This is a genomic window from Paraburkholderia sp. C35, assembly GCF_003121405.1.
Classification (GTDB): domain Bacteria; phylum Pseudomonadota; class Gammaproteobacteria; order Burkholderiales; family Burkholderiaceae; genus Paraburkholderia.
In genome coordinates this window covers 1-48,491 of the sequence record NZ_QBUY01000064.1, presented here as the reverse complement: position 1 = coordinate 48,491, position 48,491 = coordinate 1, and the positions used below count along the sequence as shown (strand labels likewise).

Below are 48,491 nucleotides of genomic sequence, written 5' to 3'. Positions count from 1 at the left end.
CAAGCCTTCATGGAAAACTGCAAGAAACAGGGCATCGAAATTAACCCCGCTGTTGCACTTGGTCTTTGAAACCGCCCCTACTTTTCTTTGCCGCGGCAAAGAAAAGTAGGTGCCGCCCCGCACAGGGGCAACCCAGGCAGACCACTAACAAATCGCGGATGCCAGCAAAACCAAAAGCGAAAGCGAAAGCAACAACAACAACAACAACAACACCAACTCACCTCACCTTCAAATGCGCCGCAGGCACCCTCAACATCCCCTCAGTCAAAGCATGCGACAACTTCAACGCCGACATCGGCCCACCAAACCCCCAAACATTACGCTCGACCAGCGTCACACGCCCATCACGCCGAGCAGGCACAAACCTCCAAACCGGCGAATCAAGCTTCGCATCGAGCTTAACCTCAGGCCCAGTCGCACTCGTCAGCAACACACTCGTCTGCGGCCGCTTGAGCAGGTCCTCCGACGTCACGTAAGTGGTCCCCTCGCGCGTCGGCTTCGCAGGCCACAGCGTCAATCCTAGTTTCGCCGCCACCCCACCCGCCATGCTGTTCCCCGTGTACGCCCAATAACGATCCGGCAAACCCAACTCCTGCAACAGCGCAAAATCGGCATGCGCACGCCCAGCATCAGCAAGACGCTTCGCATCGCGTGCCAAACCCTCATCGAGTTGACGTTCGACGGCTTGCGCCTGCGCCGCGCGGTCCGTCATGCAGCCGATCGTATCGAAGATCCGCCGTGCCCAATCCAGTTGCGTCGCCTGCGCGCCATCGAGCTTCATATCAGGGCTAAACTGGAACAGCACGGTCGGCGCAATGGATTGCAACGCAGAAAAGATCGGCGCATGCCGAAATCCAACACCAATGATCAGATCCGGCTTGAGCGCCGCAATCGCTTCGAGGCTCGGCTCTTGACGCGTGCCGACATCAGGCACCGATTGCATGCGCTCGACACCATAGCCGATCCATGACGGGTAATACGCAGTATCGACCATACCCACAGGCGTAATATCCAGCGACAGCAACGCTTCAGCAAACAGAAATTCGAGCACCACGATGCGCTTCGGATGCGCAGGCAACGTGGCACTCGCCTGCGTCACAGTCGGGTTCGCCGACAGCGGCGTGCAAGCGATTGCAGACGTCGCATCTGCCGCATGCGCCACGCAGGCCAACGCAAACGACATCGCACACACAGTCGCCCGCAACACCCGCTTCATCGTATCGCCTCCTGTCGCGCAAGCTCTTCGTCGCTCATCGTCAGTAGTAACGGACAGCTTGCACACAGTTGATCTTCTCCGGGTATTTCATAGCGAACACAGCACACACGACGCGCGCGAAATGGTGCGGGCAACAGCGGCGAACGCGGTGTCACGTCGCGCACGGGTGCACGCAGCGGATTGGGTTCATCGCGACCAAATAACTCACGCGATTCGAACAGCCATGCAGCGTCGCTGCCCGCAACAGGCATCGACGCGCACAGCTCGAACAAGCTGTCGAGCAGGTTGCCAACGTTGCTCCATAAAACGCGCGGCGCGATCTTCGTCATGCTCGCGAGCATATCGATCACGCCACGCAGATGCTCGTCGACCAGCGACGCATATCGGATCGCGGCTTCTTCTTGCGCTTCGCCCAGCGCATCGTGCGGCAAATACAGCGCTTCAGGCATGCCGTCGCGCAGCAGCAGCACACAGCGTTCAGGCGCCATGTCGAGCGGCCTTTGCAACGCAAGCGCTGCCACCAGCGCCGCGGGCACTGCAAGCCGGAAATAGTATTTGCTCCACTGCGACAACAGCGCGCGCGCATGCCGTTCCGCATCGCCGCCGTAGCGCAAGGTCATTGCATCGAGTATCGCTTCGCGCTGCGCCGCGAGTTGTGTCAGTGGCACACGGACCTGCGCGCCATCATTGGCGTGCAGCGTATCGGCAGGTGTGCCGAGCCATACGCCCTCGACATACGCAGTGAACGGCGTGCCCGCAACAAGCGTAGCAAATGATGTGGCGGCAGGTGTTGCAGCGAAAGACATCGTCACCGCCCGCGCCCGCGCTCGCGCCTTGCCTGCACGATCAGCAACGCGAGCAGATACGGCGCGCCGATCAGCGCGGTCAGCACGCCCGCAGGAATCTCGCGCGGAGCGAGCAAGGTGCGCGCGCCGATATCGGCGGCAGCGAGAATGATGGCACCACACGTTGCGGCCAGCCACAGTCTCACGCGATGCGCCCGCGCGCCGAGCAACGCAGCAAGATGCGGCGCCATCAATCCGACAAAGCCAATCGGCCCGACGGCCGCCACCGCTGCGCACGCTGCGATGGTCGCCACCGTCAACGCGAGCGGACGCAGCAGCGCAACGGGCAAGCCCAGCGACGCCGCCTGATCGTCGCCGAGCGCAAGCAGATCGAGCGGGCGCGCGAGCAGCACGAACGCAGGCAACGCGAGCGCGCACCAAGGCAACAGCGCAAGCACGTCGCTCCAGCTGCGCCCATACGTTCCACCCACCAGCCACACGACGAAGCGAGCAGGTTGCACGCTTTCCTGCACGATCACCCACTGCGCAAGCGTAGTCCACAGCGTGCCGACCACCAGGCCCGTCAACGCCACGGCGAGTGGCGCATAACGCATGCGCCGATTCAACGCGAGAATGGCGACGAGCGTCACGCCACCCCCGATCATCGACGACACTGCAATCGTCGCGTGCGCAGCGAGCGGCCAGAACAGCAACGCTATGAGCGTGGCAAGCGACGCGCCCTGGGTCACGCCCAGCACCTCCGGCCCCGCAAGCGGATTGCGCACGACGCTTTGCATCAGCACGCCGCTGGCAGCAAGCATCGCACCGGCAAGCAACGCACACACGACGCGCGGCACACGCAGATCGAACAGCATCCGCGCGACGCTGTCGTCGCCCTGCAAGGCAGCGAGCCAGCGCGGCGCAGCGAGCGTCGTCGCGCCGAGCGTGCCCGCCATATAGATCGCTATCGCGACGACGGCAGCAATGATCACGCCGATACCAATTGGCGAAAGCCCTGTCACCCACGTTGCGAAACGGCTGCGTGCGGCTTGCGCGGGTGCATCGGCGGATTGCGTGAGCGCCGTCGTCCACGCGCCGCCGTGGCGGATCATCGCGAGCATCAGTGGCGTGCCGACCACGGCGATGGCCACGCCTGTCGACAAGGTTCCATCCAGATCGAGCGCGAGCACGGCACTGTCGGTCGCCAGCACGAGTAATGCACCCACCAGCGCGGATAGCGGCGCAAGCGCTGCAAGTCGCGTCGAGCGCGAGCCGCGCAGATGGCGCAGCAGATTCGGCGCAATCAGCCCGACATACGACATCGGCCCCGCGATGCTCACGGCAACGCTCGCGAAGCCAATCGCCACGAGCAATGCGTAAAAGCGCGCGGCATCCACGCGCACACCGACGGCCAGCGCAGCATCGTCGCCGAGTGCAAGCGGATCGAGCGGACGCACGACGAAGGGCATTGCCGCGAGCGGCAACATCATCCACAGCATCGCGGTCACGAGTCCGTCGGCGCCCGGCTGATAGAGGCTGCCGCTCGCCCACAGCGCGACACCCGCGATGCTCTGCTCGAAGAACGCGAGTGTCAGTGTGGAAATCGCCGAGAACAGCAGCGTGCAGACGCTGCCTGCGAGCACCATGCGCAGCGGCGTCGCGCGCCAGCCGCCCGCGGCGGCCGCGACGCATACGGCAGCGAGCAGGCCGCAGCCAAACAGCAACGGCACAGAAGCACTGCCCGCCAGCGCTGGAATCAGCATCGCGGCAAGGAGGCCAAGCTGCGCGCCGCCCGTGATGCCGAGCAGATCCGGCGACGCCAGCGGATTGCGCGTCAACGCCTGAAACAGCGCGCCCGACACACCAAGGCACCCGCCCGCCACGATTGCGGCCAGCACGCGCGGCACATGCAGGTTGAACAGCAACACATGCGCGAGCGCCTGTTCGTCGCTGTCATGTCCGGCGTTCGATGTGACTGCATGCAGCAGCATCGAAAGATCGGGACCGACGCGCAACGCTGCGATGACGGCGATCATCGCGAGCAGGCCCGCCGTCAACACGCCGACACGGCTGTGCTGTGCTTCGCGCCAGCGCGGCAACGCACGCGCCTGCGTGCGCTGCATACGTTTTCGTGCAGCAAGCGTGGTCATGCGGCGAGGCCTTTATCGTCGGATGCACTCGCCAGTTCGTCGCCGTCGGGATGCGCGGGCACGCACATCGGCGCACCCGTCTGTGGATGCGCAATGCGCAGCATCGGCACGCCGAACGTCGCTTCGAGATGTTGCGGATCGATGATCGCATCGGGCGTGCCCTGCGCGATGATGCCGCCCGCGCGCATCAGCACGATTTCGTCGCTGTATGCGGCTGCCTGATTCAGATCGTGCAGCACCCACACGATAGTCAGCCCTCGCTCGCGATTCAGCCTGCGCAGTTCGCTCAGAATGTCGAGTTGATGATGAATGTCGAGATACGTGGTCGGCTCGTCGAGCAACACGATGGGCGCGCGTTGTGCGAGGGCCATCGCGATCCATGCGCGTTGCCGCTCGCCGCCCGAGAGCGCGGCGACATCGCGCGCGGCGTCGTCGGCAATGCCGCTGGCGGCGAGCGCATCGTCGATCGCCTCATGGTCTGCTTTCGACAAGCCACGCATCCAGCCACCGTGTGCATAGCGTCCATACGCTACCAGTTCGCGCACGGACAGCCCGGCCGGAATCTGGTTGAACTGCGACAGCATCGTCAGAGTACGCGCAAAATCGCGCCGCTTGTATGACGCGAGCGGCTTGCCCGCCACCTTCACCTCGCCTGCCAGCGCAGGCTGCAAACCGGCCAGCGCGCGCAGCAGCGTGCTCTTGCCGCAGCCATTGGGACCGCATAGCGCAGTCACGCGGTTCGCGCGGATGTCGATGTCGAGTGAATCGATGACGACGTGATCGCGATACCCCACTCTCAGCGCACGCGCCGACAGTGCCATATTCGAACTGCTTTTCATGTCGTCATGTAGCGGTGGCAAATGTTCTCGGCGCTTGCGCATTAGACGGAACGCTGTAGCTTTCGGCCATTGCGACAACCACCTTGCGTGGACCTTCGAACGGATCGCGTGCATGCGCGGTCAGCATGTTGTCGAGCATCAGCACGTCGCCGCCCATCCACGGAAACACGATGCGCTGCTGATCGAGAACGACGCGAATCTCCGCGAGCACTTCCGCTTCGAGCGGCTTGCCGTCGCCGTAATACACGTTGCGCGGCACGTTTTCGATTCCGACAGCATCGACGAGCGCTTCCTGCATATCTTCTTCAAGCGACGACAGGTGGAACAGATGCGCCTGGTTGAACCACACGCGGTCGCCCGTGCGCGGATGGACCGCAACCGCCTGACACAGCTCGCGCGTGCGCAGCAGCGGTTCGCCGTCATCGTCCTCGCGCCATTCGCAATCGATGCCACGCGCCGCGCACATCGCATCGACAGCACGCGGATCGTCGGTGCCGAATGCCTGCTGCCATGGCAGATCGAGTCCTTGTCCAAAGTTGCGCACGTACAGCAGTTCGCGTTTCGTAAAGCGTTCGATCAAAGCCGGATCGAGCGCGCGATAAATCGCGCGGCTGTCGGCAATCGGCGTCGCGCCGCCGGAACGCGCGGCGAGCGCGCAATGAAACCAGATGCGCATCGGCCATTCGCGCGTGTACGCCTGCTCGTTGTGCAGCGGAATCGAGCGATGCGGCGGATATTCCGTCGACGTATACACGGCGCCTTCCACCTGGCTGCGCGGCGTCGACGCAAACTCATAGCCGATCAGCGGCGAACCGAACGATGCGGCGAACTGCTGGAACGTGTCGATCGAAGGCACAGCGAAGCCTGTGAACAGCACGCCGCCAGCGCGCTCGATGCAGTTGTTCGCGATGTCGCGCAGCAACGGTGCGGCGGCGTCGAGCGTGAACGATTGGTCGGCACGCGGTGAGACGATGGTCGGCAGGCCGGGTTCGATGCGCAGATCGGCGAGGGTCGGGAGAGAGGCTGTCATGACGTGTCCTCAATGGCAGGCCACGCAGAGCACGCATCGAACGTGCATCGGCGTGGCGCGAAGAACGGTCTCGCGCGGCGCTCTCTTCGCGCGCGAGAATCTTTGCTGCAGTGTGCTTCTGCTGGAAGCCGCTCAGCGGGTTGTTACCGCTGTGTCCATATGACGGCGCAGGCTCGCGGGACGCATGTCGGTCCACACGGTTTCAATGTGTTCGAGACACGCGGCCTTTGCGCCGCGCACGCCGACTTCACGCCAGCCCGCGGGCACCTCGCGGAAAGTCGGCCAGATCGAATACTGCTCTTCGTCGTTGATGACGACCGTGTATTGAACGTCGTCCTGCGTGTCTTGATGCGTGTTCTGGGTCATATCGTGTGTGCCTGCGTATCGAATGCGTTGCGTTTGAACGTTTGCCTGCGAGAAATCACAAGGCTGTCATCTGCTTGACGTTCGACGCGCCGCTTTTTTTACTGCGACCCGCTGTCTTCGTCGCCGTCTTCATGTATGCAACGTTTTTCGCACCCGCATGCACGCAGTCCGCGCAATGCTTCGCGGCGTCGCGCACCATGAAGTGCACCAGCGTCTGCGACACGTTCAGCGCGCGCGCCGTTTCCTGCAAGGTCTCCTCGCGCAAACGCACGCGCTCGAAAGCGCTGCGCGTGCGCTCGGGCAATTGCGCGAGCGCGTCGAAGGCGTGGCGCAACGTATCGCGCGTCACGAGTGCGGACTCGGGCGTCGGTTCGGGCGACGGCACGTCAAGTCCATCTTCCTCACACGCATGCCATGTGTTTTCGAGCGACTGGCGGCGGCAGGCATCGATCGATGCATTGCGCACCATGCGCGCCACGTACGCCAGCGGCTGCCGCACGTCGTCCTGATTCGAAAAGCCGGTGAGCTTGATGAAGACGTCATGCACCACATCTTCAGCACGGCTCGAGCAGCCGACGAACGAACGTGCAAGCTGGATCAGCGAGCGGCGGTTCTCGATCAGCACGTCGAGCAGCAGGCCTTCGCATGTGCGCGCGCCAGCAGCCGTGTGTGCGCCTTGAAGCGCGACGGCCGGCTCGCAGTCGATATCGTCCAGTGCGCCTTGCGTGAACGCCGCCGCATTGCGGTCGATCCGTGCCGCAAAACTCGCCATTGATTCAGCCATCGACTCGTCTCCATGTCGCTATCGATCAGATGGAAGCGAATCTAACGTAAACGCGAATCATTCTCAATCATAAATCCGGCTATTCTTATTATTTTTTGGTGACTTTTATGCTTGACGAATCGTTTCAGATCGAATCGCGCGACCAGGCGATGCATGCCGCATAGCCTTGTGGGGCTTGGGTCCAGGCTGCATCGAGACTCTGGACGGCTGGCGGGCGGGACGCGTGAGGTACGTGTTCAAGGACGCCGCGCGGAAGGACGGTTAGTTGCGTCAGGTGCTCTGAAATGCCGACACCGGCCGCCTTCAGCAACGCCTCTTTTGCGACCCAGGCATCGAAAAACGCGTGCTGCGAATTCGCCGCGTCGAGGCCTTTCAGCCATTCGATTTCCGCTTTGCTCAGTGTCGATCTTGCGACCGAACGCCAGTCGAAATCGCGCGAGCGCGTTTCGATGTCCACGCCGACGCGACGCCGATGAGATAACGCAATCAGACCATGCGCGCCCGAGTGGGACACATTGAAATCGATGGGAACCGACGGCGAGATCATGTGCGGACGGCCCGCTTCATCGGCGGCGATGCCGACGTCTCTGGCGGCAACACCTGTCGCTTCGGATAACACCGCGCGCAGCACCGCACGCATGCTTGCATACCGTATCGCGTCCTGATGACGATGAAAACGGCCAGCCCGCGCGCGCTCGTCGACAGATAACGTATCGAACGCGGGCGCATCTAGCGGCCAGTCGAAAACGAAATCGACCCGCCACAACGCGATGTCAGGCGGGCCGGCATGTTGCACAGGAAAACGATCGGTGGAATTCATCACGGTTCGAAACGCTCGGATAACGTCATGCTACGTGAGCGTTGACGAACGAGGCCCGCAATTCTTTACCTCACGATGCAACCCGTTGCTTCGGCACGCCGCGCATCAGCGCAATGCCGCTCATGAACAGCAGAGCCGTCAGCAGATACAGCGCATTGTCCATGCTGCCCGTGTGCGTCTTGATCATGCCGATCACCCACGGGCTGACAATGCCGCTCGTGATGCCGATACTGCTGATCAACCCGATGCCCGCCGCAGCCGCCTTGCCCGACAGATAACCGGACGGCACGGTCCAGAAGATCGGCAGCGCGGCGAAGATCAGCACGGCTGCGACAGAGAGAATGCCGAGCATCGCGGCAAAGCTGCTCAGATGCAGTGTCAACAGCGACAGCGCGATGCCACCGCCAATCGTGCATGCGGCGAAGTGCTTGCGCCGCTCGCCATGCCGATCCGAATGACGCGCAATCAGAATCAGCCCGACTGCGCCGATTGCGTTCGGAATCACCGTGTACAGGCTGATCCACAGCACATCGTGCACACCGAAATCGCGAATCATCAACGGCATCCAGAAGTTGAGCGTCAACGATGCACACGTCAGCGAGAAGTAGATGAACGCGAACAGATAGACACGCGGGTTACCCAACGCGTCCATGAATGCACGCGATGAATGCGAGCTTGCGGGACGTTGCTCGGCATCGCGTTGCGCGATCAGATGGGCCTTTTCCTGCTGCGTGAGCCACGTCGCATGCTGCGGACCATCGACCAGCCAGAAGGCCGCGAGCAGACCCAGCACCACAGCGGGCGCACCTTCGATCGCGAACATCCATTGCCAGCCGTACAGGCCCATCACGCCCGCCATATCGCGCATGATCCAGCCCGAAACGAGACCGCCCAGCACGCCCGCCACCGCAACGCCTGCGAAGAAAATCGACAGGATCACGGCACGACGCCGCGCCGGATACCAGTACGTCAGATACAGCACGATGCCAGGAAAGAACCCTGCTTCGAACACGCCGAGCATGAAACGCAGCAGATAAAAATGCGAGGCCTGCGACACAAACATCATGCACACAGAGGCCGCGCCCCACAGCAGCATGATGCGCGTGAACGTGCGGCGCGCGCCAAAACGTGCCAGCAGCATGTTGCTCGGCACTTCGCACAACACGTACCCGATATAGAACACAGCCGCGCCGAGTCCGTACATTGCATCGCTGAAGCCGAGATCGTGCTTCATCTGCAACTGCGCGAAGCCGATGTTGATGCGATCGAGAAACGAAATGACGTAGCAGAGAAACAGAAAGGGCACGATGCGCAGCGTGACCTTGCGATACAGCGCGGTGTCGTCCTGATACACGGCGGTGGGTTCGCCGGGCTCATAGGCATGCGTGATTGACTGACTCATCAAGATCTCCAGGCAATGCGGGTCCATCGGACCCATTGGGGTCCGGCGTCTGTTGCGCCGTGTTGTCGGGGAAAGCGGCTCGCGCGTCGCTATGGATGCGAGCCGGTTCGGAAGATCAGGCGGCGACGCGCGGTGCGTCTTCCGTGTGCGGCTTCATGGAGGCGCCAGGCTGATCGACGCCTTCGCGCGCGTAGCGGATCGCTTCCGCCAAGGTCGCGTAATCGCCGATATGATTCGCTAGCAGCAGAATCAGCTGTGCATTCGCGGCCTGGCTTTGCGCTTCATCGAAGTCGCGATGCATGTCGATCAGCGCTTCGTAGAAATCGTCGGGCTGCGTCAGGTTGAGTTGCGTGATGAGAGGCACGTTTGTCTCCTGCTTTTGTCGTAGTGAGGTGCGTGTGTTCTCAGGCAATGCCTTCCACGCACAATGCCCGCTTGAGCGCAGCATCGACACGCGCTGCGTCGAACGAGCGCCAGCGCGCGCATACATGCTGGTCCGGACGGATCAGATAGAACGTGCCCGGCCTTGCGTCGTAACGCGACCACGCAAGACCTTCCGCGTCTTCGAGCACGACAGCATCGTTGAGATCATGCACGGCCTGACGGATGCCATGCGGCGCGACGACCACGAGTCTGAACGGAACCGAACCCGTTTGCAGCGCCCGCAACGCGCGTTGCGTATCGGCGTCGATGCCGTCCTTGCCGCAAAACCCGCCGCCTGTGAATGCATTGCCGAGTTGCGAGAGTAGCCACGCAGGTGTGCCATTCGATAGAACCGGCGCATCGACGCACGCAGCGCCCGGCACCATCTTGCCTTCGAAGCTGTCGTCATCGGCGGAATTGAGCGCGGAATCGTGCAGCACGGCAGGCACCGACAACCGTCCGCTATTCGCCAGCTGACGCGCAAACGGATGCTTGCGCGCGAGCTTCAACACGGCATCGCGGAACGTGCGGCTGACGGGCGACTTCGGCGTGATGAAATCAGTCGAGCGCGTGGAATTGCGGATGTTTTCATCGGCGGCGTATTCGCGTTCGCTGGCATACGTGTCGAGCAATGCGTCGGACGCGCGGTTGTCCAGCACCATCGCGAGTTTCCACGCGACGTTCTCGGCGTCCTGAAAGCCGCTATTCGCGCCACGCGCGCCGAACGGCGAAACCAGATGCGCAGCATCGCCGACGAACAGCACGTTGCCGTGCCGGAAGCGCTCCATGCGCAGACACGAAAACGTATACACGCTGACCCATTCGAGTTCGAATTTCACGTCCGGCCCAAGCAACGCACGCACGCGCGGCAGCACACGTTCAGGCGTTTTCTCAACTACAGGGTCCGCGTCCCAGCCTAGCTGAAAGTCGATGCGCCACACGTTATCCGGCTGACGATGCAGCAGCACCGACTGATTCGGATGGAACGGCGGATCGAACCAGAACCAGCGCTCGCTTGGAAATTCCGCTTCCATCTTCACGTCGGCGATCAGAAAACGGTCCTTGAAAACACGGCCTTTGCTGTCGAGGCCCATCATGTTTCGAATCGGGCTGCGCGAGCCGTCGGCCGCGACGACATAGCGGCCGCACAACGGATACTCACCGTCGGGCGTATCAATCGTCAGCGTAACGAATGCATCGGCGGAACCGGGTTCGCCGTGCTGCTGCAAACCGACCACCTTGCTCTTCCAGCGGATGTCGATATTCGGCAGCGCCTGCGCACGTTCGAGCAGGAACCCTTCGACGTAGTACTGCTGCAGATTGATAAACGCGGGCCGGTGATGCCCCGCTTCCGGCAGCAGATTGAACGTGTACACCATCTCTTCCTGCAGGAACACCTTGCCGACGTTCCAGCTGATGCCCTTGTCGACCATGCGGTCGCCGCAGCCGAGGCGGTCGAAAATATCGAGCGATCGCTTCGAAAAACAGATTGCACGCGAACCGGTTGCGAGCGAACAGTCGTCATCGACAAGCACGACATGGATGCCGTGCTGCGCGAGATCGATGGCCGTCGCGAGACCGACTGGCCCCGCGCCGACCACGACGACGGGATGCCGCGCCGCATCCGCCGATGCGGCATCCTGCTCCGCGCAGCGGCGATATTCGAACGACAAGGTCTGATAGTTGATGCTGCTCATTCTGCTGTCTCCATCCATCTGCGCTTTTCTATCGCTGCAACGTCACACCTGCAGCGCGGCCCACATGTCCTTGTCGCGCTGCGCGGTCCAGATGCGTGGATGCGTGATGCCGCTCGCTTCGTCATAAGCGCGCGACACATCGAACGGCAGGCAATGCTCGTAGATGAAGACATGGCCGAACTTCGGGTCCATCGCCTTGCGCGTGTGCGCCATCGCGTCCTTCAGATCGAGCTTGTCGGCGACAGCCTCGCGGCCGCTTTGCAGCAGCGTCGTGACGAAATCTTTCGTGTAATCGAGACCCTTATGGACGTCTTCGGGCGTGGTCAGCGCGGGGCCGCGGCCCGGCACGAGTTTCTCGGCGTTCAATGCACGCAGCGCTTCCAGCGTGGCGGGCCACTGCTCGAGTTGCGCGTCTCCGCAATAGCACGCTGCGTCGTATTCGACGAGATCGCCGGAGAACAGCACTTTCTGCGAAGGCAGCCACACGATCGTGTCGCCCTTCGTATGCCCCGCGCCCAGATGCGCGATGCGCACTTCGAGCTTGCCGAGAAACAGCGTGATTTCCTTCTCGAACACGAGCGTCGGCCACGTCAAACCCGGCACCGTTTCGACGCCGGCGAACAGGCGCGGAAAGCGCTCGATCTCCGACTTCATATCGGCCTCGCCGCGCTCGACGATCATTTCATACGTGCCACGGCTCGCAATGATCTGCTGCGCGCCTTCCTTGAAATACGCCGATGCGCCAAGCACGCGCACCGCGTGATAGTGCGACAGCACCACGTATTTGATCGGCTTGTCGGTCACGCTGCGGATCTTCTCGATCAGGTCTTGCGCCATTGCGGGCGTCGCGGTGGTATCGACGATCAGCACGCCGTCGTCGCCGATGATCACGCCCGAGTTCGGGTCGCCTTCCGCCGTGTACGCGTAGGCGTTCTCGGACAGTTGCGTCCACGTGATCTTTTTCTCTTCGAGGTCGGCTTGCGATGCGAATGCCTTGGCCATGCTCGTCTCCGTTGATTGAGGGGGCGACGGGCGAGACGGCGCGCTCGCGCCGCGATAGTGAATGTCTCGCCCCATCTGATTGGAATGATGTCCGGTGATTCTTAGCCCGGAGTGATTTCATCTTAGTCCCTGCCGATTATTTGTCAATAGCGAAACGTATCGCTATACGCTAATTTCACGTATACCCTGGGCAGAGCGGAAAGGGGCGGATTGAAGGCAGTGGATCGCCGCCGCGCTTCGTTTAACATGGACCTTTTTTCGACACAGACGGCGGCGTTAGCAGCATGGCGAAGACGGTAAAGGACGGCGAGGCGACAGGCGCAGGCAAGCAGCAACGCGGCATTCAGAGCGTCGAGGTCGGCGGACGGCTGCTGCATGCGCTCGCAAAAGCGCGCGCGCCGCTCGCGCTGTCCGATCTCGCCGCCAGCGCCGACATCGCACCGGGCCAGGCGCACGCATACCTGGTGAGCCTCACGCGGCTCGGCCTGATCAAGCGCGACGAACTGTCGGGACGCTACGAACCCGGCCCGTTGTCGTTGAGACTCGGGCTGATGCAGCTTGCGAACCAGCCGGCATTCCGCGCCGCCGTGCCGCGTGTGTCGGCGCTCGCGGAAGCGATCGGCTTCAGCGTGGCGATCTGCACGGTCGGGCCGCAAGGTCCGACCATCGTTCGGTATGAGCACGCGGGTTTTCCGCTGCATGTGAACCTGCATGTCGGCACTGTGATGTCGCTGCCGGCTACGTCAACGGGGCGCGTGTTTTGCGCGTTCCTCACGCCGGATGCGTTGCAGACCATGTGGGCGAACCAGTCGGGCGGCGCGTCTGACATCGTCGCGCCAGCAGAGCGCGCGTCTTTCGATGCGACGCTCGCGGCGATCCGCGAGCGCGGTATCGAACGCGGCATCGATGCGCCGAGTCCAGGCATCAGCAGTCTCGCGGTGCCCGTGCTCGATGCCGACAAGCAGTTGTGTCTCGCGCTGACCGTGATCGGCCCGAGCGGCACGATCGATGTGAACTGGGACGGCGCCGTCGCGCGGGCGCTTCAGCAGACGGCGCGTGACATCGGCGCAGACATCAACGCGGCACGTTGAACATGAACGACACCACGACTTCCTCCGCCAACGCCAACGCCAACGCCGACGCGAAACAGCAGCGCGGCATCCAGTCGCTCGACAGCACGGGCGACCTGCTGACGGCCCTCGCCGCAGCAGGCAAGCCGTTGTCGCTGCGCGACCTCGCCGCAGCCGCCGATATGCCGCCCGCGAAAGCGTTTCCTCATCTGGTGAGCCTGCAAAAGATCGGTTTGTTGAGCCGCGATGCGTCCGGCTGTTTCGAAGCCGGGCCGCTCGCGCTCGAACTCGGCCTGATAGGTTTGCAGCGTCTTTCGCCGGCACGCGAAGCCGAACCGGAAATCGTCGATCTCGCGGTATCGACGGGCATGAGCGTCGCGATGGCCGTGCTTGGTCCGCTTGGGCCGACAGTGGTGCGGCTCGAAGAATCGGCGCGTCCGCTGCATGTGAGTTTGCGCGTGGGCACCGTGATGTCGCTGGTGAATACGGCAATCGGCCGCGTGTTCGCCGCGCATGTCGCCGACGACGTGCGGCAGGGTTTGCTCACGCAAGATTCGCTACGGCTGGCAGGCGCCGAACGCGCGGAAATGTTTGCATCGCCTTCCGATGCAAAGGCCACGAAACTCGCGCCGCCGTATGCAGACCGTCTCGCGCAGATACGTGAGCAAGGCGTCGACACCGCGCTCAACAAGCCCATTCCCGGCATCCACACACTCGCCGCGCCCGTGTTCGATCACACGGGCAGCATCGTGCTGGTGATCGCGTTGATGGGCACAGCGGGAAGTTTCGATAGCGATACGCACGGTGGCGCAGCGAAGACGCTGCTGGCGGCGACGCAGCGGTTGTCACGGCGGTGTGGGTACGTGGCCGTTGCGGCTTAGTGCAGCTTAATGCGGCTCATCTTCCGCCGCCGCACCCGCTTCCTGCGACAGCCGCGCCTTCGCATGCCGCATTTTCTCCAGCGTATGCGGCTCCAGCCTTAGCGCGACGCCGATCGCCAGCGCATCCATCACACACAGATGCACGAGCCGCGACACGCCCGGCGTATTCGGATCGATAGGACTCGGCACGCGCAATAGCAAAGGAATATCGACAAGCCACGCCAGCCTTGAACCGACATTCGTCAGCGCAATCGTGGTCGCGCCGCGTTCCTTCGCGATCTGCATGCTCTCGTTCACTTCGACGCTGCGGCCCGAATGCGAAATCGCAAACGCTACATCGCCGGGTTCGAGCAAACCCGCGTAAAGACGCTGCAAATGCGCATCCGTGAACGCACTCGCGGCAATATCGAGCCGCAGAAAACGCAGCGCCGCATCTTGCGCAACCAGCCCCGAACCCGACCCGACACCGAAAAAGTACACGCGCCGCGCACTCGTCAACGCAGCCAGCGCGGCATTCACCGCAACAGGATCGATCGCGCCGCGCGCCTGCGTGATGCCTTCGATCGCCGCTTCGCCCACCTTGTCGAACAGCGTCTGCGTATCGTCGTCGCGCGCCACCGACGTCGACGCGTACGGCATGCCGCCCGCCACGCTCTGCGCCAGCTGCATCTTGAAGTCGCGCAGGCCGTGCGCGCCGACTGCGCGGCAAAAGCGCGTCACGGAAGGCTCCGACACGTCCGCGCGCTGTGCAAGCTCGGTGATGCTCGCGCGCATCGCGAAGTCGACATCGGACAGCACCATGTCGGCGACCTTGCGCTCGGCGGGCCGCAACGATTCGAGCGCGCTGCGGATGTGAGGAATCAGGTTCGGTGCGGACACCGTGTGTTCCTTTGCGTGGAAGGTGTATCGGCGGCGATGCTGTCAGCCCAGTCTGCGTCCGCTCTCCGTATCGAACAGATGCATGTCCTGCTCGGGAAAGCGCACCGTCACGCGCTGGCCCGGTTCGATCGACGCGCGCTGGCGCATCGTCACGCACCACGCCGCGCCGCCGATCTTGCCGTACAGATGCGTCTCCGCGCCCGTCGGCTCGATCACCTCGACATCCATCGGAATGCCTGCATTCGAGGTCTCGATATGCTCGGGCCGCACGCCGAGCGTGACCTTGTCGCCCGGCTTCACGGCTGCGCCCGGCAGCGGCACCTGCACGTTATCGGCGAGTTGCAGCGCGACGCCGTTCGCTGCGCTCACCACTTCGCCCGCGGCAAAGTTCATCGACGGCGAGCCGAGAAAGCTCGCGACGAACAGATTCGCGGGCCGGTCGTACAGTTCGAGCGGACGCCCGATCTGCTCGATGCGCCCCGCGTTCATCACGACGATTCGGTCGGCCATCGTCATCGCTTCGATCTGATCGTGCGTGACGTAGATCACCGTATTCTTCAGCCGCTGATGCAGCGCCTTGATCTCGGTGCGCATCTGTACGCGCAGCTTGGCGTCGAGATTCGACAGCGGCTCGTCGAACAGGAACAGCGACGGCTCTCGCACCACTGCACGGCCCATCGCCACGCGCTGACGCTGCCCGCCCGACAGCGCACGCGGCAAGCGGTCCAGATAGCCGCTGAGATTGAGCATCTTCGCGGCGGCTTCGATACGCGGCTTGAAACTCGTCGACGATTCCTTGCGGATCTTCGGACCGAACGCGATGTTGTCGTACACGGACAGATGCGGATACAGCGCGTAGCTCTGGAACACCATCGAGATATTGCGCTGCTGCGGCGGCAAGCTGTTCGCGCGCGTGCCGCCAATCGTCAGTTCGCCGCCGCTGATTTCTTCGAGGCCCGCGACCATGCGCATCAGCGTGCTCTTGCCGCAACCCGACGGGCCGACCAGCACGACGAATTCGCCATCGTCGATATGCAGATCGATGCCGTGCACGACCTGCGTGTCGCCGTAACGCTTATAGATGCCGCTCAGTTGCACTGCTGCCATGCTGTCCTCATCGTCGTTTGCGTGTGTTGTGCGTATGCGCCGAATGCGAGCGCTACAGCGATTCGAGCGTCAGTTCTTCGGCCATCAGCCGGTTGCCCGCCATCAGGCCGCCGTCGACGGGCAACACCACGCCCGTGATCACGCGCGCCATCGGCGATGAAAGAAACAGCGCGGCGTCGGCGATATCGTCGGGCGTCGCGAAGTCGCGCAGCGGATACCACTTCTTCAGATCCTCGAAAACCTGCGGATTCTTGTCGACGCGCGCCTGCCACGCCTTCGTCTTCACCGTGCCCGGACACACGATGTTCGCGCGGATACCGTAGCGCCCAAGCTCGATAGCGAGCGCCTTCGTATAGCTGATCAGCCCCGCCTTCGCCGCGCTGTACGCCGGATGACCGAGCGCCGTGATGCCGTTCACCGAGCCGATCAGTACGATCGACCCGCGCTGCCGCTCGATCATCGATGCGCGCACCGCTTCGACCGTGTGATACGTGCCGTTCAGGTTCAGTTCGACGTCGCGCGCCCAGCTTGCGGCGTCCGTCTTCGCGAGCGTCAGCCCTTGCGCCGCGCCCGCGTTGGCGACGAGTACATCCACTGGACCGCGCACCGCGACAGCTTTCGCGACGCTTTCACGTACGGCGTCGGCGTCGCACAGATCGACGGCGATGGGCGTGACGTGGTCGGCGCCGAGTTCGGCCGTGAGTTGATCCAGCGCGGCGGCATCGACATCGAGCGCAAGCACGGTCGCGCCGTCCTGCACGAAACGCCGGCACAACACGCTGCCGATCCCGCCGCACGCTCCCGTCACCAGCACGACACGCTTCATGTCCTGTCCTCTCTGCTGTGTAAATTTCCTACATATTGCACATTTACAGACTTCGCCCGCCACGCAACCGCCACAGACACCCGATACCCTGCACCGCACAAATAGCCCATCATTTACAGCATGTTATGCAAAAAACTCACGAGTAAAAAATATGGTCAGCCCTACGTGACAACATTTTTTTTCGTGTGTAGGATTTTTTCAAACAATTCAACCCAAGTTGCCGGCTACGGCGGCGGACCACCCCAGGAGAGACGAAATGTCGTTGCATGCACGTGCTTCCCTTACGCTCGGCAAAGTCGCCGCAGCGCTCGCATTTGCAGGTCTGGCCCTATCGGCACACGCCGATACGGTGCGTGTGACGGTCGCGCACTACAGCGACGCGACGGCGCCGTACTTCGAAAAAATGGCCCGCCAGTTCGAAAAGGCCAATCCCGGCACCACGATCAAGATCGAAGACGTGAACTGGGACACGCTGCAACAAAAGCTGCAAACGGATATTTCGGGTAACGCCAACGCCGACCTCGCTATCGTCGGCACGCGCTGGCTGCTCGATTTCGTGAAGGACGACGTGGCCGAGCCGCTCGATCCGTACATGGACGCGAACTTCAAGAACCGCTTCATCGGCCCGTTCCTCGCGCCTGGCCAGATCAACGGCAAGACGTATGGTCTGCCGATCGCCGCTTCGGCACGCGCGCTGTACTACAACAAGGATCTGCTGGCGAGCGTCGGTTATCCGAACGGCCCGAAGACGTGGAATGACGTGATCGACGCGTCGAAGAAGCTGAAGGCGAAGGGCGTTGCCGGTTTCGGCCTGCAAGGCAAGGAAATCGAAACCGACGTGTACTACTACTACGCGCTGTGGACCAACGGCGGCGACGTGCTGAACAAACAGGGCAAGGCCGGTTTCGATTCGCCCGCTGGCATCAAGGCTGCGACGCTGTACAAGACCATGATCGATCAGGGTCTGACGCAGCAAGGCGTCACTGGTTACAGCCGTGAAGACGTGCAGAACCTGTTCAAGCAAGGCCGCGTCGCGATGGTGATTTCCGCGCCGTTCCTCTCGAAGCAGATCAAGAAGGAAGCGCCGAACCTGAAATACGGTATCGATCCGCTGCCCGTCGGCACGAACGGCGCAACGTATGCCGTTACCGATTCGATCGTGATGTTCAAGAACTCGAAGGTGAAGAAGGACGCGTGGAAGTTCCTCGACTATCTGTTCACGAAGGAACCGCGCGTCGAGTTCACGAGCACGGAAGGCTTCCTGCCGACCACCAAGGCTGAAGCCGCCGACCCGGCGTTCAACGATGCCGACACGAAGGCGTTCATCGCGCTGCTGCCGCAGGCACGTTTCGCGCCGACGGTAACGGGCTGGGAAGACACCGCGAAGGCCGTGACGAACGCGATGCAGGCCGTGTATCTCGGCAAGGCCAAGCCTGACGATGCGCTGAAGCAGGCCGCCACGCAGGCGAACCAGGCGCTCGGTCAGTAACGCGCGCTTCGATGATCTGTTGATGATGTAAAGGAAGCCGCATCGGTTTCGAGCCGATGCGGCTTCGCATTCGAAATAAGCGCCATGCTTTCAGCACAGCGCCACCGGCCCATTCCGTCCCGAGGGCTTCATGAGTTCCAACGCCCAAGCATCCGTCGATCGAGCACGCATGAGCCGTTCCATCGCACCACGCGCCGCCGCACCCTGGTGGCTGATCGCGCCGAGTCTGATTCTCGCGCTGTTCATCATCAGCTATCCGATTTTCAACATCGTCTATCAGTCGGTGCATGACGTGTCGCGCTTCGGTGCGATCCGCGATTTCACTGGCCTGAAGAACTTCTACACCGTATTCGCCGACCCCGTGTTTCTCGATGCATTGCGCCGGACCGTCGTCTGGACGGCATGCGTCGTGGGCGGCACGATCATCTTTTCAGTACCCGTTGCACTGGTGCTGAATCAGGATTTCCATGGCCGCGGCATCGCGCGCACGATCATCATGCTGCCGTGGTCCGTGTCGCTGACGATGACAGCTGTCGTCTGGCGCTGGGCCTTCAACGACGACTACGGCATGGTCAACGTGACCTTGCAGCGGCTGGGTTTGATCGGCGGGCCGATTCACTGGCTGGCAACGCCTGAACTCGCGTTTCCCGTCGAAATCGCGGTCGGCATTCTGGTGTCGATTCCGTTCACGGTAACGATTCTGCTCGGCGGGTTGTCGTCGGTGCCGGGCGATATTTACGAAGCGGCGCGCATCGACGGTGCGAGCGCGTGGCAACAGTTCCGTCAATTGACGCTGCCTTTGCTGCGCCCGTTCGTGAACATGGCGATCCTGCTGAACGTGATCTACGTGTTCAACTCGTTCCCGATCATCTGGGTGATGACGCAAGGCGGCCCCGACAACGGCACGCATATTCTCGTCACGTATCTGTACGAACTTGGCTTCAGGCTTGGGCGTCCTGGCCAGGCCGCTGCCGTGTCGCTCGTCATGCTGATCATGTTGTTCGTGTTCTCGGTGCTGTATCTGCGCATTCAGCCGTCGAAGGAAGGAGAGCCCGCATGAACGCGAAGATGAAACGCACCGTGTGGTGCTGGCTCGCGCTGTCGCCGCTGATCGTGGTCGTGCTGTTTCCGTTTGCCGTGATGTTCTTCACGGCGCTCAAGCCCGCGAACGAAGTGTTCGTCTATCCGGCGCGCTGGCTGCCGATGCACTGGCAATGGCAGAACTTCGCCGACATGTGGACGGCGGCGAACTTCGGCGTCGCGTTGCGCAACAGCACCGTGATCAGTCTGCTGTCGACGGCGCTCGCGCTCGCCGTCAGCTTGCCCGCCGCCTATGCGCTCGCGCGCTTTCCGTTTCGCGGACGCGGCTTGTATCGACAGTTCCTGCTGGTTACGCAGATGCTCTCGCCGATTCTGCTGGTGGTCGGCCTGTTCCGGCTCGCTGCGATGATTCCGTACGGCGACGGCAATCTCGTCGATTCGAAGATCGGCGTGATCGTGTCGTATGCGGCGTTCAATATTGCGTTTGCTGTGTGGATGCTGTCGTCGTACTTTGCGACTGTGCCGCGCGATCTCGAAGAATCGGCGTGGCTCGAAGGATGCAGCCGCACGCATGCCGTATTCAAGGTGTTTCTGCCGCTCGCCGTGCCTGCCATCGTCGTGACGGCGATTTTCACGTTCATCAATGCGTGGAACGAGTTCGCCGTTGTCTATACGCTGATCCGCTCGCCCGAGAACAAGACGCTTACCGTGCAGGTCACGGATATGGTGGCGGGCAAGTACGTCGTCGAATGGCATCTGGTGATGGCCGCGACGCTGTGCGCGACCTTGCCGGTTTCGATCGTGTTCGCGTGGCTGCAGCGCTATCTCGTGAAAGGACTTGCGCTCGGCGCGGTCAAGTAACGTCGCCTTCCTGTCTCCGTCGATAAGGGCCGCTTCAGAAAGGCGGCCTTTTTCTTTTGCCGGCAGCCTTCCGGGTACGTCGTCACACGACCCAAAGTGGTTACCTCAATTTGCTCAAAATTGGCCATTTCATGCGGCCAGTTTTGCGCCTAATCTTCATGTGTCGCGCAGTTGAAGCGCTCTCTCACTGAGGAAACCATCATGGAACAACGTCTCGACTTCTACAAAGCCAACCCGCATGCAATCAAGGCGATGCTCGCGCTCGAAGAACGTATCGGCAAGAGCGACCTCGAAAAGTCGCTGACGGAACTGGTGCGCCTGCGCGCGTCGCAGATCAACGGCTGCGCGTTCTGCGTCGACATGCACACCACCGATGCGCGCAAAGGCGGCGAAACGGATCGCCGGCTGGCAACCGTCGTCGTGTGGCGCGAAACGCCGTTCTTCACGGCACGCGAACGCGCAGCGCTGGAATGGACAGAAGCCGTCACGCTGGTCTCCGAAAACCACGTGCCCGACGCCGTGTGGGAAGCCGTGAAGCCGCATTTCAGCGAAGCCGAACTGGTCGATCTGACGCTGCTGATCTCGGCCATCAACGCGTGGAACCGCTTCGCGATTTCGTTCCGCAAGATGCCGGCGTAAGGTGGCGAGCAAGGGCTTGGCGCTGCAAGAAGGAAAGCGGGCAAGCCCTTTTCTCTTTCGATATGACTCAAGATTGACTTCCATCAATCAGATCGATAACTCGGAAAATCCTTACGTGCATTGGCAGGCAATCTGATTAACGAAGCTCGCTACTGTCAATAAAGTCTCCGTACGGTGTCACTTGGAAGATCGGTGCACCGTGATATTCCAACAACAATGGAGCATTTGACATGAAAGTGAAATCTGCGATCTGCGCGTTGTTCGCTTCAGCCGTGTTGTCGTGTCTTGCACAGACTGCATCGGCGGCGCCGGGCGCGCTGGAAGGACAAGCGTTCGCCATGAAATCGGACGGTCCGAAAACGGCGTCGATCGGTGACCAGAAGCTCGCATTTGGTTACTGGATCTGCGACCCAAGCTGGAATCCCGGCGATTGCTACTGGCTGCCAGGGGATTAAAGACGTTCGAACGGGTAAGTAAAGCACCGCGCCCTGCAAGCAGCTTCGCTTGCGGGGTATATGGGTTTCTGATGGAGCCGTCGACCTGCATTTGCCCCGCATTGGCGCTATGCTATTGCGTCCAAATCGAGGAAGACACCCATGAAACCCACAGGCTCCATGATCAGTTTCAAGCGCCCGGACGGTAAAGAACTGCAAGGCTATCTGGCCTCCCCGGAAAAGACCGCAGGCGCGCCCGCCGTGGTCGTCATTCAGGAATGGTGGGGCTTGAACGACCAGATTCGCGGCGTTGCAGATCGCCTGGCAGCGGCGGGTTACTTCGCGCTCGTACCCGATCTGTACCGCGGCAAATCCACTGTCGAAGAGGAAGAAGCCCATCACCTGATGGATGGCCTCGATTTCGGCGATGCCGCATCGCAGGATATCGTCGGCGCCGTGCAGCATCTCAAGCAGCAGTCAGGCCGTGTCGCGGTGATGGGTTATTGCATGGGTGGCGCGCTGACGCTGCTCACGCTGTGCCAAAGCCAGGACGTCGCAGCGGGCGTCGTGTTCTATGGCTTCCCTCCCCTCGACTACATCGACGCGTCGAAGATCAAGGCGCCCGTGCTCGGACACTACGCAAAGCAGGATGTGTTCTTCCCCATCGATACCGTCGAGACGCTCGAAACGAAACTGGGCGACGCGGGCGTCGATGTCGAGTTTCATCGTTATCTCGCGCATCACGGTTTCGCCAACGAAACGGCAGTTGGCTTCAGCCGCATCGCCGGCACGCAATACGATCCGACCTGGTCGCAAATGGCATGGGACCGGACGCTGACGTTCTTCGGAAGGAAGCTGTGGGACAAGTAAGCCGCAGCACCATGTGACAACAACGTGTCCGTTCGATGAGCGCGGCTGATGGAGCCTTATCGAACGCGACGCGGATACCTCAGCAGATCATCTGCAACGGGCACTGCCGCGAGCACGAGCAACAACGCCGCGAGCGGCAGCGTCGCGATGAATCCGACCTGCTTGAACGCAATCGCACCGGCCAGCCCGCCCACGAGGAACATGCCGAGCAGCGAAGCCAGCAGACCCAGCCGCCGCAGATCGGCGCCGACGTAACCCGCTTCCGTCGATGCCATGCCGCGATTCCAGTACAGGCCTTTGCCGATTTCAATGCCGAGATCCGTCACGAGTCCCGTGACGTGCGTCGTGCGGATTTCCGCTTTCGAGATCTTGGTGATCATCGCGTTCTGCAAGCCCATCACGTAGCAAAGCAGCGTGACGGTCGCCGGCACGAACAGCACGCGGTGGTGTTCCAGATTCGCGCCCAGCATGCCGAAGCACAGCAACAGCAGGCCTTCGAGCACGAGCGGCATCGCGTACACGCTCTGCGTGCCCTTTCGCCTGCCCCAGTTGATGAGAATGGCCGAACTCGCCGCGCCCGCGAGAAATGCAAAGATCGAACTCGCCGCGGACAGGACGAAGGTGATATTGCCGAGTGCGAGGCTGTCCGCCAGCGTCGACACCATGCCGGACATGTGCGACGTGTATTGGCCGATTGCCAGAAAGCCGCCCGCGTTCGCGGCGCCCGCTATCCCGGCAAGCGCGATGCCGAGCCGCCGGTTGGCAGCGTCGGTGCGAGCGGCCGAGGTAAAGCCGCGAAGATAGTCAACGGGCACGATGACGCCTGCAAAAGAAGGGAATTCAGTCAATCCTACCTTCAAATTGCGCTTATCTCGTTTTTGATGTGCGGCAATGTCGTGCGTTGATTTGTCGCAGAGGCGTGTGCCGTTTGCTGGCGCGCCCGTTCGAGCTTTGAGACGTTACGTCCAGCCCGCAGATTCACCCTACCTGGGCGAACCCGCGAGCCGTCGACTCATCAGTCGTGATAGTGACGCTTATGTTTGCGCTTGCTGTAGCCGCGCGAGTAGTCGTCGGCGTACGAGTTCGAGCGCGAGATATTGCCGCCGAGCGCCGAGCCGGCGCCGCCGCCCAGCGCCGCGCCGACCAGGCCGCCACTGCGGCCGCCCATCGCGTTGCCTGCTGCCGTGCCGGCACCGCCGCCCAGCGCGCCGCCGATGATCGCGCCCGTGCGCTCACGACGGTTCGACGTCACCGCGCCACCTGCGCCGCCACCCACCGCGCCGCCGATCACAGCGCCCGTGCTGCCGCCCACCGCGCCGCCCAGCGCCGCACCTGCCACGCCGCCGAGTGCGCCGCCAAGCGCATTGTTCATATCGCCGGCCATTGCCGGCAACGATGCCGCAGCCGTCAGCGCTGCAATGGCCACCATCTGAATGATTCGCTTTGACATAGATCAGTGAATAGTTTTTGAGACGGCGCCGAGTATAACCGTCCATCTGAAAGGCTTTCGTAACACCGGTCATTCCTTCCAGTAAGAGGTGTAACAATTTCCGCCTTCGATCCGGCGTGTGGCCCGCCAGATAAGGCGCAGCGGCGCCCGGGCAGATCGTTGCCCCTGGCGGCACACACTATTTCACCTGTTTAACGTTGTGCAGTGACGACGTGCGCTTGCAGTTTCCCTTCGATTTCGCTATCGCCGAACCGCTCGCGGAACGCGGCTGCACAGGCCGATGTCGCCGCATCGAGGCTTGCGCCCGTGCGCGCCTCGATTTCTCCGCGCAAGGGCGTGCCGTGACAGAACGCGGTCGCGGCGATGTCGGCGGACGGCGCGTGGCCACGTCGGGCGACAGTTTCGATGCGCGGCGGCGGCGCGACGAAGCCTCCCTCAGCGAGGTCGCGCGCGATCGTATTCGTATCGTGGTAGCCGTGCGGCGTGCGCTGCAGGAAGCGGGGCGGATCGGGCGCGTACAGCTTGCCGAGCGCGACCGCTACAGTGTCGGCCAGCGGATTGCTCCCGATGTCGTCCCACACGTTGAACAGCAAGACGCCGCCGCTCCGCAACACGCGCCGCGCCTCGGCGAATGCGCGTGCCTTGTCGGGAAAGAACATCACGCCGAACTGGCAGACGACGAGGTCAAAGCTCGCGTCGTCGAAAGGCAGTTGCATGGCATCGGCCTGCTGCCAGATGACGGGGCGGCGCGTGCCGGGTTTCGCCGCGCAGTCGAGCATCGCCTGATTGAGATCGGTCGCGACGATTTCCGTCGATTCGGGCAGCGACGCCAGCATCGCCCGCGTCACGGCGCCCGTGCCCGCTGCGAGTTCGAGCACGCGCGACGGGTGGAATGATGCCGCACGCATGGCAAGATCCTGCGCATAAGGCTCGAAGAGCATCGGCACGAGGAAGTGCTCGTAGATGTCGGGAATCGAACCGGTGAAACCTGTGTCGCTGGATGGGCTCATCGACCGCCTCCGTGTGTCGCGAAAGCCGCGGCGTCATGCCCATAGCTTAGATCACACCATCCGATCAGTTCTCGCTCACGCTGACTGGCGTGCGCGGAACAGCGCCGTCCGACGCGCGCAACGGCGCGCCCGGCACCGCGCGCACGCGAGCCGGCGTACGCGACAGGCGGTACGGCACCTTGAGAACGGGCCAGAATCCACCGCCCGCATCACGCGCGACGCTCAGCACATCGGCGAGAAAATCGCCGTCTTCGATCAGCTCATGCACGCGCGCCACAGGCACCGCGCTGATAGCCGCGTTCGTCAGCGCAGCAACGGCCGACGCGCGCGTCAGCGAACCGCAGCGCATCTGCCGCGCGCATGCCGCCAGCGCAGCGGCATCGAAACGCTCATCGCTGTCGAGCCACACATGACCGTCGATGCAGGCCACGGCGACGCCCTGCGGCTCCCGATTGCCCGCTGCAAAGAGCGCACACCAAGCGGCCACATCCTGCATCGATATTTCGATGAACGTCCCATCGTGACGCGCGGTATCGGCGAGTCGCGCGACGATCGCCATCAACGCCGCCTGCCCGCCGAGAATGTCCGCACCCGACGCGCCGAGCTTCACCGGCTCGCCGTTGCTGCGCGTCAGATCCATGAGACCGCCCATCGCCTGGATGACGGTATCGAACGCAGGCCGCCCTGGATAAGCGGACGCCATGCCGAAGCCCGAGATCGAGCAATAGATCAGACGTGGATTGATCCTGCCGAGCGCTTCGCGCCCAAAGCCGAGTTTCGCCAGCGCACCGGGCCGCAGATTCTCGACCAGCACATCGGCATCGGCAACCAAGGTGCGCAGACGGGCGCGATCATCCGGGTGCTTCAGATCGAGCGAAATAGCCTGCTTGTCGGTGTTGTTCAGAGCAAAGAAGTAACTCGTGCCCGCCTGACCGGGCGACCATGAACGCGCAACCTCGCCGTCCGGCGGCTCGACCTTCACGACTTCCGCGCCGAGCGCCGCCAGATGCTTGCCGACCAGCGGCGCGGTGGTGTACTGACCGATCTCGACCACCTTGATGCCTGCGAGCGGGCCGGCGCCTTGCGCGTATCCAGAAAGCCCGGCACCCGCCTGACGCGTATCTTCTGCATCTTCCGCAACGCTCTCGACGTCCGCCAGCCGCGACATGCCAAAGATCGGCACCCGCCGATACGTATCGCCGTCGATGCCATGCGCGTCGATCCGCGCCGCGGTATCCGCGTGCCGCATGCGGAAGTTCGGCTCGCGGGACAGCCCCGCCACGGCGACGATCGGCCCCGCCGCCACGCCAATCTGCTCACACACGCGCGAACATTCGTCCGTCGTCAGCGTAGCGGTCCACGTTTCGAGCAACGCATCGAGCGCATCCACATTCGACACGCGCGAACGCAAGGTCGCGAAGCGGGCATCGTCGAGTTGCGGCACGCGGGCCGCTTGCCTCAGCTTGCGCCACTGCTCTTCGGTGCTGGTGCAGATGAGAATCCAGCCATCGCGCGTGCGATATGCATTCCACGGCGCGCAGGCAGGATGACGATTGCCGACGCGGCCAACCGTGCCTTGCGCAAACGCTGCAGGCAGGAACGTCGTCAGTGCGCTGGCTGCGCAGCCGAACAGCGTCACGTCGATGTTCTGCACGATGCCGCGCAAATGCTTCACGCGCACCGCCGCGGCGATGGCCGCACTCGCGTACAGCGCCGCAGAGAGCTCCGTGAACGGCACGCCGATCCGCACCGGTTCGCCCTCTGCGAAGCCGGTTGTGTCCATCAAGCCGCTAATCGCCTGGATCTGCGCATCGGAGCCGTGCATGTCCGCGCGCGCGCCTTGAGGCCCCGTCGCGGTGATGTCGCAGACGATATGCGTGCCGGCCGCCTTCCACGCCGCGATTGCGCTTCCTTCGCTTGCCGCGCACATGTCGGATGAAACGACGATCACATCATGCAATGCATCGGCAGAAGGCTGCGCATTCGTTACTGTCACCTGCGCGCCGGCACGTTCGAGCAGCGTCGCAGTCAGTCCAACCGCGCGGCGTTTGCCCCAGGCCAGAATTTGCACACCGTCCAGCATGGTTGTCTCCTTGAGTCTCACAGATTGCCTTTGATTCAACAATACGGCGCGCAACCGCCACGCTCAAACGACATTTGCTGCGCGCTCGATTGAGTTTTGCTGAGGCATCCGTCAGCGCCCTTCTACGTAGCATTCCGGGCATGCGCGGCGCGAAGCGCGTGCTACCATTTTTCGATGCGAACCCTTCCGTCACTCAACGCGTTGCGCGCCTTCGAAGTCTGCGGCCGTCTGCTCAGCGTGCAGCTCGCCGCCACCGAACTGAACGTCACGCCCGCTGCCGTCAGCCGGCAGATCAAGCTGCTCGAAGACCAGCTCGGCGTGCTGCTGTTCGAGCGCGGCCATCGCGCGATTGCATTGACGCCGATGGGCGAGCGCTATCTCGCCGACATCGTGCGCGGCTTCGAAACCATGCGCACCGCGACCGTCAATCTCACGGAAGCACGCCGTCGGCGCACGCTGAAGATTCGCGGCTACACGACCTTTTCGATGAACTGGCTGCTGCCGCGCCTGTCGACGTTTCATCGCGAGCATCCGGATATCGAAGTCAGCCTCACGACCTCGCTGCAACCCGTCGACTTCAACACGGAAGACGTAGACGCAGCGATCCGCCTCTCGCACGCACCGTCTTCGGACGTGGGCTTTGACCGGCTCGTGCCGAACGAACTCGTGCCCGTGTGCAGTCCCGAGTTTCTGCGCACGCATCCCGAACTCACCGACGCAACACCCGAAGCGCTGCGCAACGTGCCGCTGCTGCATTCGCTCGCGCGCCGCGAAGACTGGGCCAGGTGGCTCGACGCAGCAGGCGTGCGGGGCGTCAATCCGTTGAGCGGCCTGAGCTACGAAAGCTCGATCCTCGCTTACTTCGCGGCGACGCAAGGCGTAGGTGTCGCGATGGCGCAGCGCGTGCTGGTCGCCGATCAGCTGCGCGACGGAACGCTCGTCACGCCGCTGTCGTTCGTGCTCGATCTGGGCGCGTACACGTACTACCTGATCTATCCGCGCGAGCATCTGTCGAACCCCGAGTTCGCCGCATTTCGCACGTGGCTGTTGTCGGCAGGCGAAGCGCCTAACGTCCCTTGAATTGCGGCTTGCGTTTCTCTGCAAACGCCTTGCGCCCTTCCACGCGATCTTCCGAATCGCGCATCGCGCCCCACGCCAGTTCCGTGAATTCGAGCGCCTGCGCGAGCGGCACGTTGCTGCTGGTCTCGGCGATCTTCTTGATCATCTGCACGGCGAGCGGACCGTTCGCGGCAATCGTGCGCGCGAGTTCGAGCGCCTTGTCCATCAGCGCTTCCGGCTCGACCACATCGGAGACGAGGCCGACGCGCTCCGCATATGGCGCGTCGATCTTGCTGCCCGTCAGCAGCATCTTCATCGCGATGGCAGACGGCACGGCTTTTTGCAGCAGCTGAATGCCGCACACGCCGGGAATGCTCGCCACGACGGCTTCCGGCAAGCCGAACATCGCCGTGCGCGACGCGATGCGCAAATCGCATTGCAGCGCGATTTCCAGCCCGCCGCCCAGACAATAGCCGTTGATGGCAGCAATGACCGGCTTGAAGATGCGCAGCGAACCCAGATCCATCAGACGCACATAGATGCCTTCGGCGGCGGCACGATCGATCGGCCGCACGAACGACGAACTGAAACTGTTCGAAGGCGGCAGCGTGTTCTTCAGGTCCGCGCCGACGCAGAACGATTTGCGCCCCGTGCCGGTGAGGATGATCACGCGTACGTCGTCATCGTCGCGCGCGGCTTCGAGGGTCGCGCGCAAGGTCTGGAGGCTGTCGAGATCGAGTGCATTGAGCGCTTCGGGACGGTCCAGGCTCACTGTCGCCACATGCTCCGACACGCTGTAGTGAATCGTCATGATGGGTTCCTCACACGCTCGGCGACGACAGCGAACGGCCGCCGCATACGTACAGCGTCTGCCCCGTGATGTACGACGCTTCACGCTGCGCAAAGAACAGCACGGCCTGCGCGATATCGTCGGGCGTGCCGATGCGCTGCACCGGCACCGACTTCTTCAGACGCGCCTGCAAATCCGCATCGAAGGCCTGAAACAGCGGCGTATCGACGATGCCGGGCGCAACTGCATTGACCGTGATGTCCGCATTCGCCCATTCCAGCGCGAGACTGCGCGTGAGGCTCACCACGCCGCCCTTCGCCGCCGAGTAGTTGCTCTGCCCCGCCCCGCCCAACCACGCACGCGACGAGATGTTCACGATGCGCCCGTAGCGTGCCGCGCTCATATGCGCGAGCACGGCACGACAGCACAGAAACTGCGACTTCAGGTTCACATCGATCACGGCATCCCAGTCGTCATCGCTCATCTTCGTGATGCGCTTGTCACGCACGATGCCCGCGTTGTTCACCAGCACGTCGATACGTCCAAAGCGCTCGATAACTGCATCGACGGCATCGTTGACGGACGTGCTATTCGTCACATCGACGGGCAGCGCCATCGCGTCCGCGCCTTCGGCGGCGAGTGCGCTCGCAGCGTGATCGAGGGCTGTACGGTCGAGATCGAATAGCGCGATACGTCGCCCCTTGCGCGCCAGCGCCGATGCGATGCCAAAGCCGATCCCCTTCGCGCCGCCCGTCACGATGGCGACCTCGGCGGAAGGGTTATGGGTGGATGTATTCATGACGTGTCTCCATGGAATGAAAAGCCTGTGCATCCCATGCTAGGGCGCGCGATGCCTCGCACTCAAACGACTTTTTTCGCGGCTTCGATTGACTTGTGCTCAATCGAAACCGCTCACGCCGTCGCCATGCGGCTCGCGCCCTGACTGCAAAAAATATCAATCGAGAGCGCAAAAAAAGTCGTTTGCGTAGCGTGTCCGGCGAAACCTACGATGCGTCCATGTGCCGGGCCGACTGCCGAAACAGGCGTTTCAGCCGACCCGTCCGGTACGACCTGCGAGCGCTGCGCGTCAAGCGAAGCGCTCGCTCACCACAAGAGACACGGAGACAGCATGGACACCATCCTTCCGGGCGTTGCCCACGAATCCGCCGCCGCGCCGCTCACGCGAGCGCAGAAGAGAGCCATCGTCGCGGCCACGCTTGGCACGATCGTCGAGTTCACGGACTGGATCATCTACGCAACGTTCGCCGCGCTGTTCTCGCGGCACTTCTTTCCCGCCAACAACGATCGCGTGTCGCTGCTGTCTGCCTTCGCGGTGTTCGCCGTCGGCTTCGTGATGCGGCCGATCGGCGGCGCGCTGCTCGGCGCATATGCCGACCGGCACGGCCGCAAGAACGGCCTCGCGTTATCGGTGGCCTTGATGGCGGGCAGTTCGCTCGTGATCGCCGTGTGCCCCGGCTATGAATCGATCGGCATCGCGGCGCCGCTGATTCTCGTGCTGGCGCGGCTTATCCAGGGCTTCGCGGCAGGCGGCGAGTTCGGCTCGGCGTCGACCTTTCTGATCGAATCATCGGCACCGTCACGGCGCGGCTTCGCCGGCTCGTGGCAACACTTCGCCGTCAACGCGGGCGTGCTGGTGGCTGCGTTGATCGGCGCGGTGCTCACGTCGATGATCGACCGCGCGGGCATGGCCGCATGGGGCTGGCGCGTGGCCTTCGGAATTGCCGGCCTGCTCGGTTTCGTCGCGCTGTGGGTGCGCCTGGCCGTGGCCGAAACCGATGCCTTCAGAAAGAGCGCAGCGACGCATCAGCACACGCGCCATCCGTTTCTCGTGATCGTGCGCGAACACCGGCGCGAGGCGCTGCGCGTGGTCGGCATCGCGATGGCGGGCAATCTTTGCGTGTATCTGTGGCTCGTGCTGTTTCCGACGCTCGCGCATCTGCGCACCGGCTTGCCGCTGCACGACGCGTTCAACGCCAGCGTGATGTCGATTGTGGTTTCGCTGATTGCGATTCCGTTCATCGGCAAGCTGTCGGACCGCATTGGCCGCAAGCCCGTGCTGCTTGTCTTCGCGGGCGGTTCGGCGCTGTTCGCGTGGCCCGCGTTGCACTTTCTCAGCAACGACTTCTGGAGCGCCACCGCCATCGTCACGATCGGCATGCTGCTTTCGTCGGGTTTCGCCGCGACCTGCGCAACCGTGATGGCCGAACAGTTTCCGGCGCGAGTGCGCGCAACCGGCGTGGCGCTGCCTTATGCGGTGTCGGCGGCGCTGTTCGGCGGCACCTTGCCGTACATCGTCACGGCCATGTCGAGTTCGGGTCTCGCGCCTTATCTGTGGGTCTACGTCGCCGCTGTGTGCGCGGTGGGCTTCGTGGTTTATGCGCGGATGCCGGAGACGCGCGGCAAGGTGCTCGACTGATCACGATCGTCACGGAATTTGCAGTTCAATCATTGGAGGCAGCAATGCGCAAAGTGGTAATTGGCGGCGTCGGCATGACGTCCTTTGGCAAGTTTCTGGACCGCAATCTGAAGTCGCTTGCGGAAGAAGCGGTCTCACTCGCGTTGAAGGATGCGCGTGTCACGGTGAACGATGTCGATCGCGTGTTCTTCGGCAACGCGGCAGCCGGCGTCGTCACCGGACAGGAAATGATTCGCGCGCAATCGTCGCTGCGCAATACGGGACTCGACGGCAAGCCGATGTTCAACGTCGAGAACGCTTGCGCGTCTGGCAGTTCGGCGCTGAATCTCGCGTGGCTTTCCGTGGCTTCGGGACAGGCGGAAACTGCACTCGTGGTCGGCGTCGAGAAGCTCACGCATGAAGACAAAGCCGTTTCGTTCGGCGCGTTCGCGAAAGCCGTCGATCTCGAAGAACCGCTGCCCGAAGGCGTCACGACGGGCACAGGCTCGCTTTTCATGGACCTTTACGCCGCCAAGGCGCGTAAGTGGATGGAGAAATCGGGCGCGGACGCGAGCGACTTTGCGCGCGTCGTCGTGAAGAGCCGCCGCGCGGGATCGCTCAATCCGCACGCGCAGTTTCGCAATGAAACGAGTGTGGAAGAAGTGCTCGCGAGCCGCATGGTCAGCGACCCTTTGACACTCTTCATGTGCTCATCGATCGGTGACGGCGGCGCGGCTGTGTTCATCTGCTCGGAGGAGTTTGCGGCGAAGCGCGACGTGCGCCCCGTGTTCATTCGGGCGAGTTCGATTGTGTCGGCGAAAGCAGATGGATCGGGTGAGCTGGTCGCCGTGCGTGCGGCGAACGCTGCGTATGAAGAAGCAGGCATCGGGCCTTCGGATGTGCACGTGGTCGAACTGCACGACGCATCGGCGCCCGCCGAACTGATCCACTACGAGAACCTCGGCCTGTGCGCGCCCGGCGATGCACCGAAGCTGATCCGTTCCGGCGATACGGATATCGGTGGAAGGATTTCCGTGAATCCGAGTGGCGGCTTGCTATCGCGCGGTCATCCTGTCGGTGCGACGGGTGTAGCGCAGATCGTCGAACTCACGCAGCAATTGCGCGGTAAGGCAGGCGCACGGCAAAGGCCGGGTGCGAAGGTGGCGCTGGCGGAAAACAATGGCGGCCAGCTGGCGGGGGATTCGGCGGTGGCGTTGGTGACTATTCTGTCGACCTGATCCTGCAGCGTGCAGCAACAGACATCGCGCCGCTTTACTCATGCGGCGCGATGTCCTTCAAACAGAGCGCTCTCACGCAACAGCACCACCCCGCTTCCCAACCGGCAACTCGCGCACAACGACATACTCCGGATCGCGCCGCTGCTTCGCGAAGATCGTCAAGATTTCGCGCCACGCCGACCATAAGCCCGGATAGGGCTTCGGCATCTGCGAAGCGAGCGCCTCATGAAAAGCAGGCAGCGCATGGAACGGCACGCTCGGAAACATGTGATGCTCGATGTGGTAATTCATGTTCCAGTAGAGAAAGCGCACCACCGGGTTCAGTTTCACGGTACGGCTCGACACGCGATGATCGAGCACGTTCTCCTTCAAGCCCGTATGCTGGGTCAACGCGCAAAGCTCATGCAGCCAGGTGCCGTAAGCGCGCGCCACGAAGAGAAACACGACGGGCAGCCAGCTATGCGCCAGCACCGCCCACACGAACACCGCGACATAACACGCCAGCAGCACGCGCGAGTTATCGCACATCTTCTTGTACTCCGCTTCAGGCACGACTTCCTTCGCGCCCTGCGTGACGATGCCGAAGCTATGCAGAAAGATCGCCTTGAGAAACTGCATGCCATGCGATACACGCACGAAATCCGTCACCAGCTTGATGTAGCTATGTGGCCTGCTCTTAAACGCCAGTTCCGGATCTTTATACGGCGCCGCCGTCAAATGAGTGTACGTGTGATGCTTCGCATGCAGCCAGCGGCTATACACCTGCTCGCGCCATGACATGAAGCAGATCACCCAGTAGACGGCTTCGTTGAGCCAACGCGTCTTGAACACGGTGCCATGTCCCAGTTCATGCGCGGCGGCCTCGCTGAACGCGAACGCGGTGCCATACAGCAGGAACGCGGGAATCACCCATACTGTGCCGAGCGACAACCATGCAAGCGCGCCCGTCGCGACAACGAGTGCGAAGAAGCCGCCCGCCTGCACGAGACCGCGCGCGTCGGAGCGCGTCGAAAAATCCTTCAGCGCCTTGCGGTCGATCTCGACGCGGTGCCATGCGTTCATGTCGATGTTCATTGCGTTGTCCTCGAACGGTTAGCGATACGAGCCTGCGTACTTCTGCACCGGCGCGATGTTGTCCTTCGTGACGAAGCTCGGCCCGGAACTCACCGTCGATCCCGTATAAACCGGCTTCAGATCGTATTTGGCGAGACGGGCGGCGACCTTCGTATCGCTTTTCAAGGCCGCGACGATGCGCGAGGGATCATTGGTCTTGTCGCGAATCGCAATCGCCATGGCCGCTACGGACAGATAACCCTGCAAATAAGGCTGCTGATCGATCGCGAATGCAATCTGCCCTGCCTGGATCGACTTGAGAATGTCAGGCGACAGATCGAAGGTTGCGACGTAGATCTTGCCGCTCAGGCCCGCGTCTTTCACGCCGCGCAACACGCCTGTCGCCTGATCGGGACCGAGCGCGAGAATCGCCTGCGTGCCGGGATGTGACCGCAAGTAGGCGGCCACTTTGCTTTCGATCACCGTCGGATCTTCGCCGCTATCCATCGTCGATTTCTTGTAATCGACGCCGAGCGCATCGGCGAAACCCTTGCAGCGATCCCACAGCGCCTGAATATCCGCACCGTGATTCACGCACAGAAAATCGTGAATGCCGGCAGCTTTCGCGCGCTCGCCTGCGGCCTTGCCCGCTTCGTATTCGGGCTGACCGATATGCATCAGTGCACCGAGCTTCATGCCCGCATCCGGTCCGCCGTTGATCGTGACGATCGGAATGTGCTTGGCCTTCACGCCCGTCAAACCCTTCTGGATCATCTCGAAGTTCGGCACCGTCGTGATCACGCCCGAGTAGTTGCGCGCTGCCGCCTGCTCCAGAATGCGCACCATGTCGCCCGTATCGCCCGTCGGCGGATTGCGGTAATCGACAGGCACGTTGAAGTCTTCGCTCGCATCGCGCATGCCGTTCTTGACGGTGTTCCACCAGACATTCGAATCCGAGCCGTGACTGACCATCACGAAGCGCTCATCGGCGGCGGCGTTGTTGGCCGCGATGCCGCTGACGAGCGTCAGCGCCGCGAGCGCGGCAGCGATTCCTCTGACCGCGCGCTTCGCCGCGCGAAATGTGGGTTTGTCCATGACGGTTGTCTCCTGACAGGGAATTGGAATATCGGAACGCCAGGTCTTTATCGATCACGCCTGTTCGTTTTCCGTGGTTAAAATCTAGTTGATCGAATCTCCGCTCTCAAACGGTTTATTGAGGATATTTCCTCAAACGGAGGCAACCGTATGAACGTCCGACGCAAGCCGACCATGGAAGATGTCGCGAAGGCATCGGGTGTCAGTTACTCGACAGTGGAACGCGTGCTGAACGGGCGTGGCGGTGTCGCGCGCGAGAAGGAATCGCGCGTACTCGAGTGGGCGCGCAAGCTGAAAATGGACCGCGCGCTCGATGAGGTGTCGGTGCGCTGGCTGCGTATCGCGATCCTCACGCAGCAGCCTTCGTCGCCGTATTACGTTGCGCTCCAGCAAGGATTCGAGCTTGCGCAGAAGTCGTTCGAGACTCATCGCGTGGTGTGTCACCTGACTTTCTTCGACGATCTCGAACCGCAATCGCTGGCGGCTGTGATCAATCGCGCATCGCAGAAGGCCGACGCGATGATCGTCGTCGCGTACGAACATAGCGTGGTGGTCGAAGCGATTTCGCGTGTCGCCCGCAAGATTCCTGTCGTCACGCTGGCGAGCGATCTGCCCGATACGGGACGCCTTGCGTATGTCGGCATCGACAACCGCTGCGCGGGGCGAACGGCAGGCGAACTGATGGGCCGCTTCATTGGCCGCGACGGTGGGCAGGTCATCGTGATTGCAGGCTTGCGAACCTATCTCGGTCACGAGGAACGCGAAGCCGCGTTCCGTTCGGTGATGCGCCGCAAGTTTCCCGCGTGCGAAGTCGTGGCGACCGTCGAGAGCCGCGAGGACGAAAAATCCACTGAGCGTCTCACGCGCGATGCGTTCAAAAAGTACCCGGATTTGCGCGGCATCTACAACCTGTCGGTTGGCGATGAAGGCATTGCGCGTGCGTTGAAAGCGTTGAAACGCGAGCATTCGACCGTGCTCATCGGCCACGAACTCACGCCCATCAGCAGAGCGTTGTTGATAGAAGGCGTGATGGATGCCGTGCTGGACCAGAGTCCATTCGTCGAAGCAGTGCGCGCCGTCGAAGCGATACTCGGCCACTACAATCGCGGCGCACCGTCAGGCCTGCCGCTGCAAACACCGATGTCGATCTATCTGCAGGAGAATCTGCCGCCCGCTGCATGAATCAGGCGGGCTTTTTGCGCGCTTGCGCATCGATCAATTGCAGCAAGGTCTTCACGGGTTCACTCAGATGTTGCGGCGCGCGATGCACGAGGCCGATGTCGCGATGAAACGTGTGATGCCCGAGATCCACAGCGCGTACTTTCGCGGGCCAACGCCGATACGTCGCAGTTTGAGGCACGATTGCCACGCCGACACCGTTCTCCACCAGCCTGACGATCGCTTCGAGTTCGTCAAGCTCGCACACTTCGCGCACCGTGAAGTGCATGCGGCGCAGAAAGCGGTCCACTTGCCGGCCACCAAACGAAGCACGGTCGTAGCGGATAAACGGCTGCTCCGCGAGCAGTTCCGCCCAGTCCTTGCCTTTCACGCCGCGCGGCACGATCAGCCTGAATGGTTCCTGCGCGAGCGTGGTCCACCGCAGATCGCTCTGAAACGAAAACGGCGGACGGATGATGGCAGCAATATCGATCTCGCCAGCATCGACCAGATTGACGAGTTCCATCGAAAGACCGGGAATCACGCGTGTCCTGCAGCCTGGACATTCCACATGAAAGCGCGCCAGCGCATCAGGCAGCAACGAGCGCTGCACCGACGCAATCGCGCCGATATTCACGCGTACGGTCGAGGTCGTATCCGCTGCAGTCGAACTGAGATTGTTGTAAAGCCTGACGACTTCCTGTGCCTGCACGAGAATCTGCTGACCTGTCGCATTCAGGCGCGCGGTGCGCCCTTCGCGGTCGAATAGCGCAAAGCCCATTTCCGCTTCGAGCCGCTGCATCTGCGCGCTGACGGCCGCCTGCGTCAGACCGATGCGATGACCCGCAGCAGCGAAGGTGCCTTCCTGCGCAACGGCGATCAACGTTTTCAGCTCGCGGATCATTGATCAATTCCATTTGTATTTGATGAAATTATATATTGATTTTATTTTTCAATTCCGCCGCTTACGATACGCGATAAAGCCTGCAAGCGCCCCACACATGGAGAACCATCAGTGAGTCTTTCCCCTTTTCATCTGGCCATTCCCGTCTATGATCTGCCCGCCGCGCGCGACTTTTATGGCCGCGTTTTCGGCCTCGAAGAAGGCCGCTCCAGCACGCAATGGGTCGACTTCAATTTCTTCGGGCATCAACTGGTGATTCACGAGCATCCGAAGACGGCGTCGCAAGAGAGCGTGCACAGCAATCCCGTCGACGGGCACGACGTGCCCGTGCCGCACTTCGGCGTCGTGCTCGCGTGGGATCAATGGGAAGCGCTGGCGGAGCGGTTGAAGACGTTCGGCACGAAATTCGTGATCGAGCCGTATATCCGCTTTCAGGGGCAGGTCGGCGAACAGGCAACCATGTTCCTGTTCGATCCGTGCGGCAATGCGCTGGAATTCAAGGCCTTCAAGGATATCGGCCAGCTGTTTGCGAAGTGAGGCTGATGCGCGCGGCCGGGCCGCGTCGCATCGTGTTGCTTCGCGTCGCTCAGCCTTCCACTTTCGACATCACAGCCGTCGCCGGATCGTACTGATAGCCCTTTTGCGCCAGTTGCTGGGTCATGGTCGCGCCGATGAGTTTCTTCTGCGCTTCCCGGAACACCAATTCGTGATCGGGCTTCAGACGCTCCAGTTCGAACGACAGCCTGCGCAGCAGCGCGACTTCCCCGGTGCTGCGCGCGTCGATGAAAAGAATCTTCTCGTTTGCCTGATCGAGCCGCTGCTTGATGTCCTTCGCGTAGGTCACCCACTGCTCGGCGTTCGCGCGCAGGTCGTTGTAGGCCTTGTTGTGCGCCTTCGACTGAGCCGCGATCTGGCGTTGCAAGGACGCAAGCTCTTCCGTGACATCGGCGCCGCCAGCCTGCTCGCCGCCTTGCGCCGGGGCGGTCTTTTCGCGTTGGCTCTCGGCCAGACTTTGCGTGAGTTCGGCCGCGCGCTGTTCGGCGGCATCCGCGCGCTCTTTCGCGGCAAACGCGTCTTGCGTCGCGCGCGCCAGTTCGGCGCTGGCGGCTGTCTGCGATTCGCCCATCGCGCGGATCTGCGCGCGGGTCTCGTCCAGTTCGCGTGTGACGCGCTGCAATTCCTCCAGATGAGTCGAGCTCGCGTCGCTGTGCGCGGCAACGGCATCGCGCTCGGCTGCAAGGCTTTGCGCGGCTTCCGCCGCTTTCTGTTCAGCCGCTTGCGCCCTTTGCTTTGCCGCCGACAATTCGTCCGCCAGGCGCGCCAGTTCGGCGCTCGCCGATATGTGCGTATCGTTCAGTTCGTCGATTTGCCTGCGTGCGTCCTGTAGTTCTTGCGTGACGCGTTGCAACTCAGCGCTATGGGATGCCGCTTCGTTGCTGCGCGCCGCCGCGGCTTCGCGTTCCGCCGCGAGGCTCTGCTCGAGTTCGGCCGCCTTGCGTTCGGCTGCGCCCGCGCGCTCTCTGGCGGTCGACGCGTCTTGCGTGACGCGCGACAGTTCCGCGCCGGCAGCCGCCTGCGCGTCCGTCGATGCGCTGGCCTGTTTGCGCGCTTCGTCGCGCTCCGATGCAAGAACCTGCTCCAGTTGCGCGGCGCGCTGTTCGGCGGCATCGGCGCGTTGCTTCGCGGTGGATGCGTCCTGCGCGGATTGCGCCAGTTCGGCGCTCGCCGCCGTATGCGCTTCGCTTAGCGCGCCGATCCGCTGACGAGCCTCTTCGAGTTCGCTCGTGACGCGTTGCAATTCGTTCGCTTGCACCGACGCTTCGGCGTTTCGCGTGGTCGCGGCCTCGCGTTCGGCAGCGAGTTCCTGCTCCAGACGCGCCACCTGCTGGGCATTTGCGTCTGCACGGCTATGTGCCGCGGATGCGTCCTGGGCCACGCGCGCCAGTTCATCAACCGCGGCCGCTTGCGCTTCCGTATGCGCCTGCTTCAATGCATTGACCTGATTGCGCGCTTCGTCGAGTTCGTGCGTAGCGCGCTGCAAGGCTTCGGCCTGAACCGCGGCTTCCTGGCTGTGCGCCGCTGCGCTTTCACGCTCGGCGGCCAGGCTCTGCTCCAGCTGGACGGCACGTTGACCGGCAGCATCGGCGCTTTCTTTTGCGGCAGCAGCTTCCTGTTTGACGCTCGCGAGCTCGGCGTTGACGGTCGCTTGCGTCTGCGTGAGCGCGCCGATATTCGCGCGTGCTTCGTCGAGTTCCTGCGTGACGCGCTGCAATTCGCCGGTGCGTGCCGCCAGCGCGTCACGTTCGCCAGCCAGACCTTGCTCGAGTTCGGCGGCGCGTCGCTCGGCAGCATCGCCACGCTCTTTCGCGGACGATGCCTCTTGCATCGTCGCGTCGATCTTCAGACGTGCCTCATCCAGTTCATGCGCGATGCGTTGCCGCTCCTCGTTTTGCGCCGCCGCCGCTGCGCGCTCCTGCGACAGGCTCTGCTCCAGTTCCGCGACGCGCTGCCCGGCCGCTTCCGCCCGTTGCTTTGCCGCCGAAGCGTCCTCCGTGATCCTCGCGAGTTCGGCCGTCGTCAGGCTCTGCGCCTCGCTCAGCGTCGCGATCTTTGCGTGAGATTCTTCCAGTTCGGTGCGCAAACGCTGAAGCTCCTCGCTTTGCGCCGCTGTCGCCTCGCGTTCGACCGTCAGGCTCTGTTCCACCTGCGCGGCCCGCTGTTCGGCCGCGTCCGCTCGCTGCGTCGCCGCCGATGCATCCTGCGCCACCCGCGTCAACTCAGCACTCGCGGCGGCTTGCGCCTGAGTCAGCGTATCGGCGTGTGCCTTTGTCTCGTCCAGTTCATGGGTGACGCGCTGCAACTCGTCGCGCTGCGCCGCTGTCGCCTCGCGTTCTACTGTCAGGCTTTGGTCCAGTTGCGACGCGCGCTGCTCGGCAGCCGCCGCGCGTTCGCTCGCATTCGAAACATCCTGCGTCGCGCGCGCCAGTTCCGCGGCGGCGAGCGTCTGCGCCTCCGTGAGCGCAGCGTCCAGATGCGCCGCGCGCTGCTCTGCGGCGGCCGCGCGTTCGCTCGCGCTCGAAGCATCTTGCGTCGCGCGTGCCAGTTCGGCAGCGGCCAGCATCTGCGCCTCGCTCAGCGCGCCGATTTGCGCACGCGATTCATCCAGCTCCCGGCCGACGCGCTCCAGCATGTTGCGCTGTTCCGCCGCGTCGGCGGCATGTTCGAGCGCGGCATCGCGCTCCGACGCAAGCGCGTTGCGGGTATCGCCCAATTCGGCTTCGAGCGAGACGACGCGCGCCGCGCTTTCGTTCGCCTGCGCTGTGGCGGCATCCGCGCGTGCCACCGCTGCGCTTGCCTCCTCGGACCAGCGCTGCGCTTCTTCCGCTTTTGCCTGGCAAGCCTCGTCGAGTGTCGTGATCTGCCGGCGCGCATCGTCGCGCTCACGGCCAACCCGGGCGATTTCCTCGTTCTTGGTGGAGACCGTCGAGGCGAGCCACTCGTTGGCCCGATGCTGATCTTCCAGCGTGTTTTGGACCGATACCAGCTTCGCTTCGCTCGCCGTGGCGCGCGCGACCATGACGCCGGCGTTCGCCTCGGCGGCCTCGGCGCGCGCCGTGACGGTCTCCAGTTGCACGCGCGCCTGCGCCGCCGATTCCTGCAGCGCAACCAGGTCGCGGCGCAAGGTGTCCAGCCGCTCGCGGCCGGTTTCGACCTCTTCGCCCGTCTGCTGGTACGCAGCCAACGCCTCGTCGCGCTCCCGGCGCGCCGCGGCGAGCTGCTCGCCCGCCGCGCCCAGACCCTCGTTCAGCACCCGCCCGGCGTCGTCCTGGGACGCGGACCAGATGCGGCGCGCGGCCTCCATCAGGTTTTCCGCCAGTTCGCCCGGCAGCGCCTGCTGGGCTTGCGGCAACGGCGTCTGCGGGTGACGCGCGTCGCGCCAGCGTTGCAGCGCGGCGGCCACGGCGACAATCGAGCCGCTGCGGACTTCCGCCCAGATGGTGACGGGGGAAACCAGACGGCCTTCTTCGGTCATGCGGTCTGCAATGGCTGCGACCTGCTCATCGGTCATAGTGGTGTCTGCGTCTGTGGACATATGCGCCTCAGGAATCAACTGGCCAGGCGAACGGCAAAATTTCCGATACGTTACTACGATCAGAGGGTTTCGCGATGAAAGAAGCGTGCCAGAGAGGGCATGGAAGCGGCGCAGGATGCCGGTTCAGGAGCGATTCGACGGGATGAGGGAGGCCGGTTTGGGGCCGCGCGGGCGTGTATAAGCTAACGGCCGGGCGAGCGGCGCGACCACTCCCGCCCGAGGGCAACCGCGAAATGAGCGGCTACAACCAGGCGAGCCTGGATTGATTTTCCGCAAAGGCGGGCGCCACGGCTCGTCAGGTTAGCGTGACGCGCGCCGCACCCGCCGTCAGCCAGAACGCATCAAGCCGCAGCCTGAGGCGCGCGAGCCGCGATCAGCTTGCAAGCCTGCGCCGGCAGCGCCGCAAGCACCACCACGCCGGGCGCAAGCCCCGGCACTTCGCGCGGGGTCGTGGCGGCTGTCAGCGTGAAACCCGCGCAATCGATGGTCGCTTCGAGCGAGGCGCCCACGTCACGGATAAAGCGCACCGTGCCGCGCACGCTATTCGACTCGCCCGCGCCCTGCCCGGCGCCCACCTGAAGGTGGACATCCTCGGGCCGGATCAGGAGACGGATGTCGCCGGATGCCTCCGGCACGCGCTCCGGGTTGGCGACGGTGATCTGCTGCCCGCCCGGCAGGCGCACCTTGCCGCTCTCGCCGTTCGTCACGGGCAGGATGTTGCCAAGGCCGATAAAGTCCGCCACGAACTCGCTGACGGGATCCCGGTAGATATCGAGCGGCTTGCCGACCTGTGCGATGCGCCCACGCTCCATCACGACGATCTCGTCGGCCATCGTCATCGCTTCGCGCTGATCGTGCGTGACCATGATGGTGGTGATGCCGAGGCGCTGCTGCAGCAGCCGGATCTCGATCTGCATTGCCTCGCGCAGCTTGGCGTCTAGCGCCGACAGCGGCTCGTCGAGCAGCAGCAGTTTCGGCGACGTCGCAATCGCGCGCGCGATGGCCACGCGCTGCCGCTGGCCACCCGACAGCCGCGTGACGGGACGCTCCGCCATATGCGGCAACTGGATCAGTTCGAGCAGCTCGGCGACGCGCTTCGCCTGCTCGCTCTTGCCCGTCTTGCGCAGCTTCAGTGGATACGCGATGTTCTCGGCCACCGTCATGTGCGGAAACAGCGCCAGCGACTGAAACACCATGCCGAAATCGCGCTGGTTGGCACTGACGTGCGTGATGTCGCGTCCGGCGAACATCACGGCGCCCGAGGTCGGCATTTCCAGCCCGGCGATCATCCTCAGCAGCGTGGTCTTGCCGCAGCCCGACGGCCCCAGAAAACACACCAGCTTGCCTTCGGGAATGGTCAGGTCGACGTTGTCGACGGCATGCGCAGCGCCGAAGCGTTTGGTGACGGACTGCAGCGTGAGATGAGTCATGACGGTTTCCAGTCGGTGTTTCCAGCCTGTGTGGCGACATTGCGGACACGGCGCAATCAGAGCGCAACGCCCTTGTCGCCAACCAGTTTTTCGAGCAGCCAGATCAGCGCAAAGTCGATCGCGACGACGCACACCGCGAACGAGAACACGGTCGGATCGAGCGACGACACCGTGCGGCTATACAGCCAGACGGGCAGCGTCATCGTATCGATGCCGTAGAGAAAGAACGTTACCGTGAATTCGTTGAACGAGATGATGAACGCGAACAGCATGCCCGCGAGAATGCCCGGCCGCATGAGCGGCAACACCACGTCGATGAGCGCGCGCCGCGGGGTTGCGCCCATCACGTAGGCCGCTTCTTCGAATTCCGGCCCAATCGACGCCACCGACGCCGCGCAGTTCTTCACGGTGAACGGCAATGCGAGGATCACATGCGCGATGATCAGACGGAACACGCCGAGTTCGACGGGCAGCACGTTGAACACCAGCAGCAGCGACAGCCCGAGCATCACCAGCGGATAAACCAGCGGCAACGCGACCAGTTGCTCGACCAGCCGCTTGCCGCGAAAGCGGTAACGGCTCAGCGCGTAAGCGGCGGGCGCCGAAACGAGCGTCGCGATGATCATGGTGGAGACGGCAACCAGCAGACTCGTGCCGAGCGCCGCGCCCATCGACAACGCATCGCTGGCATCGGGCGAAACGAAGGTGTGCCACGCCGTGCGATACCACCGCAGGCTATAGGCGTGCGGCGGAAACTCCAGTGTATCGGCGGCACTGAACGACATCGTGATCATCGTCAGAATGGGCAGCGCGGCGAGGAACAGCACGACGGCCGCCATTAACGCCGCGACCTTGCCGAGCCGGCCGGGCAGCGTAGGAGACGCGCCCAGCATGCGCGAAGGATTGCGCGACAATGCGCCGGGTGTGCTCATCAGGCAGACTCCTCCAGCCGCCGCATGCGTCGCAGCAGCCATTGCGAAAGCGCCATCAGCGACAGCGTGGCCACCATCAGCACGACGCCCGATGCCGACGCGGCAGGCCAGTTCAGCAGCGGCGAAACCTGGTCGTGGACCAGCACCGCGAGCATCGGCACGCGCCGGCCGCCGAGCAGCAGCGGCACCGCAAACGCACTCGCGTTGTACGCGAACACGAGTAGCGCGCCCGATACGATGCCGGGCATCGCGAGCGGCAGCACGATGTCGCGCATGGTTTGAAAGCGGGTCGCGCCGAGCGTCGCCGCCGCCTCTTCATACGAAACGGAGATCGCGCGCATGGCGCTGGACATCGGCAGCACGGCGAGCGGAAACGCCGTCTGGATCAAGCCAAGCAACACCCCATGCTCACGATAAAGCCACATCACGGGACGCGACACGAGACCGCTGCCGAGCAACGCATGATTGAGCAGGCCCGCGGGACCGAGTATCACGAGCCAGCCGTAACCCTGCAGCAGCAGATTGACGAGCAGCGGCAGCAGCACGCCCGCCAGCAGCAGGCGCCGCATGAAACGCGATTCGGTGCGCGCCATCGCGAGCGCGACGGGAATGGCCAGCAGCACCGCAAAGATCATGCTCTGAAAAGCGAGCCGCAACGTGAGCCACAGCGACCGCAAGAAATAGCCGTCGGCGAGATCGACGTAATTCTGCAGCGTGTACGCCCGCCACTCATTGCCCGACACGCCGAAGCTCATGCGCACCACGACGAGCGCGGCGGCGGCAAGTACAGCGAGAAACACGAGGATCGGCGCGAGCAACAGCCACGGCCTTGCCCGCGTGCCGCCCACACTGTTCGCGAGGTCCGCGCGAGACGCGCCTGACGGTGCTGCCGCAGCCACGTCAGCGCGCCCGCGCCGCGAAAAGAGCGCGGGCATGCCGTTCATGCCGAGAAGATGTCCGTGTAGCGTTTGATCCACGCGGGTTGGACGGCGGCGAGGGCCTTGTCGTCATGCAGCACCGCCTTTTCGGCGATCTGTTTCGGGCTTGGCACGAACGCGCGGCTTTCGGCAGGAATCACGGCCTTCGAGTTGACGGGTCCGTTCATCACGTCGGCGGCCATGCGGCCTTGCACGCCTGCATCGAGCGAATGGTTGATGAACGCGTGGATCAGATCGGCATCGCCGGGATGCGACTTCGGAATGACGGTGAACATCAGTTGGGTCGCGAAGCCCTCTTTCATCCCGTAGGTCACGCCCATCTTGTACTCGGGCTTGCGAATCTGGTCGGGGAAAAATGCCGGCGAATAAATGCCGCCGATATCGAGCGAACCCGTGCGGAACAGGTCGGCGACCTGATTCGGGTTTTCGCCGAGCGTCATCACATGGTCTTTCAGTTGCGCAAGCTTCTTGAAGCCCGGCTCGATATTCTGCTGCGAACCGCCTGCGAGCTTGGCCGCGATGATCGCGAGATCGACGGCTTCAGCCCACTCGGGCGGCGGCAGGAACAGGCGGCCTGCGTACTTCGGATCCCACAACGCTTCGTACGAATCGGGCGCCGTCTTGACCGTCGACGTGTTGTAAATCAGGCCATCCGACCACAGCAGATAGCCGACGCCGAAGCCATTCGCGCCCGTGCGGTATTGCGGCGCGACATCCTTGAGGTTCGGCAGCTTGTCGAGGTCCGGCTTGACGAGCAGGCCGGCATCGCCGAGACCCGAAGCGCCGACGCCCGCCAGCGTGATCACGTCATACGTGGGACGGTCGCCCGCCGCCTTGACCTTCGCGACCATGCCGGAGGTGCCGTCGGCGCGGTCCGCGATCACTTTCGCGCCCGTCTTCGCCGTGAAGGTTGCAGCGATGTTGCGCAGCGCGGCCGTGCCCGTATCGTCGGACCAGGTCAGCAGGCGCAGCGTCTTGCCGGAAAAGTTCTGTTGCTGCTGGGCGCGGACATTGATGAACGGCATCGGCAACGTCGACGCTGCGAGCGCTGCGCCGATTGTCTTGATCGCCTGCCTTCTGCCCCGTTTGATGTCTTGCATGACGGTCTCCTGATGAACAATCGATGTCCACTGCCTGTCTCACGTTGCATTGCGGCATGGTGTGAAGGCTTACGCGACAACCGACTGTAGGTTTGCCAATATCACGCAACAAGCGAAATCTGCGCATGCAGAGCATGTCAAAAACTCATGGAGGCAGGTGGGCGCGCCGCGCCCGTGTGGTTCTCCACTGATCAATGCACCATGCGGGTGCTGCTGCCTTTTTCTGGTTCGTTACTGATAGCGTAATCGACGTGGTCGCTATTTCAAGTGATGTGGTTTGGGTTTTCGTGGGCCAACCCGTTGCGCCGTCTCCCGCCCCCGACATTGGTGCGCGATCTGCAATGAAACGCGTTTGCTCCTGCCTGCGCACAACTTGAAGAGGCGATCAGGCGTGAGAGGACGTCCGGTATGCCGAGGGTAATCCCTTTGCTGTGATTGAGCGCGTCGGTAAGGACATTGGCTAACGGATGGCCACACGATCCGCCGGTCTTTGCCACCTACCGCTCGCGGATGCATTCGGTTGAAGGACATATCACGGAGCCGCCATGAACAGAGGCGGTTTGTCCTCCTATCCGACGGACTTTTCCTACCACGCAATCAGATAACACTGATTTTGTTCGATATGTTGTTTCTGTTTGAAACGTGACAGTTATCAACCATTTTTCGGGATGAGTAGCGATAGGCTTGCAGGTCATTTATTAAGCAAGCCGAATAAAGTGAACCAACAGAATTACAGACTGGTTTTCAGCCGGCTGAGGGGAATGCTTGTCGCCGTCGAGGAAACGGCCACGGCGACAGGTAAAGCGGGAGAGACACGCGCGACGGGTCGCGTATCTGGAACGCGGAACATATGTGTGTCGCTACATCAGCTTGCGCTCTCTGCCCTGCTAGCACTTGCACCGCTCCTGGCGGTCGCGCAGATCGTACCTGGCGGCTCACATGCGCCTGGCGTCGTCACGACGCAGAACGGTATCCCACAGGTCAACATCAACAAGCCTGCTGGTTCGGGCGTGTCGATGAACACCTATAACCAGTTCGATGTGCAGAAGAACGGCGCGATCCTAAATAACTCGCCGACCATCGTCAACACGCAGCAGGCTGGGTACATCAACGGCAATCCGAACTTCGGGCCGAACGATGCCGCGCGCGTGATCGTCAATCAGGTCAACAGCAATTCGCCTTCGCAGTTGCGCGGCTATCTGGAAGTCGCGGGCCAGCGCGCGCAGGTCGTTATCGCGAATCCGAACGGGCTGATGATCGATGGTGGCGGCTTCATCAATACGTCACGCGCCACGCTCACGACAGGTACGCCGAATTTCGGCACCGATGGATCGCTGTCGGGATTCAACGTCACGGGCGGCAATATCACCGTGCAGGGCGCGGGCTTCAACGGCGCGAATATCGACCAGGTTGATTTTCTGGCACGGGCGGTACAGGCGAATGCCGCGATCTACGCGAAGAACCTGAACGTCGTGACGGGTCCGAATGCCGTCGACTACAACACGCTTGCCGCCACGCCTGTTGCGGGCAGCGACGCTATGTCCGGCGTGTCGATTGACGTGAGCAATTTGGGTGGGATGTATGCAAACCGTATCGTGCTGGTCGGTACGGAGAACGGCGTCGGCGTGTCGAACAAGGGCGTGCTGGCAGCACAGGCCGGTGACCTGATCCTGACCACACAGGGCAAGCTGGTGCTAGCCGGTGAGACCAACGCAAGCGGGAACATCAAGGCGAGCGCGCGCGATGGCATCGACAACAGCGGCACGACCTACGCGCTGCAAAGCGTCAGCGCGAACACGGCGGGTGCGCTTACCAACAGCGGCACACTCGCCGCGCAGCAGAACACCACGATCAGCGCGGGCAGCGTCGCATCGACGGGGACGCTCGGCGCAGGCGTGAACGGTGACGGCACGATTGCCGGTTCCGGCGCGCTGGACGTTCGTCGTATCAGCCGACAACTCGGGAACAAAATCAACGGGCAAGTGGCAAGGCAACATGAGCCTCGGCATCGACAATCCGCTCGGCCTGAACGACGTATTCACAGTCGGCGCGAACCAGGATCTGTCGTTCAACAACAAGGCACTCGGCTCGCACGGTTTCAACGGATCGTATTCCGTGCCATGGGGCTACTGGACGGCAACGCTGTCGGGCAACACGAACACCTATTACACGAACATTGCCGCCGTGAACGATACCTTCGTATCGAGCGGCAACTCGCAGACAGCCGCCTTCAGGATCGCGCGCGTGCTTTCGCGAAGCCAGGCCGACGTATTTGGCGCATATGTCCAGCTATCGAAGCGCTTCGGCGAGAGTTTCATCGAAGGCACAACGATCCCGATTCAGGACCGCAACAACACCTTCATCGAGTTAGGCACGACCGACCGTCATTACTTCGGCGGCGCGCAGTTCGACGGCACGCTCGCCTACCGTCAGGGCATTCACGGCCTGGGCGCGACAGGCGACCCGAACCCGAGCCTGTACAGCCCGAGCGACCAGCCCTCACTGCACCCTACCTACCTGTACAAGATGGCCATACTCGACACAAACCTGTCGATACCATTCGCCATCGCGTCACAAACCTTCCGCTACGTGACGACATTCCACGGCCAGTTCACCAACGACCTGCTGTTCTACATCGACGACCTGACCATCGGCAGCCGCTACACAGTACGCGGTTTCGACGGCGAAACAATGCTCGCAGCAGAGAAGGGATTTTACTGGCGCAACGAACTGCAATGGCCCATCTTCCAGACGGGCCAGACGCTCTACGCAGGAATAGACTACGGACGCGTGTTCGGGCCAAACACAGCAATCCTGAAAGGCACTCAACTCGCAGGCGCGGTAATTGGCATTCGCGGCGGCATACCAGCAAAGTATGCGGGCCTGTCCTACGACCTGTTCGCGGGCACGCCCATCTACAAACCAGCTGGATTTCCGACCGCACGCGCAACAATCGGCGCACAGGCAACGATGCAGTTCTGACTACACCGCACCCACTCACGACCGGGCCAGGCCACACCATATCCCGGTCGCCACATCACATCGAATCACCCTTCCCCAAACCCCGCCGACAACCCACTCGCCCGCAGCCCCCTCGCCCTCCCCGCGCGGTCTCTTATCCACCTCTCCGC

General features: G+C 62.7%; 42 protein-coding genes and 2 pseudogenes. 15 read left to right on the top strand and 29 right to left on the bottom strand.

The window, feature by feature from the left end; genetic code table 11:
- Nucleotides 1-217: 217 nt before the first annotated feature.
- From DK391_RS29030 to DK391_RS28975, 12 genes are all read right to left on the bottom strand, one after another.
- Nucleotides 218-1,216, bottom strand: coding sequence for an iron-siderophore ABC transporter substrate-binding protein (locus DK391_RS29030; RefSeq protein WP_109481450.1), 999 nt, complete (start codon nucleotides 1,214-1,216; stop codon nucleotides 218-220).
- A complete protein-coding gene (fhuF, locus tag DK391_RS29025) occupies nucleotides 1,213-2,022 on the bottom strand; it encodes a siderophore-iron reductase FhuF (protein ID WP_109481449.1) in 810 nt (269 codons plus the stop codon). Before fhuF ends, DK391_RS29030 begins: the two co-directional genes overlap by 4 nt.
- A 2-nt stretch (nucleotides 2,023-2,024) precedes the next feature.
- A complete protein-coding gene (gene fhuB, locus DK391_RS29020) occupies nucleotides 2,025-4,151 on the bottom strand; it encodes a Fe(3+)-hydroxamate ABC transporter permease FhuB (protein ID WP_109481448.1) in 2,127 nt (708 codons plus the stop codon).
- Nucleotides 4,148-4,990 (bottom strand): ABC transporter ATP-binding protein, encoded by an 843-nt coding sequence (locus tag DK391_RS29015; protein WP_109481447.1) that lies wholly within the window; start codon nucleotides 4,988-4,990, stop codon nucleotides 4,148-4,150. Before DK391_RS29015 ends, fhuB begins: the two co-directional genes overlap by 4 nt.
- A gap of 4 nt (nucleotides 4,991-4,994) precedes the next feature.
- On the bottom strand, nucleotides 4,995-6,020 hold the full coding sequence (locus DK391_RS29010) for a TauD/TfdA family dioxygenase (protein WP_109481446.1): 1,026 nt from the start codon (nucleotides 6,018-6,020) through the stop codon (nucleotides 4,995-4,997).
- 132 nt (nucleotides 6,021-6,152) lie between these two features.
- Entirely contained in the window at nucleotides 6,153-6,386 is a 234-nt protein-coding gene (locus DK391_RS29005; protein ID WP_109481445.1) for an MbtH family NRPS accessory protein, read from the bottom strand.
- Between the two features lie 55 nt (nucleotides 6,387-6,441).
- Nucleotides 6,442-7,170 carry an RNA polymerase factor sigma-70 gene (locus DK391_RS29000; protein WP_109481444.1) on the bottom strand — a complete coding sequence of 243 codons (729 nt, stop codon included), beginning with the start codon at nucleotides 7,168-7,170 and terminating at the stop codon, nucleotides 6,442-6,444.
- Between the two features lie 124 nt (nucleotides 7,171-7,294).
- The gene (locus DK391_RS28995; RefSeq protein ID WP_109481443.1) at nucleotides 7,295-7,990 is read right to left on the bottom strand and encodes a 4'-phosphopantetheinyl transferase superfamily protein; all 696 of its coding nucleotides are present in this window, start codon (nucleotides 7,988-7,990) and stop codon (nucleotides 7,295-7,297) included.
- Nucleotides 7,991-8,060: 70 nt separating this feature from the next.
- Nucleotides 8,061-9,392 carry an MFS transporter gene (locus DK391_RS28990; RefSeq protein WP_109481442.1) on the bottom strand — a complete coding sequence of 444 codons (1,332 nt, stop codon included), beginning with the start codon at nucleotides 9,390-9,392 and terminating at the stop codon, nucleotides 8,061-8,063.
- A gap of 115 nt (nucleotides 9,393-9,507) precedes the next feature.
- Nucleotides 9,508-9,756: a DUF2783 domain-containing protein gene (locus tag DK391_RS28985; RefSeq protein WP_109481441.1), complete on the bottom strand. Its 249-nt coding sequence runs from the start codon at nucleotides 9,754-9,756 to the stop codon at nucleotides 9,508-9,510.
- Between the two features lie 40 nt (nucleotides 9,757-9,796).
- Nucleotides 9,797-11,512 carry an FAD-dependent oxidoreductase gene (locus DK391_RS28980; RefSeq protein WP_109481440.1) on the bottom strand — a complete coding sequence of 572 codons (1,716 nt, stop codon included), beginning with the start codon at nucleotides 11,510-11,512 and terminating at the stop codon, nucleotides 9,797-9,799.
- A gap of 42 nt (nucleotides 11,513-11,554) precedes the next feature.
- Nucleotides 11,555-12,514, bottom strand: coding sequence for an MBL fold metallo-hydrolase (locus tag DK391_RS28975; protein ID WP_109481439.1), 960 nt, complete (start codon nucleotides 12,512-12,514; stop codon nucleotides 11,555-11,557).
- A 284-nt stretch (nucleotides 12,515-12,798) separates the two neighbouring features.
- Between DK391_RS28975 and DK391_RS28970 the strand changes: the two genes are divergently transcribed.
- Both DK391_RS28970 and DK391_RS28965 read left to right on the top strand, forming a co-directional pair.
- Nucleotides 12,799-13,605 (top strand): IclR family transcriptional regulator, encoded by an 807-nt coding sequence (locus DK391_RS28970; protein ID WP_109481438.1) that lies wholly within the window; start codon nucleotides 12,799-12,801, stop codon nucleotides 13,603-13,605.
- Between the two features lie 2 nt (nucleotides 13,606-13,607).
- The gene (locus DK391_RS28965) at nucleotides 13,608-14,465 is read left to right on the top strand and encodes an IclR family transcriptional regulator (protein ID WP_109481437.1); all 858 of its coding nucleotides are present in this window, start codon (nucleotides 13,608-13,610) and stop codon (nucleotides 14,463-14,465) included.
- Nucleotides 14,466-14,471: 6 nt separating this feature from the next.
- Here the strand turns inward: DK391_RS28965 and DK391_RS28960 are convergent, their stop codons facing one another.
- From DK391_RS28960 to DK391_RS28950, 3 genes are read right to left on the bottom strand one after another with little or no spacing between them, the layout of a single operon-like run.
- The gene (locus DK391_RS28960; protein ID WP_109481436.1) at nucleotides 14,472-15,344 is read right to left on the bottom strand and encodes a MurR/RpiR family transcriptional regulator; all 873 of its coding nucleotides are present in this window, start codon (nucleotides 15,342-15,344) and stop codon (nucleotides 14,472-14,474) included.
- A gap of 42 nt (nucleotides 15,345-15,386) precedes the next feature.
- Nucleotides 15,387-16,451 carry a sn-glycerol-3-phosphate ABC transporter ATP-binding protein UgpC gene (gene ugpC, locus DK391_RS28955; protein WP_109481435.1) on the bottom strand — a complete coding sequence of 355 codons (1,065 nt, stop codon included), beginning with the start codon at nucleotides 16,449-16,451 and terminating at the stop codon, nucleotides 15,387-15,389.
- Between the two features lie 52 nt (nucleotides 16,452-16,503).
- Entirely contained in the window at nucleotides 16,504-17,277 is a 774-nt protein-coding gene (locus tag DK391_RS28950) for an SDR family oxidoreductase (protein ID WP_109481434.1), read from the bottom strand.
- Nucleotides 17,278-17,533: 256 nt separating this feature from the next.
- Here DK391_RS28950 and DK391_RS28945 point away from each other — a divergent pair, with 256 nt between their 5' ends.
- The 6 genes from DK391_RS28945 to DK391_RS28920 all read left to right on the top strand — a co-directional run bounded on the left by DK391_RS28945 (nucleotide 17,534) and on the right by DK391_RS28920 (nucleotide 22,611).
- Entirely contained in the window at nucleotides 17,534-18,766 is a 1,233-nt protein-coding gene (locus DK391_RS28945) for a sugar ABC transporter substrate-binding protein (protein ID WP_109481433.1), read from the top strand.
- A 169-nt stretch (nucleotides 18,767-18,935) separates the two neighbouring features.
- Nucleotides 18,936-19,826, top strand: coding sequence for a sugar ABC transporter permease (locus tag DK391_RS28940; RefSeq protein ID WP_109481432.1), 891 nt, complete (start codon nucleotides 18,936-18,938; stop codon nucleotides 19,824-19,826).
- A complete protein-coding gene (locus DK391_RS28935; RefSeq protein ID WP_109481431.1) occupies nucleotides 19,823-20,668 on the top strand; it encodes a carbohydrate ABC transporter permease in 846 nt (281 codons plus the stop codon). The genes DK391_RS28940 and DK391_RS28935 overlap by 4 nt, the downstream gene beginning before the upstream one ends.
- Before the next feature lie 201 nt (nucleotides 20,669-20,869).
- Nucleotides 20,870-21,307 (top strand): carboxymuconolactone decarboxylase family protein, encoded by a 438-nt coding sequence (locus DK391_RS28930; RefSeq protein ID WP_007577985.1) that lies wholly within the window; start codon nucleotides 20,870-20,872, stop codon nucleotides 21,305-21,307.
- Between the two features lie 230 nt (nucleotides 21,308-21,537).
- A complete protein-coding gene (locus DK391_RS28925) occupies nucleotides 21,538-21,762 on the top strand; it encodes a hypothetical protein (RefSeq protein WP_109481430.1) in 225 nt (74 codons plus the stop codon).
- A gap of 141 nt (nucleotides 21,763-21,903) precedes the next feature.
- Nucleotides 21,904-22,611 (top strand): dienelactone hydrolase family protein, encoded by a 708-nt coding sequence (locus DK391_RS28920; RefSeq protein WP_109481429.1) that lies wholly within the window; start codon nucleotides 21,904-21,906, stop codon nucleotides 22,609-22,611.
- Nucleotides 22,612-22,667: 56 nt separating this feature from the next.
- Here the strand turns inward: DK391_RS28920 and DK391_RS28915 are convergent, their stop codons facing one another.
- From DK391_RS28915 to DK391_RS28900, 4 genes are all read right to left on the bottom strand, one after another.
- On the bottom strand, nucleotides 22,668-23,426 hold the full coding sequence (locus DK391_RS28915) for a YoaK family protein (protein WP_109481451.1): 759 nt from the start codon (nucleotides 23,424-23,426) through the stop codon (nucleotides 22,668-22,670).
- Between the two features lie 200 nt (nucleotides 23,427-23,626).
- Entirely contained in the window at nucleotides 23,627-24,061 is a 435-nt protein-coding gene (locus DK391_RS28910; RefSeq protein WP_109481428.1) for a hypothetical protein, read from the bottom strand.
- Between the two features lie 191 nt (nucleotides 24,062-24,252).
- Nucleotides 24,253-25,071 carry a class I SAM-dependent methyltransferase gene (locus DK391_RS28905; protein ID WP_109481427.1) on the bottom strand — a complete coding sequence of 273 codons (819 nt, stop codon included), beginning with the start codon at nucleotides 25,069-25,071 and terminating at the stop codon, nucleotides 24,253-24,255.
- 64 nt (nucleotides 25,072-25,135) lie between these two features.
- Nucleotides 25,136-27,154 (bottom strand): CoA transferase, encoded by a 2,019-nt coding sequence (locus DK391_RS28900; protein WP_109481426.1) that lies wholly within the window; start codon nucleotides 27,152-27,154, stop codon nucleotides 25,136-25,138.
- A gap of 174 nt (nucleotides 27,155-27,328) precedes the next feature.
- Here DK391_RS28900 and DK391_RS28895 point away from each other — a divergent pair, with 174 nt between their 5' ends.
- Nucleotides 27,329-28,234 carry a LysR substrate-binding domain-containing protein gene (locus DK391_RS28895; RefSeq protein WP_109481425.1) on the top strand — a complete coding sequence of 302 codons (906 nt, stop codon included), beginning with the start codon at nucleotides 27,329-27,331 and terminating at the stop codon, nucleotides 28,232-28,234.
- Here the strand turns inward: DK391_RS28895 and DK391_RS28890 are convergent.
- Both DK391_RS28890 and DK391_RS28885 read right to left on the bottom strand, forming a co-directional pair.
- Nucleotides 28,221-29,024 (bottom strand): enoyl-CoA hydratase-related protein, encoded by an 804-nt coding sequence (locus DK391_RS28890; protein ID WP_109481424.1) that lies wholly within the window; start codon nucleotides 29,022-29,024, stop codon nucleotides 28,221-28,223. The two genes, DK391_RS28895 and DK391_RS28890, sit on opposite strands and share 14 nt — an antisense overlap.
- A gap of 10 nt (nucleotides 29,025-29,034) precedes the next feature.
- A complete protein-coding gene (locus DK391_RS28885) occupies nucleotides 29,035-29,802 on the bottom strand; it encodes an SDR family NAD(P)-dependent oxidoreductase (protein WP_109481423.1) in 768 nt (255 codons plus the stop codon).
- Nucleotides 29,803-30,132: 330 nt separating this feature from the next.
- Here DK391_RS28885 and DK391_RS28880 point away from each other — a divergent pair, with 330 nt between their 5' ends.
- Complete coding sequence (locus tag DK391_RS28880) at nucleotides 30,133-31,440, top strand: MFS transporter (protein ID WP_109481422.1); 1,308 nt, start codon at nucleotides 30,133-30,135, stop codon at nucleotides 31,438-31,440.
- A 44-nt stretch (nucleotides 31,441-31,484) separates the two neighbouring features.
- Complete coding sequence (locus tag DK391_RS28875) at nucleotides 31,485-32,657, top strand: thiolase family protein (RefSeq protein WP_109481421.1); 1,173 nt, start codon at nucleotides 31,485-31,487, stop codon at nucleotides 32,655-32,657.
- Nucleotides 32,658-32,729: 72 nt separating this feature from the next.
- On the opposite strand, the gene DK391_RS28870 is transcribed toward DK391_RS28875, so the two are convergent.
- Both DK391_RS28870 and DK391_RS28865 read right to left on the bottom strand, forming a co-directional pair.
- Nucleotides 32,730-33,731 carry a fatty acid desaturase gene (locus DK391_RS28870; protein WP_109481420.1) on the bottom strand — a complete coding sequence of 334 codons (1,002 nt, stop codon included), beginning with the start codon at nucleotides 33,729-33,731 and terminating at the stop codon, nucleotides 32,730-32,732.
- An 18-nt stretch (nucleotides 33,732-33,749) separates the two neighbouring features.
- Nucleotides 33,750-34,805 carry a sugar ABC transporter substrate-binding protein gene (locus tag DK391_RS28865; RefSeq protein ID WP_109481419.1) on the bottom strand — a complete coding sequence of 352 codons (1,056 nt, stop codon included), beginning with the start codon at nucleotides 34,803-34,805 and terminating at the stop codon, nucleotides 33,750-33,752.
- A 150-nt stretch (nucleotides 34,806-34,955) separates the two neighbouring features.
- Here DK391_RS28865 and DK391_RS28860 point away from each other — a divergent pair, with 150 nt between their 5' ends.
- Nucleotides 34,956-35,987, top strand: coding sequence for a LacI family DNA-binding transcriptional regulator (locus tag DK391_RS28860; RefSeq protein ID WP_109481418.1), 1,032 nt, complete (start codon nucleotides 34,956-34,958; stop codon nucleotides 35,985-35,987).
- Nucleotide 35,988: 1 nt separating this feature from the next.
- On the opposite strand, the gene DK391_RS28855 is transcribed toward DK391_RS28860, so the two are convergent.
- Nucleotides 35,989-36,867, bottom strand: a complete 879-nt coding sequence (locus DK391_RS28855) for a LysR family transcriptional regulator (protein WP_109481417.1) — start codon at nucleotides 36,865-36,867, stop codon at nucleotides 35,989-35,991.
- A gap of 111 nt (nucleotides 36,868-36,978) precedes the next feature.
- Here DK391_RS28855 and DK391_RS28850 point away from each other — a divergent pair, with 111 nt between their 5' ends.
- Nucleotides 36,979-37,404: a VOC family protein gene (locus DK391_RS28850; RefSeq protein WP_109481416.1), complete on the top strand. Its 426-nt coding sequence runs from the start codon at nucleotides 36,979-36,981 to the stop codon at nucleotides 37,402-37,404.
- Nucleotides 37,405-37,453: 49 nt separating this feature from the next.
- On the opposite strand, the gene DK391_RS28845 is transcribed toward DK391_RS28850, so the two are convergent.
- From DK391_RS28845 to DK391_RS28825, 5 genes are all read right to left on the bottom strand, one after another.
- A complete protein-coding gene (locus tag DK391_RS28845; protein ID WP_109481415.1) occupies nucleotides 37,454-40,960 on the bottom strand; it encodes a DNA-binding protein in 3,507 nt (1,168 codons plus the stop codon).
- A 341-nt stretch (nucleotides 40,961-41,301) separates the two neighbouring features.
- Nucleotides 41,302-42,390, bottom strand: coding sequence for an ABC transporter ATP-binding protein (locus DK391_RS28840; RefSeq protein ID WP_109481414.1), 1,089 nt, complete (start codon nucleotides 42,388-42,390; stop codon nucleotides 41,302-41,304).
- Nucleotides 42,391-42,446: 56 nt separating this feature from the next.
- On the bottom strand, nucleotides 42,447-43,322 hold the full coding sequence (locus DK391_RS28835) for an ABC transporter permease (RefSeq protein WP_109481413.1): 876 nt from the start codon (nucleotides 43,320-43,322) through the stop codon (nucleotides 42,447-42,449).
- On the bottom strand, nucleotides 43,322-44,266 hold the full coding sequence (locus DK391_RS28830; RefSeq protein WP_109481412.1) for an ABC transporter permease: 945 nt from the start codon (nucleotides 44,264-44,266) through the stop codon (nucleotides 43,322-43,324). The genes DK391_RS28835 and DK391_RS28830 overlap by 1 nt, the downstream gene beginning before the upstream one ends.
- On the bottom strand, nucleotides 44,263-45,360 hold the full coding sequence (locus DK391_RS28825; RefSeq protein ID WP_109481411.1) for an extracellular solute-binding protein: 1,098 nt from the start codon (nucleotides 45,358-45,360) through the stop codon (nucleotides 44,263-44,265). Before DK391_RS28825 ends, DK391_RS28830 begins: the two co-directional genes overlap by 4 nt.
- A 716-nt stretch (nucleotides 45,361-46,076) precedes the next feature.
- On the opposite strand from DK391_RS28825, the pseudogene DK391_RS28820 reads away from it, so the two are divergent.
- Together DK391_RS28820 and DK391_RS28815 are read left to right on the top strand one after the other, a co-directional pair.
- Nucleotides 46,077-47,297, top strand: a pseudogene (locus DK391_RS28820) (filamentous hemagglutinin N-terminal domain-containing protein); the annotation flags it as partial.
- A pseudogene (locus tag DK391_RS28815) lies at nucleotides 47,293-48,342 on the top strand (ShlB/FhaC/HecB family hemolysin secretion/activation protein); the annotation flags it as partial. The pseudogenes DK391_RS28820 and DK391_RS28815, both read left to right, overlap by 5 nt.
- Nucleotides 48,343-48,491 lie beyond the last annotated feature (149 nt).

What these genes read in the sequence shown, in the direction of transcription:
- DK391_RS29030 (WP_109481450.1), bottom strand. Translation starts at nt 1,216, where the DNA reads ATGAAGCGGGTGTTGCGGGCGACTGTGTGTGCGATGTCGTTTGCGTTG.
- fhuF (WP_109481449.1), bottom strand. Translation starts at nt 2,022, where the DNA reads ATGTCTTTCGCTGCAACACCTGCCGCCACATCATTTGCTACGCTTGTT.
- fhuB (WP_109481448.1), bottom strand. Translation starts at nt 4,151, where the DNA reads ATGACCACGCTTGCTGCACGAAAACGTATGCAGCGCACGCAGGCGCGT.
- DK391_RS29015 (WP_109481447.1), bottom strand. Translation starts at nt 4,990, where the DNA reads ATGAAAAGCAGTTCGAATATGGCACTGTCGGCGCGTGCGCTGAGAGTG.
- DK391_RS29010 (WP_109481446.1), bottom strand. Translation starts at nt 6,020, where the DNA reads ATGACAGCCTCTCTCCCGACCCTCGCCGATCTGCGCATCGAACCCGGC.
- DK391_RS29005 (WP_109481445.1), bottom strand. Translation starts at nt 6,386, where the DNA reads ATGACCCAGAACACGCATCAAGACACGCAGGACGACGTTCAATACACG.
- DK391_RS29000 (WP_109481444.1), bottom strand. Translation starts at nt 7,170, where the DNA reads ATGGCTGAATCAATGGCGAGTTTTGCGGCACGGATCGACCGCAATGCG.
- DK391_RS28995 (WP_109481443.1), bottom strand. Translation starts at nt 7,990, where the DNA reads ATGAATTCCACCGATCGTTTTCCTGTGCAACATGCCGGCCCGCCTGAC.
- DK391_RS28990 (WP_109481442.1), bottom strand. Translation starts at nt 9,392, where the DNA reads ATGAGTCAGTCAATCACGCATGCCTATGAGCCCGGCGAACCCACCGCC.
- DK391_RS28980 (WP_109481440.1), bottom strand. Translation starts at nt 11,512, where the DNA reads ATGAGCAGCATCAACTATCAGACCTTGTCGTTCGAATATCGCCGCTGC.
- DK391_RS28975 (WP_109481439.1), bottom strand. Translation starts at nt 12,514, where the DNA reads ATGGCCAAGGCATTCGCATCGCAAGCCGACCTCGAAGAGAAAAAGATC.
- DK391_RS28970 (WP_109481438.1), top strand. Translation starts at nt 12,799, where the DNA reads ATGGCGAAGACGGTAAAGGACGGCGAGGCGACAGGCGCAGGCAAGCAG.
- DK391_RS28965 (WP_109481437.1), top strand. Translation starts at nt 13,608, where the DNA reads ATGAACGACACCACGACTTCCTCCGCCAACGCCAACGCCAACGCCGAC.
- ugpC (WP_109481435.1), bottom strand. Translation starts at nt 16,451, where the DNA reads ATGGCAGCAGTGCAACTGAGCGGCATCTATAAGCGTTACGGCGACACG.
- DK391_RS28950 (WP_109481434.1), bottom strand. Translation starts at nt 17,277, where the DNA reads ATGAAGCGTGTCGTGCTGGTGACGGGAGCGTGCGGCGGGATCGGCAGC.
- DK391_RS28945 (WP_109481433.1), top strand. Translation starts at nt 17,534, where the DNA reads ATGTCGTTGCATGCACGTGCTTCCCTTACGCTCGGCAAAGTCGCCGCA.
- DK391_RS28940 (WP_109481432.1), top strand. Translation starts at nt 18,936, where the DNA reads ATGAGCCGTTCCATCGCACCACGCGCCGCCGCACCCTGGTGGCTGATC.
- DK391_RS28935 (WP_109481431.1), top strand. Translation starts at nt 19,823, where the DNA reads ATGAACGCGAAGATGAAACGCACCGTGTGGTGCTGGCTCGCGCTGTCG.
- DK391_RS28930 (WP_007577985.1), top strand. Translation starts at nt 20,870, where the DNA reads ATGGAACAACGTCTCGACTTCTACAAAGCCAACCCGCATGCAATCAAG.
- DK391_RS28925 (WP_109481430.1), top strand. Translation starts at nt 21,538, where the DNA reads ATGAAAGTGAAATCTGCGATCTGCGCGTTGTTCGCTTCAGCCGTGTTG.
- DK391_RS28920 (WP_109481429.1), top strand. Translation starts at nt 21,904, where the DNA reads ATGAAACCCACAGGCTCCATGATCAGTTTCAAGCGCCCGGACGGTAAA.
- DK391_RS28910 (WP_109481428.1), bottom strand. Translation starts at nt 24,061, where the DNA reads ATGTCAAAGCGAATCATTCAGATGGTGGCCATTGCAGCGCTGACGGCT.
- DK391_RS28905 (WP_109481427.1), bottom strand. Translation starts at nt 25,071, where the DNA reads ATGAGCCCATCCAGCGACACAGGTTTCACCGGTTCGATTCCCGACATC.
- DK391_RS28900 (WP_109481426.1), bottom strand. Translation starts at nt 27,154, where the DNA reads ATGCTGGACGGTGTGCAAATTCTGGCCTGGGGCAAACGCCGCGCGGTT.
- DK391_RS28895 (WP_109481425.1), top strand. Translation starts at nt 27,329, where the DNA reads ATGCGAACCCTTCCGTCACTCAACGCGTTGCGCGCCTTCGAAGTCTGC.
- DK391_RS28890 (WP_109481424.1), bottom strand. Translation starts at nt 29,024, where the DNA reads ATGACGATTCACTACAGCGTGTCGGAGCATGTGGCGACAGTGAGCCTG.
- DK391_RS28885 (WP_109481423.1), bottom strand. Translation starts at nt 29,802, where the DNA reads ATGAATACATCCACCCATAACCCTTCCGCCGAGGTCGCCATCGTGACG.
- DK391_RS28880 (WP_109481422.1), top strand. Translation starts at nt 30,133, where the DNA reads ATGGACACCATCCTTCCGGGCGTTGCCCACGAATCCGCCGCCGCGCCG.
- DK391_RS28875 (WP_109481421.1), top strand. Translation starts at nt 31,485, where the DNA reads ATGCGCAAAGTGGTAATTGGCGGCGTCGGCATGACGTCCTTTGGCAAG.
- DK391_RS28870 (WP_109481420.1), bottom strand. Translation starts at nt 33,731, where the DNA reads ATGAACATCGACATGAACGCATGGCACCGCGTCGAGATCGACCGCAAG.
- DK391_RS28865 (WP_109481419.1), bottom strand. Translation starts at nt 34,805, where the DNA reads ATGGACAAACCCACATTTCGCGCGGCGAAGCGCGCGGTCAGAGGAATC.
- DK391_RS28860 (WP_109481418.1), top strand. Translation starts at nt 34,956, where the DNA reads ATGAACGTCCGACGCAAGCCGACCATGGAAGATGTCGCGAAGGCATCG.
- DK391_RS28855 (WP_109481417.1), bottom strand. Translation starts at nt 36,867, where the DNA reads ATGATCCGCGAGCTGAAAACGTTGATCGCCGTTGCGCAGGAAGGCACC.
- DK391_RS28845 (WP_109481415.1), bottom strand. Translation starts at nt 40,960, where the DNA reads ATGTCCACAGACGCAGACACCACTATGACCGATGAGCAGGTCGCAGCC.
- DK391_RS28840 (WP_109481414.1), bottom strand. Translation starts at nt 42,390, where the DNA reads ATGACTCATCTCACGCTGCAGTCCGTCACCAAACGCTTCGGCGCTGCG.
- DK391_RS28835 (WP_109481413.1), bottom strand. Translation starts at nt 43,322, where the DNA reads ATGAGCACACCCGGCGCATTGTCGCGCAATCCTTCGCGCATGCTGGGC.
- DK391_RS28830 (WP_109481412.1), bottom strand. Translation starts at nt 44,266, where the DNA reads ATGAACGGCATGCCCGCGCTCTTTTCGCGGCGCGGGCGCGCTGACGTG.
- DK391_RS28825 (WP_109481411.1), bottom strand. Translation starts at nt 45,360, where the DNA reads ATGCAAGACATCAAACGGGGCAGAAGGCAGGCGATCAAGACAATCGGC.